This window comes from Natrinema sp. HArc-T2 (genome assembly GCF_041821085.1).
Classification (GTDB): Archaea; Halobacteriota; Halobacteria; order Halobacteriales; family Natrialbaceae; genus Natrinema.
Genome location: NZ_JBGUAZ010000004.1, coordinates 112715 through 167201, shown reverse-complemented (window position 1 = coordinate 167201; position 54487 = coordinate 112715). Strand labels below are relative to the sequence as shown.

Genomic DNA, 54487 nt, shown 5'->3' with positions numbered 1-54487 from the left:
GAGGGACGGACGCCCCGCGGACTCGTCGTGCTACCGAAGTAATCGGCTCGTCAATCGCTGAGACGGTCTGCTGTAAGTCATCTCCGTTGCAACTGCGACCGTTCTGCGGTTGCACCGGTAACTCGTTACAGCAGCCGTATGACACGTCCTGCCACCGCAGCAAGTCGCCGCGATCGCGATCTCAAAGAGCCGCTACGAGGGCGCTCTGACCGAGCGTGACGGTAAACCAGAGTACGAGTGCGATCACGGCGAGGACGAACAGGGCTGCGGTCTGTTTCACTGTCGACAGCTCCGACCACTGTTGTGCACCGAGTGCGTTCGTAAGCGGCGGTTCGAACGCCGCGCCGAGAAAGCCGATTCCCAAGCCAGTCGCCAGTGCGGAGAGCCGTGTCATCAATCCCAAGTTCGGTTGTCCGATCGCCGATCCGACGACGACGAGAACGATACCGAGTACGAGCCGTTGTGTGGCGGAAACGTCTGAGACATCCATATTGATAGCTGACACATATGGATTATAAAAATTATGTTTAGACGTAAAATCGAACGTAAGTGTCGGGAATCGTGTTTCAGATCCTGACCGATGGCTGGGGACGAGACGGTGGCTTTCGCTTCCGACTCGTTGGAATCCGAACGCGGGCTCGAGACGCCGGTGGGTGGTTCGAAATCCTTTTAGGCGCTACACGGGGATAGTAGAGTAACTGAGTGATATCATGGACGTCGACATCATCTCCGAAGAGGAGAACCCCATGTTGCATCGAACCGACGTGACCTTCGAACTGTCCCACGAGGACGCCACGCCCGAGCGGCTGCAGGTCCGAGACAGCCTCGCCGCGAAGCTGAACAAGGACGCCGACGAGGTCGTCATCCGCAAGCTCGACACCAAGTTCGGGATGCGCACGACCGTCGGCGAGGCGAAGGTCTACGACACCGCCGACTACGCCCGTGACGTCGAGCAAGACCACATGCTCGAGCGCAACAAGATCGGCGCCGAAGAAGACGCCGACGCTGAAGCGGAGGAGGCCTAAGATGGCGCACTACGATCTCTACAACGACGACGGCACCACCAGCGGCGAACTCTGCCCGCGCTGTGGCGACGTCTTCCTCGCCGACCACGGCGACCGCAAACACTGCGGGAAGTGCGGCTACACCGAGTGGGAATAACCCCGAACTGATGGCCGACGTGCCACGGACTGGACTGGCACGTCGACGCTGCTATTACCCGTTTTTCATCCGTGAGTAACTCCATCCGTATCCTCGGGATCGAAGGCACCGCCTGGGCCGCCAGCGCGGCACTGTTCGACGCCGAGGCCGACGAGGTCGTCATCGAAACCGACGCCTATCAGCCCGACAGCGGCGGCATTCACCCCCGCGAGGCGTCCGAACATATGCACGACGCCATCCCGGAGGTCGTCGAGCGGATCCTCGAGCACGCCCGCGAGACTCACGACGGCCCGGCATCGGAGCCGCCGGTCGACGTCGACGAGCGGAGCTCGTCGGGCCAACAGGCTGCGCCTGTTGACGCCGTCGCCTTCTCCCGTGGCCCCGGCCTCGGCCCCTGTCTGCGCGTCGTCGGCACCGCCGCCCGGACGCTGAGTCAAGCCCTCGAGGTGCCCCTGGTCGGCGTCAACCACATGGTCGCTCACCTCGAGATTGGCCGCCACACCTCGGGATTCGACTCGCCGGTCTGTCTCAACGCAAGCGGGGCGAACGCACACCTGTTGGCATACCGCAACGGTCGCTATCGCGTCCTCGGGGAGACGATGGACACCGGTGTCGGGAACTCGATCGACAAGTTCACCCGTCACGTCGGCTGGTCCCACCCCGGCGGGCCGAAGGTCGAAGAAGCGGCCAAAGACGGCGAGTACGTCGACCTCCCCTACGTCGTCAAGGGGATGGACTTTTCGTTTTCGGGGATCATGAGCGCTGCCAAGCAGCGATACGACGACGGCGTCCCGGTCGAGGACGTCTGTTACTCCTTACAGGAGAACATCTTCGGCATGCTGACCGAAGTCGCCGAACGTGCCCTGTCGCTGACCGGCAGCGACGAACTCGTCCTCGGTGGTGGCGTCGGGCGAAACGCCCGCCTGCGCGAGATGCTCGCCGAGATGTGTGCCCAGCGCGGAGCCGACTTCCACGCGCCCGAACCGCGATTCCTGGGTGACAACGCCGGGATGATCGCCGTGCTCGGGGCGAAAATGTACGCCGCGGGCGATACGCTGGCGCTCGAGGAGTCACGTGTCGACCCCAATTTCAGACCCGATCAGGTGCCGGTGACGTGGCGGACCAACGAACCCGAACTCGCAGTCGGTCGTGGTGACGGGACGGAAGGTGACCACCAGGTCCGCGGGGCCGAAGCACTGGTCGACATCGCGCCCGAGACCGGTCGCGTCACGAAGCGTCGTCGAGCCAAGACCTACCGCCACCCTGCCCTCGACGACCGGCTCCGCACGGAGCGAACGACCCTCGAGGCCCGCCTAACCAGCCTGGCTCGCCGCGAGGGCGTCCCGACGCCGGTGCTGTCGGACGTCGATCGGACCGAGGCGCGACTCGAACTCGAGTACGTCGGCGACCGCGACCTGCAGGCCGCGCTGTCGCCCGACCGGGTCCGCGATGTCGGTCGCCACCTCGCACGGCTCCACCGGGCGGGATTCGTCCACGGCGATCCGACGACGCGGAACGTCCGTGTCGACGGCGATCGAACCTACCTCATCGATTTCGGCCTCGGCTATCACACCGACCACGTCGAGGACTACGCGATGGATCTGCACGTCTTCGATCAGAGCCTCGTCGGCACCGCCGCCGACCCCGAGCCGCTCCGCGAGGCGGCCCGCGAGGGGTATCGCGAGGTCGGCGAGGAACGGGTGCTCGAGCGCCTCCACGATGTCGAGGGGCGTGGGCGGTATCAGTCGGACGCACAGTAGGGCGAGTTCGATCGGTCGCAGCCGCAGTTGGCGACTCGCAGCGCTCGTCGTAGCACACAATATCTTTATCGGGGGACGACGTATCACCGGCCATGGCAGACAAGCCGACTTCCGGTGAGATTCTTGGGATCCCGTATAACTTCGAACGACCGAGCATCGGCCGCATGCTTTCGGCGTACTGGCAGCCCGGCGAAGGCATGCTCGTCGAGAAACCTTTTGGCGTCGGCTACACGCTCAATCTCGCCAACTGGCGCTCGTGGCTCGTCGTCCTCGTCGCCGGCGGCCTCCTCTGGCAACAGGAGCAAGGCTCGAGCGACGACAGTGAGGACCGAGCGGACGAGCCCGTCGAAGTCATCGTCGACGAGACCGACGACTGAGCGCGGGACTGTTTTTTCTCGCGACCGCGTTTGCGACTCGCCACACAGCGGACCGTATGAGGAGCCGCCGCGCAACCGATGACGCTTTCCCGCCGACGCACCGTCGCTCGCATATGACCATTCAATTTGTCACCGGCAACGAGGGGAAAGTCCGCGAGGCACGCAAGTATCTCGAGGGACTCGAGCCCGTCGAACAGATCGAGTACGACTACACCGAGATCCAAAGCGACTCGCTCGCAGAGATCGCAGCCCACGGAGCCCGCGAGGCGTTCGAGGAGCTGGGACGCGACGAGCCGGTGCTGGTCGACGACGCCGGCCTGTTCGTCGACGCGCTGGGTGGCTTCCCGGGGCCGTACTCGGCGTATGTTGAGGACACCGTCGGCGTCGAGCGGCTGTGGCGGCTTGCGAAGACTGAGGACAACCGCCGTGCGAAGTTCCGGACCGTCCTCGCGTACGCGGACGACACCGGGACGGAGACGTTTTCGGGCTCGGTCGCCGGCACGCTCGTTGCTCCCCGCGGCGAGGGCGGGTTCGGCTACGATCCGATCTTCGAGTACAACGGACAGACGATGGCCGAGATGAGCACCGAGGAGAAGAACGCGATTTCCCACCGCGGGCGCGCGCTCGCGGCGTTTGCGGAGTGGTACGCCGACCGCGAGGCGTGAGCGATCCGCTTTCGTGGCCCTGAAACCTATAAGCGTCAGTCGGTGGTGGGACGAGACGCGCCGGCATGTACGATACGATTCTCGTTCCGACCGACGGCAGCGATGCGGCGAACCGGGCGACCGAACACGCAGTGAGTCTCGCTCGCACATTCGACGCTGACCTGTACGGCCTCTACGTTGTTGATACGCAGCGATACGGCAAGCGGACACTCGGAACCGAAGACGTCCTCGAGGAACTCGAGGAACGCGGCCATGAAGTTCTCGCGGAACTCGAAGAGCGGGCCGACGCAGACCAGGTGCAGGCCACGACCGAGGTCGTCGACGGTCGCCCGTCGTCGGAGATCATTGCGTACGCGGACGAGATCGATGCCGACCTGATCGTCCTCGGCAACCGCGGACTCGGTGGGATCGGGGGGATGATCGGGAGCAACGCCGAACGCGTCGTTCGGTACGGGGACCGCCCGGTCATTACGGCCTGACACTCAGGCGCGAAAATGTATCACGCGACGGCGTGTGAGCTATTTCTCCCGGTTTCGCGTGGACCGTACTGCGACGATGTACGATACGATCCTCGTTCCAACCGACGGCAGCGACCCGGCAAACCGCGCCGTCGAACACGCACTGGCGCTGGCCAAACAGTACGATTCGAACGTCGACGCCCTCTATTGCGTCGAGACCTACCGCTACGGCGAACCCGCACTCAGCAGCGCCGAAATCGTGCTCAACGATCTCGAGGACCGCGGCCAGGCACTGCTCGATGATCTCGCCGCTCGCGCCGACAACGACGGAATCGAGGCCTCGACGTGTCTCTGCCACGGTCGTCCCTGGGAGGAGATCCGCTCGCGGGCCGACGCCGTCGACGCGGACCTCATCGTGATCGGCTATCAGGGCCAGAGCCACGAGCGTGGCGGCAAGATCGGAAGCACCGCTGAACGCGTCGTCCGATCGGCAGACCGACCGGTGTTGACTGCCTGATGAGACTCGCATATTGCGCCAGGGTCTGTCCTGCCCCACTCGAGTCTCGAGCGATGTTACGCCGAGTCGGGGTAGAACTCCGGGTGTGGCTTGAGGCCCGCGAGTCGTGGCGGCGACGTCTGGCGGACGATGTGGACGTCGTAGGTGTCGTCTGCGGCGACGTGGACGCCGACGCTCGTCAGCGGCGTCACGACACGACCGACGTTGTCGCTGCCGAGGAAGACGACCGTCGGATCGAACTGCTGGGCCAACTGCTCGATCCGACCTGCCAGCCGTTGCTCGGGTGGGAACTCGCGGATCCGTTCGTACTCGAACGTGGCGTCAGGTGCGATCGATTCGACCTGCTCGCGAAGGGTCTCGATGACCGCGTCGACGTCGAACGCCTCGTCGGGACCGATCCAATCCTTCTCGCGTGCGTAGCCTTTCCGTTCCGGGACGACGCTGATGGCCGCGACCGGCTCCTCGAGGGCACGACCGTACTCGACGGCCCGTGCAAGCGCTGCTTCGGCCAGTTCTGACCCGTCGAACGGGACGACGAACGTCATACGGACAGCAATGGCGGGGACGATAGTAACGTTGTGGGCCTGTGACCACCTCTCGAGGGCAGCCGTTTCCGAGCATGGCCTGAGAACGGTCACCAGTACTATCAGTGTGCGAATCGTGGTTTTTGCCAGTTCATGCGATCGATACGGCGGCTCTTGCTCGCGCTCGGTGGCTTGCTCGCCGCGTGGATCGGGTGGGGTGTCTACGTCAGCCGAACGACCGAACGCGTCCCCGCGGAGGCGCTGGAGCGATTCGACGGCGTCGAAATTCGGCGGTATCCGCGGTCGGTGCTGGTCGAAACGACGGCGCCGAACAATCGAACGGCGTTCCGACGACTCTTTCGCTACATTTCGGGTGCGAACGCACGAGATGAAGACGTTGCGATGACCACGCCGGTGGCGACCCAGCGCGAGTCGATTTCGATGACCGCACCTGTCCGAACCGACGCCGACACCGGTGACGTGACGATGGCGTTCTACCTCCCTGCGACGTACACACCCGAGACTGCGCCGGTCCCGACCGATCCGACCGTTCGACTCGTGGTCGAACCCGAGCGCACGGTCGCTGTCCGGCGCTTCTCGTGGTATGCGACGACCGCCCGCGTCGACCGCCAGCGCGAGCGTCTGCTCGAGGCGCTTTCACGACGGGGAATCGAAACACGTGGCCAGCCAGTGGTGCTCCAGTACAACGATCCGTGGACGCCGCCGTTCATGCGGACCAACGAAGTCGAAGTCCGGATCGAGGAGTCCGGCGACTGGGCCCGATCTAACGGCGGACGCTGACCGGAGATCGCGTTCGGCTCAGCCGTCCGGCTCGTCTGCGCCGGTCGTCTCCGGTTCTGGCTGTGGCCCGCCACCGGTCTGGGCTTCCTCGGCCTCGCCCCAGCCGCCGGCGTCGACCACCTCGAACAGCTTGCCCCAGTTCTCGTCGTCCTGTGCTTCGGGGAGCTGATTCCGGAGTTGCTCGAAATCGGACGGCGCCACTTGTGTCTCGACGAGATCGATGATCACACGGGCATGGTAGGCCGCACTTGACGGATCGGTCTCCTCGATCTCGCTGACTCGCGAGACGAACTCGCTCCAGTCGAAGCGCTGGCCGTGATCGCTGACGGCACCGGTCAGGTACCAGCGGATCTCCATCGGGAGCGACCCCGCGAGATCCTCGGCTGCGCCGGCTGGGATCCGCTGACCCAGCGTCATGAGCGTCGCGCGAATCGCTCGCACGGTTTCGCCGGTGCCCGGTAGTTCGAGTCGGTGCTGGATCTGGCCGGTAAACTCGTCGAAGTTCATCCTCGTTCGCGTCAGACCACGATCACGGGCATAAACCCCCGTTCACACGCAGTGACCTGATTCTGCGAGTCGCTCGCGACGAAATCCCCGGTCTCTTTCGCCATCGCCTGAGTACGGTCTCCCACGATGGACAGTGAGTCGAAAGACGATGCCGATACGAACGACGCCGAGCACCGCGATATCGGACGCGGCCTGCTGGAAGCGGAGATGGGGCCGAGCTCGAGTCTGGCCCACCTCTACCGGGGTGAGATCCACCGGATGAAGTTCTGGCGCGAGCGACTCGATCAGACGACCTACTGGGCGATCGTCATCATGAGCGCCATCCTGACGTGGACGTTCTCGAGCCGGAACAACCCCCACTACGTCCTCCTGCTGGGGGTCGCGGCGCTGACCGCGTTCCTGATCATCGAGGCACGTCGCTTCCGCGGCTACGATATCTGGCGCGGGCGCGTCCGAACGCTCCAGAAGAACGTCTTCGCGTACGGCCTCGATCCCTCGGCGGGTCTCGAGGATCCGGAGTGGCGCGAGAAGTTGAGCCGGGACTACAGACAGCCGGTCATCAAGATTTCCCTCGAGGAAGCGATCGCTCACCGCTTGCGCCGGATCTATCTGGTGTTGTTCACGATCACGCTGAGCGCGTGGGTCGTCCGCATCGCGGCGTTTGATATGCGGCCGTGGCCCGAAAGCGCTGCAGTCGGCGACATTCCGGGGCTGGCGGTCACCGCGGCGGTTGCCGTGTTCTATCTGCTCGCGGTGTTCATTGGGCTGCGCAATCGGACGTGGCAAAGCGAGGACGAGCTCCGTACGGAGGCAGTCGGGCAGGACCGCTGAGTGATGTGGTCACTCATACGGTTTGCTGTACCGATTCACCGGTGCAACCGAAGGGCGGTCGCGGTTGCACCGGCACTGACTGACAGTCGTCCGTATGACTGCAGACTGACAGTATACTGAAGGAGCCGTCCGTCGAAGGACGAACCAGATGTACGACCGTATCCTGATCCCCATCGACGGCAGCGACGAGGCTACACGGGCCGCACGTCGCGGCCTCGATTTCGCACGACGGGTCGACGCAGCCGTCGAAGTCCTCCACGTCATCGATCGGCGCTCGAGCACTCGGACGACAGACGAGCAGGCAGCACTCTGGGAGCACGGCGAAGAAGTCGTCGCTGAAATCGAGTCCCTCGCCGCGGACCTCGAGTTCGATCGGCCCGTGACGACGACGGTGACCGACGGCACGCCCGCGGCACGGATCGCCAGACACGCGGCCGATTGTGATGCAGGACTGATCGTCATCGGGCGACAGGGGATCGCGGGACTGGGCAAACGGCTCCTCGGCGGTGTCACGGAAGGGGTCCTCCACCGGAGTGACGTGCCCGTCCTCGTCGTTCCGAAAGGCGACCAGCCGACCGGCGACTCGTTCGACTACGATCGACTGCTCGTCCCGACCGACGGAAGCGACAACGCCACCCGTGCTGGCCCCCACGCGAACGCCGTCGCGCGGCAGTACGGCTCGACCGTCCACGTCGTATCCGTCATCGACCTCCAGTCCGCCGGTGGAGCGTTCAGTGCGGGCGGCCTCGAGGAATCGTTCGTCGACCGCCTCGAGGACGAAGGCGAGGACATCGTCGCCGACCTCGCGACCGAGATCGACGCGGCGGGCAACATTGACGTCGAGACCGTCGTTACCAAGACGTCACTCGATGGCATCGCCGCCGAAATCAGCGAGTACATCGGAACCCACGACATCGATCTCGTCGTCATGGGATCGCACGGTCGGTCGAACCTCCGGCGGCAACTGCTCGGAAGCGTCTCCAGAACTGTGCTCCGGTCGGTCGACGTGCCGGTGCTGGTCGTGACGCGGTCCTGATGCGGTCTGCTGTCACGAGTGCCGGGGGAATGCGGCCCGCCCTGTGCTCCCGATCCCACTGGCACTGTGACGAACAGGTGTCCGTCTGAGCCACTTACGACTCGGCTGGCTTCTCGTCGCGAACGACCGTCACCGTCCCGGGTGCGCGCCGGACGACCCGTTCGGCGACGCTGCCGAGCAGGAACCGCGAGAGGCCACGCCGCCCGTGGCTCCCGAGGACAACCTGATCGATGTCGTGGTCCTCCGCATAGGAGACGATCGTATCGGAGACGATCCCGATCTCGGTCGCCGTCGTGATCTCGGTATCGTACTCGCTGGCGATCTCCTCGGCCTTCTCGAGGACCGCTTCGGACGCTTCCTTCGATCGTTCGAAGGCGTCGTCCGCATAGAAGACCCCGTCGACACCCGCGGAGCCGGCCCATTCGCGAGGATCGTTGACGTGAAGGACGCGAATCTCCGCGTCGTCGGCACTCGAGAGCGCGTGGCGTAATGCGGCGGTCGCCTGTGGCGATTCGTCGAACGCGACCAGTATAGTGGCTGTCATACGTTCGCTGTCGACCGCCAGCGGGAAATCGCTTGAGGATTCCGTCCCGTGGTGTGCGAAGGCCGCATGGCAACGCGCTCGGTGCTCTCGACCGCCACCAGCCACTCTCAATCGTCTTCGGCTGATGTGTCCGCCATTGCTGACTGCTCGGGGTCGACGTCGGTTCCCGTGCCGTCGACGGCCTGACTCGTACTGTCGACGCTGACACCCTCCCAGTCGTGATCCGTGTGATATCCCTCTCGTGCTTTCGCACTCGGGGCGACGCGGATGAACTCTGCCTTCTCGCGGGCCGCAGGGATCGTCGCCCCGCCACAGTAGGAGAGCCCCGACTGAATGCCCGCACGAAACTCCGTGACGACGTCCTCGAGTGTCCCCTTGTACGGCGTCAGCGCTTCGACGCCCTCGTCGGCGCGAACGTCGACGTCTTTGTCGTCGCGCTTTTCGGCGGCGATGGTTGTCGCCATCCCCCGCGAGCGCTTGTACCGCGTGCCGTCGACCTCGACGACCGTGCCGGGAGATTCCTCGGTGCCGGCGAGGAGACTGCCGACCATGACGGTGTCGGCTCCCGCCATCAGCGCCTTCACCGCGTCGCCGGAGGTCCGAATGCCGCCGTCGGCACAGATCGTCACGCCGAGGTCCTCGGCTGCGTCCGCACAGTCGTCGACGGCAGTCAGCTGTGGAACGCCCGCGCCGGCGACTTTCCGGGTGGTACAGTGCGAACCCGGCCCGATGCCGACTTTCACGCAGTCGGCTCCCGCCGCCGCGAGGTCTTCGACACCCGCGGGCGTTGCGACGTTGCCGGCGACGAGATCGGTTTCCGGAAACGCCGACCGGAGCCGTTCGACGGCCTCGAGCGCGCCCTCGAGGTGACCGTGAGCCACGTCGACGACGAGTGCGTCGACGCCGACCGCGACCAGCGCATCGGCTCGGGCGACGTAGTCCTCGTTGATCCCCACAGCAGCGGCGACGCGTTCGCCAGCGTCGACCACCTGCTCGACCTGACTTGCCTGTTCGTCCGGCGTGAGAAATCGGTGGAGCACGCCGAGCCCGCCGGCACGCGAGAGCGCGATCGCTAGCTCGGCTTCCGTGACGGTGTCCATCGCAGCAGCAATCAGCGGTGTCTCGAGTTCGATACCTGGCGTAAACCGTGCCGAGAGATCCACGTCGCGCCGACTCTCGACTGGCGAGCGCTTCGGGACGAGAAGTACGTCACCGTAACTCAACCCGGTGCGAAGATCGTTCATGACCCCCTCCCGCTTAGGGACCCCTCCGGATAAGGGTCTCGCCGGTTTCTCAGGGCATGGGACCGCCGCTTTCCGTCCAAAACTGCGACTACGCTCGCGGATCCCGATCGGGGCCCGGATACGCGCCGCCTTCGACGACGTCGTAGAGACTTTCGGGATCGAAGAGTTGTGCGAACGCGTCCGGCGGCCGGATGCTGACAGAGACACGGGGCTGGAGAGTGAGGCCGGCTTTCGCCGAGCGAAGCCGCTCGTCGTACGAGAGGAGATGCGCCGCGTTGCCCTGATAGGCCGACGCAAGCGCGGGGTGATCGCCTTCGGGCTGATCGACCGCAACGCGTTCGGCCTCGAGCCGTTCCCGGTGATCGGCTGCGAGGTCGGCGTCGGCCAGCCGCGTCACGAGCCGTTCGGTCTGCTCGAGAAGCGGCTCGCTCACGACCAACTCGACCCACGAATGGCGGCGAACGTGATCCAGCGCCTCGCGGGCGTCACCGCCGACGAGCAGATCCGCCGCGAGCACGTCGGCGTCCGCGACGACGCGGGCCGGGTTCGGCTGCTCAGGCATCCTCGTCCTCCCGCAGTGTCGCGAGTTCAGCTCGCACGGCCTCGAGGTCGCCGTCGTACTCCGCCCCGCAGTCGAACAACTCGGCCCAGCTCGATGACATCGGTGGCGATTGGAGCCGAAGGCTGAAAGCTCTCTGGCTTTGATTGCTACGACCGCCGCGAGAGTACCCAGAACGTGACGGTTCCGAGGGCAAACGCGACGCCGACGTTCATCAGCAGGCCGACGACGCCGACCGCCGCAACGAGCGTGAACGACCGGCGATCGGCCACGGGCTCGAAGGCTGCGCGCGCGAGCTCGAGGGCCACGACGACGAGCAACACGCCAAGGATCGCCATCGGGAACGCGGCGAGGACGGCCCCGGCGGCGACGAGCGCGAGCGCGAGATACCCGATCCCCAGCAGGACGTTCGCGCCGCCGGTTCGTGCGCCGAAGGCGTACTTGCCGGCGAGCCCGCCGCTGCCGTGACACATCGGGACACCACCGAACGGAACCGCCGCAAGGCAGGTGATGCCCATACTCGTCGAGAGCGTATCCGCCGAAATCTCCCGATCGTACAGATCGCCACAGAGCAGGGCCGTCGCGATCGCGGCGTTGCCGATCGTCATACCGAGTTGCGCGACGGTTCCTTCGAGTGCAGCTGCGCTGACCGACGGCGGCCCAGCGGGAAAGACGGCGAGCGTCGGCACTGTCGGCGTCGGAACGCCAGCCGTCACGACGGCGGCGATGCCGCCGAGTCCGAGCACGACCAGCACGCTTGCCTCTCGATAGCCGACAAGCGCCAGCAGGCCAACGACGGCAAGCCCGGCTGCCGCGACGGGCACGTTCGCGAGCGAGAGGTCGACGGCTGCCTCGAGCAAGAGCAGCGCTACGGCGAGTTGGACGCCACGGATGACGGGTTCACCGACGACCCGTTGGAGCCGGCCGACGAGCCCGAGTTGTCCCACCGTGAGCAAGACACCGCCGGCGAGCAATCCGGCGGCGGCGAGTTCGGCATAGGTTAGCGTGCCGACGATCGCCAGCCCGACCAGCGCCTTCATCGGCTCGACGGAAAGCGGCAGGCCGTAGTAGACACCCCAGACGATCTGGAACACGCCGAAGCCGATCAAAACGTGGGGAAGCGAGACGCTGGTCGTCGCTCCCAGTGCAACCAACAGCGGTAGGACCGTAACCGAATCCCCTAGCGCACCCGCCAGTTCACTCGTGGTGAACTCGAGATCGGTATCGAGCGGTGATCCGACGGAGTACGACATCTATCCCGTGATACTGTCGGAGCGGTCTTGACTCTTGGCAGTAACCATGATTTGTTTCACTCACCCGATTCGCGTCGCTGGATTCGGTTACCGGCGTGCGTACCAGCGAGGCCGCTTTCGGGACGAGCGGTATCGCTGCAGCGGGCGCTATCGGACGGGTCTAAAAACGGAAAGCACTCGAACTCGAGTCGCGATCGGTCCTTAGTCTTCGAGGACGATCTCGATCGAGACGTCGTTCGGCACCTGAATGCGCATGAGCTGGCGGAGTGCGCGTTCGTCGGCGTCCAGATCGATCAGGCGCTTGTGGACGCGCATCTCCCAGTGCTCCCACGTCGCAGTGCCTTCGCCGTCAGGCGACTTCCGGGTCGGCACCTCGAGCGTTTTCGTCGGCAGCGGGATGGGTCCGCTCAGGTTGACGCCGGTGTTGTTCGCGATCTCGCGGACGTCGTCACAGATGTCGTCTAGGTCGTCGGGACTCGTGCCCGCGAGTCGAACGCGTGCCTGCTGCATTTATTTCTCGTGGACGTCGAGGACCTTCCCGGCCGCGATGGTCTGGCCCATGTCTCGGATGGCGAAGCTCCCGAGCTCGGGGATCTCGCTGGACGGCTCGATGCTGAGGGGCTTCTGCGGTCGGATGGTGACCACAGCAGCGTCACCCGACTGGATGAAGTCGGGGTTCTCCTCGGCGACCTCGCCGCTCGAGGGGTCCATCTTCTTGTCGATGGACTCGATCGTACAGGCGACCTGTGCGGTGTGGGCGTGGAAGACCGGCGTGTAACCGGCGGTGATCACGCTTGGGTGCTGCATGACGACGACCTGTGCCTGGAACGTCTCGGCGACGCTTGGCGGCTCGTCTGCAGGACCACAGACGTCACCACGGCGGATGTCGTCCTTGCCGATGCCGCGGACGTTGAATCCGACGTTGTCACCGGGTTCGGCCTTGGGCACCTCTTCGTGGTGCATCTCGATCGTCTTCACTTCGCCGCCCACGTCAGAGGGCTGGAAGGAGACGTTGTCGCCGACGTTCATGACACCGGTCTCGATACGTCCGACTGGGACGGTACCGATACCGGAGATCGTGTAAACGTCCTGGATGGGGAGTCGGAGCGGCGCGTCCGTCGGTGGCTCCGGCTCCGGCAGGTCGTTGAGTGCCTCGAGGAGGATCTCGCCGTCGTACCAGTCGGTGTTCTCCGAGCGTTCGGCGATGTTGTCGCCCTCGAACGCCGAGATCGGGATGAACGAGGCGTCGTCGGTGTTGAACTGAACCTGCTTGAGGAGCTGCTCGACTTCCTCGACGACTTCGTTGTACGTCGACTCCTTGTAGTCGACGACGTCCATCTTGTTGATGCCGATGATGAGCTCGTCGATACCGAGGGTACGAGCCAGGAAGACGTGCTCCTGGGTCTGGGGCGCGACACCGTCGTCAGCGGCGACGACGAGGACGGCGTTGTCCGCCTGGGATGCGCCCGTGATCATGTTCTTCACGAAGTCGCGGTGGCCAGGACAGTCGACGATGGTGAAGTCGTAGGCGTCCGTCGAGAACTCCTGGTGGGCGATGTCGATGGTGACACCACGCTCTCGCTCCTCAGCGAGGTTGTCCATGACGTAGGCGAACTCGAAGCCACCCTTGCCTTTCTCTTCTGCTTCTTCGCGGTGCTGTTCGATGACGTGCTCTGGTACGCTCCCCGTCTCGTAGAGGAGTCGTCCCACGAGCGTACTCTTCCCGTGGTCAACGTGACCGATGATGGCCAGGTTCTGGTGTTGGTCGCTCATTGTTGTAGCTCACGCGCAGAGGCGCTTATATCGGTCTCTTTCGCTCGTTGCGGTTAAAACCATTTCGAAAGCGTATTCAGTCGATCCCGACGCTGTCTTGCGGTTTGGCTAGCATTCACACGCCACTGAACGTCCAGTGGCGACCGCCGTCGACGGGTTGCTGGCGGGCTCGAGGGCCTGGTTCCCGACTCGAGCGCCACACACGTCTCGGGCGCGGTCGGCGACAGGCAACAACCAGTAGTGAAGCGAGAGAGCCAACAGTAGAACGGGAACGTTGTGATCGCGTTACAGCGGTGGCAGTCGACCGACGTCGGAGAGCACCGCCGTCGCGGTTTCCGGGCCACCGGCGCCGCGACCGCTCGTGTGAAGCGAGCCGGCGTGTCGGGTCTCGATCTGAACGATGTTGCGCGTCCCGGTTACTGCGAGTGCGCTGTTTTCGGGAACGAGCCGCGGCCCCACGCGGACACCGTCGCGGGTCGCCTCGCCGATGAGCCGGATCGTGCGACCGTCTTCGGCGGCGAGATCGAGCGCGCTGCCCGAGATCGACTGGATGCCGTCGACCGTCGCGTCCTCGAGTGAGAAGCCACCGTCGGAGAGGACGTTCGCGAGGATGACGAACTTCAGCGCGGCGTCGGTGCCGTCGACGTCGAAGGTGGGGTCGGCCTCGGCAACGCCCAGGTCTTGGGCTTCGGCGAGGACGTGCTCGTAGTCGAGTCCCTCGGCGGCCATCCGCGTGAGAATGAAGTTCGCAGTGCCGTTCAAGACGCCACGGACCGCGGTGACTGCTTCCGGCGTACTGTCTTCGATCGTCGAGAGGATCGGAATCGCGCCGCCGACGGTCGCCTCGAAGCGGATCGAGCCCGCGCTCTCGTCCTCGAGTGCGCGCAGCTCCTCGTAGCGTTCGGCGACCGGGCCCTTGTTCGCGAGGACGGCGTGGCGGTCAGCCTCGAGCGCGCGCTTGACGTGGGAAAAGCCGGGTTCGGCGTCGCCGAGCGTCGTCGGGGTCGCCTCGACCAGCACGTCGTAGTCCGTCTCGAAGACGTCTTCCGGGGCAGCGGAACCGACAGCCTCGCCGCCGACCTTGCGCTCGAGGGCGTCCTCGACGGCGATGCCGTCCGTCTCGACCGCGGCGCTGCTGGAGTCGGCGAGAGCGACGACGTCGTGGCCGTACTCGCCGGCGAGGTCGGCGACCGAGCGACCGACGTCACCGGCACCGAGAATTGCGAGTTTCATGCGGCCTCACCTCCGAGCAGTGGTTCGACGACGGTCAGCTCTTTGTCCGTCCCGATCGAGCGGATAGCCGCGAGTGCCTCCGCGGAGCGACCGGAGTTGATTGCGAGTCGCGCGCGAGCGCTCGCGACACCGTCAGTACCCTCGGGCGACGTCACCGAGAGATCCTGAACGATGGCGTCGGCCTCGTCTTCGATCCGCGAGAGGGTATTCGAGAGATCGGTCTCGATCAGGTGGCCGATCAGAACGACGCTGATCTCATCGCCGTAGTGTTCTTCGCCGGCCTGGATGACGTTGACGCCGGCGTCGCGCAACGCATCGACGATACTGTCGAACCGGTCTGGGGGACACTCCATGTCGACCTCAACGGGGATGTGCCCGCGAGGCGTGATGTTGCCACGTTCGTGGTGGATGCTCAGCAGATTGCCGCCGTTGTCGGCGATCGGTGCGAGCGCGCGGAGCAACTCGCCGGGTTCGTCGACGAGCTCGAGCCGAACAGTGTAGGCGCGGACGCCACCGTCGGTCTCGGCGTCGGGATCGTCCTCGTCGTCGGACTCGGGTACGTTACCCATCGTCGTCACCTCCTGCCTGCGGACGGTTACTCATCATGGTGTACGAGTCCGTAACGGGCGCATAAAAGGATATAGGACTTCCCAACGCTCACTGCCTGTCAACGAGGGACATGGGATCTGCCGCGCTCAGTCTGCGGCGTGGACCGATTCGGCAGGCTCGTCCTCGCGAATGCTCTGGATACTCGCCCAGATGACTGCGCCGCTGACTAGCAGGGCCGAGCCAAAGATGAGCACCTGACTCAACTGGTTGAAGATCTCCATACCGTAGGCGTTCCCGAGGTTTCGGCTGGCCACTGCGGCCGATCCCGCCAGCAACATCGCGGCGAAGTACTCGGTGATGTCGTCTTCGTTGACGAGCGCCGTCGCGCCGGCACCGATTCGAGCGCCCATCGCACTCCCCGCGAGCAGGGGCAGGACGATCGTCAGGTCGAGCGCACCGGACTGAGCGTAGGTGAACGCGCCGAACGCGCCCGAGGCCGTGATCTGGAACACGTCAGTCCCGACCGCGACCGCGGCGGGCACGCCCAGACCGTACATCATCGCGGGCATCAGCAGGAAGCCGCCACCGACGCCGAGGAAGCCCGAGAGGATGCCGATGGCAAACGCCATCGCGAGCGTCACCCACAGCGACACTTTGGTTCCGCCTTTGATCGAGACCATCGGCGGAATCTCGATCGACTGGAACTTCTCGGCAAGCGCGGACCCGTCGTCGTCCGAACTCTCCGTGCGGGCGTCTCGCAACATGAGCAGCCCGACGATCGCCAGCAATCCGATATACGAAATACTCACCACGAGGTCGGCGAAGCCGAGTGCTTTCAGGTAGTAGACGACCCCCTTCCCGACTTCGATGCCGGCGGTCATCCCCACGATGAACATCAGGCCGAGCTTGTAGTCTACCTGTCCGTGGTCGCGGTGGCGAAGCGCCGCGATCACCGAAGTCCCGAAGACGAACGCGAGGCCGCTCCCGACCGCAGTCGTCGAGTCGTACCCCATCACCAGTAGCGCGGGCGTGACGAGGAACGACCCGCCCATCCCGAAGAACCCGAACAGGGTCCCGATGAGCAGGCCGAAACTGACGAACAAGCCGAGTTGCCCCGCCGCGATCCCGAATAGTTCCATCGCCATGATTAGCTCCCTCCGAGGGCGCTTTTGAGCGGCTCACTCAATGCCGTCGTGAGCGCACCATACACGACGTACAGCACCATCGCTTCGACGAGGACGGCACCGACGCCCGTAATGGCCTGGCCGGTCGCGCCAAGCGACTCGAGCCCGATCATTGTTCGATCACGCTGCTATTGCATGCCCGTGTCGGTTGCATCGATAGCGACGCCTCAACTCGTCCTTGTTTAATAGCCTTGTGGAGGCCGCGCAAGATAGAATACGCATATGTTCACTATCATGTTGCGTAGGATAGCCATAACTTATCGAAGCTGAGGCTCGCGATCTGGCCGGTTATTTTTGCCGCTATCTGTGACAGAATCTGATCGCGCGCAGCCCGTAAACGTCCACGAATACAGCCACACACCGCGGACACTCTCATTGCACGGTCATACGGACTATAGACAGTTGTTACCGGCACACTCGAGCACGGCCATCGGCTGTGCTATCGCCCCAACTAAACCGGGTGACACACCGATCGAACAGTCAACGGTGCTCGCTTCTGTCGTCGTCCGAACTGCGCTTCCATCGTGCGATCGGGTGTGCAGTGACAGCAGCCGGTCTCACGAGCGTCGGACAGGTCGGCGCTTTGCGGATCGTTCGTTTTTTTTTTCGAGCGGGTAGCGACCGCTCGAGATTACCGATCGAAGGCGTCGAAAAGAGCAGTTATAGATGGTCTTTGCCCGGGTTCGACGAGCCCCAGTCGCCGCGACCACCCTCTGTCCGGTCGATTCCCATGATCGACTCGGGCTGGTCGGGGCCGCCGAGACTGTCGCGGGCGTCTGGGACGCGAACCGTTATCTCGTCGATCTCGGGCCAGGTGAGCAGTTCGGCTTCGATATTGCCTGTCGTCACGTTGCTGACCGAACAGCCCTTGCAGCCACCACCAAGCTCGATGATGACTTCGCCGGTCTCGGGATCGGCTGCGCGTACCGCGCTGGTGCCGCCGTGCATCTGAATGATCGGCATCTCGCGTGTCAACCAGTTCTCGACACGCTCTCGCAGCGACGGCTCGGCCTCGGAGTCACTCATAGGTCTGCCTACGTGCTCGAACGGGGAATAAGTTCGGTCACGCTGCCGAAATCAGTCGAATTAATCCTGAACGTTTCCGCGGCGTCGGCGCAGCCACTCGAGTGCGACGCCGCCACTGACGAGGCCCGCGACGCCAGTAAAGCCCGGGCTTGAATCGCTGCCAGCGTCAGGTTCGGTCCCGCTCGTTTCGTTCGGGTCGTCCTCCCCGAGCCACTCGGCAGGTGGTTGCAGCGACGGCGGGTCGGTCTGCTCACCAGCCTCAGCCGGGAACGTGTAGAGTGCGCCCTCGAGCGACGTGTTGGGGATCGCTTCGGTGCTCGAGGCGATGAACGCCTCGCCGGGACCGACCACGCGTGCGGTCCAGAACCCCGTCTCTGCCGGATCGCGCCACCAGGCGAGCCGTTCGGGATCGGTGGGGTCGGACACGTCGTGAATCTGGACGCCGGCCCGGTACCACGCCGAGTAGAGCCGGTCGTCACGCAGTTCGAAGTTGTGTGCGGTCGTCCAGGTCCCGCCACGATACGATTCGTCGACCGTCCGCGGGGCGTCGATCGATCCTCGGTGGACTGGATCCGTCAGATCGCGTACGTCGTAGAGGTCGATCCCGCCCGGATGGTCGGGTGCGGCCCCGCCGGTCGCCCACGCTTCCCGTCCGACCGCCAGCAGGTCGCCGCTGTCGTCGACCGCCGCGTAGTGATCGTTGCCGGGCAGCCCGTAGACGCCGTCCCGGAAGTCGTCGAGTTCGCGTTGGGCCTCGAGCGTGGTGTCCGCGATGTGGCTGACGACCGAGAGATCAGCTGGCTCGCTGATATCGAGAACGTAGGTTCCGGCGTTCCAGCACGGGAGGTAGGCCGTCCCGTCTTGCACGAAAACGTCGTGGAGATAGCGCCCGAGCCAGTGGACGTCGCGCCAGCCGGGCTCGTGGTCCAGCAGCGACCAGTCCCCGATCTGCGTGATCTCATCGCCACCGATGTCGACGATCACGAGCCGGTTGTCCTGTTGTGTGTTCTCGACGAGAAAGAGCCGGTCTCCCTCGAGGTAGCAGTTGTGGATATGGTATCCCGTTTCGTAGGCACCGGTCGGGACAGGCCGTTCGGGATCGCTCACGTCGTAGCGTCGGACGCCCAGGTAGAGGTCGCTCGAGCGGGCGGTTTCGGCGGGGCCGGCGACGATCAGTCGGTCGCCGTCGACGGTCAGATCGAGGATCTGCGTCAGCGACGCGCCGTCGATCGCGATGTCGCGTTCCTCGGCGAGAATCGTCGGGTCGGCGGGATCGCTCACGTCGACGACCGCGAATCCGGTGGTCGCGGCGACGTACGCGATCTCCTCGTCGCCGACGACAGCTTCGGCAGCGCCGGTGATGGGAACCTGCCCGAGCGGTTCGTAGGAGTTCCCCTGCTGGGGGCCTGCGGCAGTCGATCGGGATGTCACGGCCATCGATGGCAGAGATAAGCCGAGCCCGGCGACACCGCCCTTCGTGAGGAACACTCTCCGCTTCATAATTGGACCAGCGGATACAGATACATAGAAGATGGTGTACCCGGTGGCGTACCTCGTGACCGAGACGTATGGCTCAGTTGCGGAGCCGACGCCGATCCCCGGTCCCTTCGGTCAGCGCGCTGGCGAGTGCCCCCTCGACGACGACGTCGTCGCCGAGGTCAGTGACGTGAATCTCCGGCACGTTCGTCATTACCATCTCCGAGACGCGCTCGCGGATCGGGTCGACGACCAAGTCCTCGTTGTGCAACGCGACCGCGCCGCCGAAGGAGACGACGATCGGCGCGAACGCGTGGATCACGTTCGTGACCCCGATCGCGTTCCAGTGGGCGAGCTGTTCGATGACGTAGTCGGCGAGGTCGTCCTCGCCGGCGAGATCGAAGACGTCCTTCGCCGTGAACTCCGGGCCCTCGAGCGGGAGGGCGGTCGAAATCGTCGGGTCGTCGTCGGCGAGTAGCCGGGCGAAGTCGGGGATGGCGTTGCCCGAACAGTAAGCTTCCCAGTGGCCGTCGTGGCCGCAGCCACAGGTCAGCCGACCGTGGGGGTCGACGACGTAGTGGCCGACCTCGCCGGCGTTGCCGTCCCAGCCGCTGACGATGCGACCGTCCGAGCAGACGCCGGCACCGATCCCCGAGGAGATGGTGATGTAGACCATATCGTCGGGGTTACTGGCGGCGTGGAACCGTTCGCCGATGACACCCGCGGTCGTGTCGTTGTGGAGGTAGACGTCGTCACTGTCGATCAGCTTCGAGATCGGCCCGGTCAGCGGGATGCGGTCGATCGAGTCAGGGAGGTTCGCCGGATCGATCACTGCCCCCTCGGCGAGATCGAACGGCCCGATCGAGCCGATCCCAGCGGCGGTGATCCGGGTGGGTTCGATCCCGGCATCGCCACAGGCACCGCGAAGCGTTCGCAAGACTCCCTCGGTCACGTCGATACCCGTCGGCCCGCGCGGCGTCGATCGGCGATCCACACCGATCGTCGTCCCGTCCGGCTCGGCGACGACGGCCCGGACGTTGGTCGCGCCGAGATCGACGCCCGCATAGTAGACCATGCTACCCTAGAAACGACCGCGACCGTACTTAACTACCCATATTGTACTCGGCGACGAGTATCGATTTCGATACGTTTAGAGCCGACGACACACGACGGATCCGGCGCCGTCGGCGGCGATATATATATATATGTCATACCATGCCAAACCTAATCGTATGGCCACCGACGACTCACGCGCCGATACGGACGTCGGGTCAGACCCGGCACCCGCGCTCTCCGAGACGGAACTCGAGGCCCTCCACGAGGTCGAGCTGGGCCTCGAGTGGGCACAGCGCGCCCAGGGCTGTCTGCTCGAGTTCCACCACGCGACGGGGCATGGCATGGACCACCTCTGTCGGGCCGAAGAACAGTTCAGAGAAGCGGGTCACGACGAGCTCGCCGACACGATTCGGGACGATCTCCTCCCCCACGGCGTCGTCGACGAGGACCGCTGGTCCTACGACGTCCTCGAGAACTTTCAGGAGAGCCTGCTGGCCGAAACACGGGCGCTCGAGCGACGGGTTCGGCGGGAGCTGGCCGATGGGAAGCGACACGTCCGCGAGCGAAGACAGGAACGGGAGTGGAAACGGCAGGCGGACAGTGATCGCTGATACGGTTTGCTGTAACTGTTTACCGGAGGGACCGCAGGACGGCTCGCGGTCCCTCCGGAAATGACTTACAGCAGACCGTATGAGTCAATCGTCAGCGCGCGTTGTCGCCGGCACCGTCGCCGAACGGAGCCAGGATCGGCGTCTGCTGGTGTACTGAGAGAGGGCAAAAAGCGGGATCGATCCGTCCGGCAGCGTCAGGTTCGTCTCCTCACTCCATGACGTCGAGGTCGCGGAAGTAGGTAACCGGACAGGGGGCCGAGAGGATGATTTCCTGGGAGACGGAGCCGAGAACGGCTTTTTCAGCCGGGGAGCGGCGTCGGCCACCGACGACCATGCGGTCGGCGTCGACGTCGAGTGCCATGTCGACGACTTTCGAACTGACTTCGCCGAGTGCGCCTTTGATCTCGTAGTCGACGCCGGCCTCCTCGAAGCGCTCGGCGAGTTCCGGCACCGGCGCGCGCTCGGCGGCGACCTCGTCGGGGTCGACGTCGTCGGCGCGGGCATCGAAGCCGATGTCCTCGTGGATGTCTTCGTACTCGTCTTCGGTGAAGGCGTGTCCGATCACGACTTTCGCGCCGAGTGGCTCGGCGATCTCGAGGACAGTCTCGGCGAGTTCCGGCGCGCGTACTGTGTCCATCGGTCCCACTGCAAGGAGTACCGTATCGATTGCCATGTCTCCACAGTGGTTGGGCCACCTGCATAAGTATTCTCGTCTCTGTAGGTTTCCAGCACCGACCGCGTCCGTTTTAGTGGCGTCGGTGCTGGGTGTCCCGTCGCTATCCCATCACTAGTCTGGTAGCTATTGCCTGGGGGAGGTGTCGTCACTGCGGACGAAGGTGACGGGACAGGGTGCCGACAGGAGCACCTCCTGTGCCGTCGAGCCGAAAACGGCTTTCCCGGTCGGTGATCGACGCCGCCCGCCGACGACGACCCGGTCAGCATTGGTACTCGCCGCGAGGTCGACGATCGACTGGCCGTGATCCCCGACAGCCCCACGGATCTCGTAGTCGACGCCGTGGTCGTCGAAGATGGCCTGCAATTCGTGGATCGTCGAGTGTCGGGCCGCGACCGTCTCGGGGTCGATCTCGTCGAGGCTGCGATCGAACTCGAGACGCTCGAGGACCTCGTCGTACTCGGTACTGGTAAAGACGTGTGCGAGGACGACGGTGGCGTCGGCAGGTTTCGCGACCTCGAGGACCGTCTCGGCCAGTTGCCCGCTGCGGTCTTCGTCACCGGGACCGACTGCGAGTAACACCGTATCTAGCATGGGTAGTGAATCGAACCACAGCACCGTAAAGCCGCGGCAGGGTGGCGACGGGGATCGATGCCGACTGAACTCCGGACAGCCGGCACTCCCACGCCGTCACCGTTTTCCACGCCGTCGTCGAGTATCGACGCATGGACGGACCCGATCTCGACGGGCAGACGGTACTCGTGACGGGCAGTGCAAGAGGCGTCGGTCGCGAACTGCTGTTGGCGACAGCCGACTGCGGCGCGACGACGGCGGTCCACTATCACACCAGCGCCGACGCGGCCCGCGAGGTGGCCGCCCAAGCTCGCGAGCGCGGTGCACCTGCAGCGATGACGGTGCAGGGCGATGTCACCGATCCCGACAGCGTCGACGACCTCTTCGGGGCCATCGAGGCCGACCTCGGCGACGTCGACGTACTGGTAAACAACGTCGGCGACTTCGCGCCCGCGCGCTGGGACGACCTCGCGTTCGAGGACTGGACCCGCGTCCTCGAGACGAACCTCACCGGCACCTATCTCTGCTCGAAGCGAGCCCTGCCTAGAATGCGCGAGAACGGGGCCGGCAGGATCGTGAACATCGGCTACGCCTCGAGCGAGCAAGGACTCGTCAGCCCGAAGAACTTCCCCTACTTCGTCGCGAAGAAGGGCGTGTTGATGTTTACGCGCATGCTCGCGGCGGACACACAGGACGACGGGATCACGGTCAACGCCATCTCGCCGTACGTCGTCGAGAACTCCGACGAGTTCCCCGACGAGTTGCCACGCGACCGGCCCGCGAGTTTCGACGATCTGATCGCGCCGCTGTATTTTTTCCTCGATCCGGACAGTGAGTACGTCAGCGGGGAAAATATAGAGGTCGACGGCGGTTGGTTGCCCGAAGACGTGTGACTTACAGTCGAGCGAGTGCCGGTACGCACCGACGTTTGGCTGCAGCGTTTTGACCCGTCCGTCCCTAGTGCTGTTATGACGATTCCGATCGCGATGGGCTGGCGACACCTGCTCTTTGCCAACTGGCCGGTCGATCCCGCCGTCGTCGCGGCCCAGCTTCCGGACGAACTCACCGTCGAGACGTACGACGGTCGGGCGTGGCTGTCGGTCGTGCCGTATCTGAACGTCGACGTTCGCCCACGCGGGCTTCCCGCGGCGATGGGCGTCGATCTTCCCGAACTCAACCTCCGGACGTACGTCAGCCGGGACGGCGAGCCCGGCGTCTACTTCTTCAGTCTCGACGCAGAGGGTATCCTCGGCGTCGTCGGGGCACGTCTCTTTCACCGGCTGCCGTACTACTACGCCGATATCGAGATCGCCGGGACTGATCAGGGCATCGCGTTTACGAGCGAGCGACGCCATCCGGGTGCCTCGCCGGCGGCGTTTACGGGGACCTACGAGCCGGTCGGCGACCCGTTCGTCCCCGAACCCGGCTCGCTGGCGGCCTTCCTGACTGAACACTATCGCTACTACACGACGGCTCGGGACGGCACCCTTCGCTACGCCGACATCGACCACGAGCCGTGGACGCTGCGATCGGCGACGATCACCGTCGAGGCGAACACGCTGTTCGAGGCCAACGGGTTCGAACAGCCGACAGGGACGCCGATTTGTTACTACAGCCGCGGCGTCGACATCACGTCGTCGCGAAACCGCCGCTGGGAATGAGCGGGCGACAGGAGAGCGATCGATATTCCTCGCTCGCGACCCACAACTGACCCATGACAGCGACGGGAACGGTCCGAGCGATCCACATCGCGCTGGAACAGGGCGCCCCAATGGAACGCGTCGAACAGGTCACTGCAGTCGCCCGGCGAGGGCTCGAGGGTGATCGCTACTACGCCACCGAGGGGACGTTCGCCGACCGCGAGGGGAGCGACCTCACGCTCATCGAAACCGAAGCGCTCGCGGCGGTCGAACGCGACTACGGCATCTCGCTTGCGCCCGGCCTCCACCGCCGCAACCTCACGACTGCAGGGATCGCGCTCAATCATCTGGTCGGGGAGCGGTTTCGGGTTGGCGAGGTCGTCTGCGAAGGGATCGAACTCTGCGAGCCGTGTTCGTACCTCGAGCGCCACCTCGCAAAAGAGGGCACTCGCGAGGCGCTGGTTCATCGGGGTGGGCTTCGAGCGCGGATCCTCGACGATGGAATTGTGACAGCTGGTGACAGTATCGAACGTATCGATCAGCATACAGCTACCCACGACTGATACCAGTGCTCGAATCGGCGACGGCTTTCAGTGAGGCTGTTGCAGTTCGGTTACGGTTCTCGTATCACCACAGTAGCACGTAAGAACCTCAACAGGCACCAGCTGTCACTACTCCCATAGGACAGTCGGGGAAAACACTTCGTGTTCCGAGCGGCAGGAAACATGAACCTGCAGTATTCGTCGCCATTCGGACCATCGGAAGCAGAAACTACATTTTCGTGAGGCCGAAGGAAGACACACGATGAACGAACCGGGCATCCAGTCGCTAATGGACCAGGAAACGCTCGATCAGCGCGTTCGTGACGGGGAGACACCGGAGTGGGTCGCTGATCACTGGCACTCGTTTCGCGACGGACTGCTCGGCGAGCGAAACGAGACGCCGTTCCCCTGCTTTTTCGGCGCCGAATCCGTCCAGAACGGCGAGCCGATCTACACTGCGGTCCCCTCGATGAGCGACGCCGACGCACTCCTTGGACTGCGCGATCGGATCCTCGAGTACCTCGAGATCTATCAGGACCACTCGGAGCGCGCCTCGCTGGTCACCTTCTTCAAGCCGCCCACAGAACAGCTCTCGGAGGCGGAGTATCACGAGACTCTGTGGCATATCCTGCAGACGCTGCACCTCCACGATCCCGAGCCATGGCCCGAGGACATCCCCACTGATCCCGACGATTCCTACTGGGAGTTCTGTCTCGGCGGCGAGCCTATGTTCCCGACCTGCCGGGCCCCGTTCTACGAAAAGCGCAAGAGCCGGTACTGTCCGATCGGCCTCGAGATCACGTTCCAGCCCCGTTCCCTGTTCGAGAATCTGGACGTGACGGCAGACACCGAGGCCGGCCAGCACGCTCGCGACGTGATTCAGGATCGACTCGAGGGCTACGACGGGGTCTGTCCACACGCCGACCTCGGCGATTGGGGCGTCGAGGGCGACCGCGAGTGGCCCCAGTACATGCTCTCCGAAGACGACGAGCAAGCGCCATCGACGTGCCCGATCACGGTCACGCGCACGCATCCGAAACCCGGCGCGAAGTTGCCATGAACGACGGCGACGACGGGGCCGACAGACTGGCTCGAGCCGACGAGCGACTCGCGAACGCCGCCCTCGTCCTGATCGATTTCCAGCAGGGGTTCGACGACCCCGTGTGGGGCGAGCGCAACAACCCCGCAGCCGAAGCGAACGCGACGCGCGTCCTCGAGCGCTGGCGCGAGACCGGTCGACCGGTCGTCCACGTCCGCCACGACTCGACCGAGCCCGACTCGCCGCTCCGGAGCGATCAGCCCGGCTTCGCCTTTAAATCCGAGACGGAACCCATCGAGGACGAGCCGACGATGGAAAAATCGGTCAACAGCGCGTTCATCGGAACCGACCTCGAGGACTGGCTCCGCGAGCGGGGTCTCGAGACGGTCGTGATCGCCGGCCTCACGACGGATCACTGCGTCTCGACGAGCACCCGGATGGCCGAGAACCTCGGTTTCGACCCGATCGTTGTCCGCGACGCGACTGCAACGTTCGAGCGCTCGCTCGACGGTGAGACCTTCGACGCGGAGACGGTCCACTGCACCGCACTGGCGCAGCTCGCGGGCGAGTTCGCAGAGATCGCGACGACCGCCCAACTCCTCGCAGTCTGACCGATCGATCGCGGTCCGTCACTGCCATCGATTCGCGGGTCGCAGTGTTATAGGCCTGCTCGTGGCATGACGTCGTATGCGAGTCGTCGTCGCTGGCACGTTCGGGCCGCTCCATGACGGCCACCGGTCCCTGTTCGAACACGCACTCCGATTCGGCACGGACGGTGTCGTCGTCGCGCTGACGAGCGATGCGCTCGCGACCGAGACACGCCACGAGCCGCGACCGATTCCACCGTTCGACGAGCGAGCGAGTGCCGTGATGGACGCGGTCGCCGATATCGACGAGTGGAATCGTGACGTCGAAATTAGGAAACTCGAGACCGAAGCCGGGATCGCGGCCACTGATCCCGCGCTCGACGCGCTGGTGGTCTCCCCCGAGACGGCTCCCGAACTCGAGAACATCAACGACCGGCGGCGCGACCGGGACCTCGAGCCGCTGTCGGGGATCGTCGCGCCCTACGTCTATGCCGACGACGGCGAGCGGATCTCCTCGACACGGATCGTCACAGGAGCGATCGACGAACACGGTCGACTGCTCAAGTAACGGGCCGCCGATCCAGCCGTGACACAATAGTAATGGATGGGGAGACAGTCAGCTTAGATAATGAATAGCGACCGCCGACTGCCGTTGTTCGGTTTGTTAGGCAGTGCGCTGCTCGTGACGCTCGTCCTCCACCTGCTGTTCGTGCCGCGATATCTTCCCGGCGACGTGCTGTTGACCGTGCTGACACTCGGCGCTGGGTGGGTAACGTACACGCTCGTCTTCTATGCACTCGGGCGGGTTGGGGCTGCGCCCCAGCGTCAGGAATTTCCCAACATGCGGTTCGCCGATATCGGGATCGCGGTCCTGCTCGTCTCGTTGCTGGTCTTGCTGGCGTTCGACGCGGTCGGGGTTCCGCTCGAGGGACTCGTCGGGATCTACGCCCTGCCTGCGTTCGGTATCTATGTCGGTCTTGCACTGATCGGCTGGTCGATCGGTCGCCGAACCGAAGCGATCAACCAGATCGCCCAGTAGGGCCGGTCGGATACCGGCGCGGCTTACGACGCGTCCTCGTCAGGGTGAGCCCCCGAGTTTGCAACCAGCACCGGAATTTCGCCGAACCGGACGACGTGATCGGTGACGCTGCCCATCGCCAACCGGTGGACGCCGCCACGACCGCGCGTGCCCATGACGATTACGTCGGCGGCGATCTCCCGGGCGTACTCGAGCAGTTCGCTCTCGGGTGGCCCCTCCAAGACCGTGCCGGTGACCTCGAGACCCGCCGCCTCGGCGCGGTCGACGATCGCGTCGACGTGGTCCTGAGCCCGCCCGCGCATCGCGTCTTCGGCGCTTGTCGCGTCGCCGGGCAGTCGAAGGTCGCCAAGCGGTCCGGTATCGGCGACACAGGCGACGTGGACCGTTGCGTCGTGGACGGTCGCGAGCTCGATGCCGGTCTCGGCGGCGGTCTCGGCGTGGTCGCTGCCGTCCGTCGGTAGGAGAATCGTGTCGAACACTGCCTGACCCTACGGCAAGACGCGTAAAATTCCTGCCGGAACGGGAGACTGTCAGACGGCTCGATTCGTTCGAGCGCGTGTAGACGCTCAAATGAACGCGAGCGGTACCATGACGAGGATTCCGGCGACGATGCCGCCGGCGAGTTCCGGCTTGCCGCCGCTGGGGAGTCGCTCGCCGATATCGAGGGCTTCTGGGATGAACTCCGTGAGGACGAGATAGATCATCGCACCGGCGGCGAACCCGAAGCCGTAGGGGAGGAACACTCGCGCGTAGCTGACGAACCCGAACGCGATAACAGCCCCGAGCGGCTGGGGAAGACTCGAGAAGACGGCCCACCAGACCATCTTCCACTCGGAGACGTTCATCGACCGTAGCGGGATCGAGATCGCCGTTCCTTCTGGAATGTTGTGGATCGAGATCGCGATCGTCATGAACACCGCCAGAAGCGGCACAGTGAACCCGAGGAGCTCGGCCCCGCCCTCAAGTCCGAGGTCGGCAAAGGAGACGCCGACGGCGATGCCTTCGGGGAAGCTATGGACGGTCAACACCCCGAGGATGAGCACGAGTTTCTTGAAGTCGGCTTCCTCGTACTGTCGCGGGTCGATCTCGGCGTCCATCAGAACGTCGTGGGCGATGACGACCAGTGCGACGCCGGCGATCATGCCAATTCCGATCTCGAGGGGCGTCCCTTCGGCCAGTCCCTCGTCGATGAGTCCGAACGTCGACGCCGAGAGCATGATGCCCGAGGACAGCCCCCAGAGGATCACATTGTACCGGTCGCTGATGTCGTCGAAGAAGAAAAACGGGATCGCGCCGAGACCGGTCGCTAACGCCGTGATAAAGCCGGCGACGAAGACAAAGACGAGGTTCTCCAGCAACACCATCTATCGACGTATTCGCTCCCATGTATAAATCGGCGACGATGGCGACGGTAATTTTGCGGCGTTCCCTGGGTCTGGACCGCTGGCGTCGCGTCTCATCCGATCGGACCCCGTCAGCAGCCCGTGAACGGCCCCTCTTCGCCCGTGTCGTCCGACAGTATCAACAGTCAGCCGCCGAATAGGGCGTGTATGTCACTGTGGCGCTCGCGTCGAACCGGCTACTACATCCTGCTGGTAGCCGTGACCACCGTCATCGCCACGCTGCTCTATAACTACGGGATGGCGACGCTCGAGAACCGTCCACAACCGCTCTACCGGTCGCTCGAGGTCGTCTTCCAGACGTACACGACGACCGGCTATGGGGAAGACGCTGGGTGGGACACGCTCCAGATGAATCTGCTGGTGATCGTCCTCCAGCTCACCGGAATCGGGCTGATCCTCACCGGGGTCGATATCTTTGCCGTCCCCTGGCTGCGACGGACGCTCGAGACGACGGCGCCGACGACTGCGCCCGACGTCGAAAACCACGTCATTATCTGTGAGTACACGCCACGCGGCGAGGCGTTTATCGAGGAACTCGAGTCCCGCGGCGAGGCGTACGTCGTCGTCGAACCCGACGAGGAGGCGGCGACGGCGCTCCACGAGGCCGATCATCGGGTCGTCCACGGCGATCCGGAGTCAACGGCGGTGCTCGAGAACGCGGGGATCGAGCGGGCGACGGCGGTCGTAGCCGATTCGGCCGACGATACGAACGCGAGTATCGTCCTCTCGGCGCGCGAGGCCAATCCCGACGTGCGGATCGTGACGCTAGTCGAAGAACAGCGTCTCGGCGAGTACCATCGGATCGCTGGCGCGGACGAGGTACTCTCGCCCCGTCAGATGCTCGGCGAGAGTCTCGCCCATCGGGTGCCGACGGCCGTAACGACTGCGGTTGATGAGGGAATCGAAATCGGGAACGATCTGGAACTGGTCGAACTCTCGATCGCCGAGGGGAGCGATCTCTACGGTCGGACCGCGGAGGAGGTCCAGCTTCGAGCGCAGTTCGGCGTAGACGGCATCGGTGCGTGGTTCGGCGGCACGTTCGAGAGCCCGATCCCGAACGATCGGGTCCTCGACACCGAGACGCGGCTGCTCGTCGCGGGGGAACCCGACCGGGTCGACAAGCTCCGGGCGGAAGCGACATCGACGGTCCTCCCGTTCGCGGCCCAGCACGCCATCATCGTCGGCTACGGCGAGTCCGGTGCATCGGCAGGTGATGCACTCGCCAAGACGAACACGCGTGTGACTGTTCTCGATATCGTCGAGAAGGAGGGAGTCGACATCGTCGGCGATGTTCGTGACCCGACGACGGTTCGTGAGACGGGAATCGAGGATGCGTCTACGGTGATCATCACCCTTGACGACGATACGATCGCCATCTTCGCGACGCTCGTCGCGCGGGAGCTCAATCCGACGATCGATATCGTCGTTCGGGCCAACGACGCGGAGAACGTCCAGAAACTGTATCGCGCCGGTGCCGACTACGTCCAGTCGCTGGCGACGGTCAGCGGGCGGATGCTCGCCTCGACCGTTTTCGAGGACGAGGAGGTACTGGCCGTCGACAGGCAGATCGGCGTCGTCAAACTGCCCGTTGGTCGGCTCGCGGGTCGGACGGTCGTCGACGCTGATATCCGCTCGAGAACGGGCTGTACCGTCCTTGCTGTACGCAGAGACGGCGAGACGATCACGGCGTTTGATCCGGCGTCGTTCGTCTTCGACGCCGACGACGAGGTCGTTCTCGCGGGGACGGACGACAGTATCAGAGCGTTCGAAACCGACTTCCTCGCCTGATACCGGCGGGCAGCCGACGATGGGCTACAGGACGGAGTCGAGATCGAAGTTCAGTTGTTGTTTTGCGAACCGAGCGAGCAACGGCACGTCGTCCGTGTCGAACAAGCGCGCGATGGAGCGGATGTCGCCCTTGTTCGCCTTGGCCAGCGTGTCGTTGTCGAGTCGCTTGAGATCGCGCATGAACTTGTCGTAGCGCTCGTTGGAGGCGAGATAGAGCAGTTGGGTCATCAGCAGCCGCTTGTTCGCGTTGGGCGCGACATCGCGATGCCAGAGCGTTTCGTACACGGCGAGGTTCTCGGCGCTCGGCTCGACGTCGTTGTGCTTGAGACAGCTGTCGGCGGTGGCGGCAGCCGCACGACCCGATTGCATCCCCGTGTGGATGCCTTCGCCCCACAGCGGATCGATCGACGGGACGGTGTCGCCGATCGCCATGAACCGATCGGTGTGGAACTTGTCTGGCGTCTGAATGTGTGCCGAGCCACGGTGCTGTTTGCCTTCGATCCGCTCGGCGTTCCGGAACCGCGGATCGGTCTCGAGCCAGTGGTTCAGGTAATCGTCGATGCTGAAGTCGTCACGGGCGTACTGCTGGTGGCTCTCGTTTTGAATGTAACAGAGGCCGACCTTGGCGGTGTCCTCACCGGTGTGGAAGATCCAGGAGTAGCCGCCGGGAGCGATATTGTGGTCGAGCCGGAGCATCATCGCGTCGTGGAGGTCGGCAAAGCCGGGGCGATCGATGTCGATCCCTTCGAACTCGTACTCGATACCGATGGCGTGGTTTTCGCGTTTGAGATCGACGACACCGAGTTGTTTCGCGAGGGGTGCGGCGGGTCCCGTCGCGTCGATAACGATGTCGCCGTAGACCTCCTCATCGCCGTTGTAGGTGACGCCGACGATCTCGCCCTGTTCCATGATCGGGGCAGTGACGCGGGCGTCAAACCGGTACTCGGCACCGTCTTCGTGGCTATCTTTGACGAGGAAGCGTTTGAACTCCGCAAAGTCAAGCACTGCGCCGGTCTGCTCGCGGACGTAGTGTTCCCGCGGGGACTCGAGGACGACGCTGTCGGTGTACTGCATCACCACGTCGTCGGGAATCCCGAACGAGGCCATCATGGAGTGGAAGGTTCCCGCAGTAGACTTGTTGCTCTGGCGGGGGAACTCCGATTCAGATTCGGTCTCGAGGACGACGACGTCGTACCCTCGGGCGGCGAGATCACGGGCACACTGCGCACCGGCGGGACCGGCACCGGCGATGACTACGTCGTAGCGGTCGTTCATGTAATCGGGACTGTAGTGGTCCCTAATGAGTTTGTCCTGTTGCAGTCGACCGTGTGATGGCTACCGCACGATCGTCACCGGCGCGGGTGCCTGTCGCGCGATTCGTTCCGCGACGCTGCCGAGTAACACCCGCGAAAAGCCCGACCGACCGTGGCTGCCCACGACGATCAGGTCGATCTCGTTGTCAGCCGCATAGTCGACGATGGCGTCCGCCGGCTGGCCGACGGCTACTGCCGTCTCGATCGAACAGTCCTCGTCCGCTGCCCGGGTTTCGGCATCAGCGAGCAGTTCTTCTGCGTCTTCGCGCCTGTGCTCGAGCAGTTCCGTCGGGCCGAGGTGTGCGACTTCGCCGTAGCTACTGTTTGTCGGGTCGATGGCGTGGAGGACCGTGATATCGTCGTCGGCATGTTCCGCACACGCAAACTCGAGTGCCGCCCAGCCCGGCTCCGAGTCCTCGAGGGCGACCAGTAAGTGCATACTGATACGTATGAGGACCAGTTACTTGAGTGTCAGCCATTCACAGCCGATCTGTCGCGACTGCTAGCCCGCGTGGTGGCAGACGGAAGCGGTCAGCGACGGTCGTCGTCCGTCGGGACGGCGGTCGCGATCGACCGCAGCCACGCCTCGCGGTCGTCGGCCTCGACGGCTGCGGAGGCGGCTCCCGTCGCGTCGACGCCGCAGTCGAACGCGCGGGAGACATCTTCGGCGGTCCGGACGCCGCCACCGACGAACGTCCGCGCCCCGGGAGCCTCGTCGGCGACTGCCTCGACGAAGGCCTCGATGCGCTCGGGGTGCGTTCGGACCATCCCCTCCTCGGTGGCAATATCGGCTGACCGCTCGAACAGCAGCCAGTCAGGATCGGCGGAAAGCGCCATCCGGGCCGTCGGCAGGCTCTCGACGGCGACGATCGACTCGAGCCCCAACTCGGCACAGCGGTCGACCGCGCGGGCGACAGCTGTGAAGGCGGCTTCGTTCTCCGGATGGGAGACGAACACCGCGTCGGCCCCGGCGTCGGCGACCGCCTCGAGAGTGATGTCGCCCATCCCGCTCTCGGCTCGTGGGGCGCCTGCCTGTGCGACGATCGGCAGGGCCGTCCGCTCGGCGACGAGTCGGAGGTCGGGCAACTGAGGGGCGACGGCGAAGCGACTGCCGGTTTCGTCGCGGACCCGCTCGATCGTCTCTGCGAACGCGAGCGCGTCGTCGCCAGTCGTCCCGGCGTAGGTCTTGTAGTTGACGAGGAAGGAAAGAGCGGGAAGTCCCATCCGCCTACTCGGAGTAGCCTTCTTGCAGGAACGCGCCTTCGGTCTCGTAGACCGAGACCAGTTCCTCGATGAGTTCTTCGGGTGACTCTCCCTCCTCACAGTGGCTTTCGAGGCGATCCATCAGGTCGTCGCTGATCTCGAGTGTTCGTGTCATCGGTCGGTGTGATGCGGTGTACCCGCGTCGATCGAACTATCCGCATCCGTCGTCAAATAGACCGGGGCCCGTACAGCTGCCCCAGACTATCACGTGTCCGCGGACGACTACTCGAGCGAGCCGTCCTCGAACGACTGTTCGCGCCAGGTCGTCCAGTCGTAGAGGCGCTCGAGTTCGCCGCCCTGCTGGCGGATCGCCACGGCGGTAGTAAAGAGGAACGCGGCGACGAGCGTCGTTCCGACGAGCCAGACGGCGTCGGCGAGTGCACCGTAGCCGGACAGGTAGCTCGTCAGTAGATCGACGAACACGACGGCGGTGACACAGACGATCGCCGGCAGCAGGTGCCGCGTCAGTGCCGCGAAGGTCGTCCCCTCGTGGACGCGGACGGCCCGGACGCCGTAGAGCACTGCCCACGCAGAGGTGACGACCCAGCCGACCGCGACGACCAGTCGCGTCGCGGAGGTCTCGACGAAGAACGCACCCCACCAGGCGGCGACGAAGCTTCCGATGACGACGTAGTCGGCCCACGCGGGCAGTAGCGGTGAGCGATCGCCCGCAGTCGGCTGATTGTAGTACATCGCGCGGATCGACAGCGCGACAAAGAGGATGAAAAAGAGGATCGCGCCGTCGACGAACCGCCCGATCCAGACTGGCTCGAGCAGTATCGAGGCGACGCCGGCGACGGCGTAGACGATCGCCGCGCCGATCGCGACCAGCAGGTACCACTGCTCGGTGGTGGCCTCGACCGCGAGGACATCGCGGATGTAGATGATCGCATAGTAGAGCAAGACGACTGCTGCGACGCCCATCGCGAGGTACGCGAACAGCCGCCCGATCGCGACCGTCGTGGCCGGATCACTGGCATCGAACGTGATCGACGAACTCGGAGCGAACACCATAGGTGGAGCGTGGCTGCCGAGTTGGTATAAGTATACGTCCCTGTTGCAGTCGGTCGGGAAGTCCGCTCATACGGACTCCTGTCAGGCAGTGCCGGTGCAACCGCAGGGCGGTCGCGGTTGCACCGGTACATCGTTACAGCAAACCGTCTCACTCGTCGTCCGTCGATGCAACTGCCGTCTCGAGCATCGTCTGGCGCTCGTCGAAGTAGACCGGCGCGTCGGCGTCGGCCTCGAACTCGATGACTCGCGTCAGCGCGTCCTGGCCGTCCGCTGCCTCCGTCGCGAGTTCCGCTGCGAGATCCGTGTAATCAGCCGCGAGTTCCTGAAAGGCCTGCATTCGGGCTTGTTTCGCCTCGACGAGGAGTTGCTTTTCCTCGAGTTCTTCCTGTAGCTCCTCGATCGCCGCGACATCGACCTCACTCGTGTCCGGAATATCCGCGGTCGACGGCGTTTCGGTTCCTGGGACTTCGTCGGGCAGTGCCTCGAGGCGCGATCGGATTTCGGCCATCTCCCGGTCGATCTCGTCGAGTAGCGCATCGGCTTCGTCTCCCATCGTCTCGACGCGGCCCGAAAGCAAGCCGGCCTGCGTCCGGCAATACTCGACGAACTCGTCGACCTCGAGTGCGTCCACGGCGTCGTCGCTCATAGGCATCCCTTGGAACTGCCAGGCGAAGTCACTTTGGTCCGACCGCGAGCGCAGAACACACCGTTTAGGGGCGGGCACATACGAGCTATCGCTATGATCCGTCGGTCCGTTCTTGCAACAGCGGTCGCACTGCTGGCGTTCGCCCCCACGCCGGCTGCCGCACAGCGCGGTCTCAGAGACACCCTCGCGAACCCCACGACTCCCGAGGAGCTAGCGCTCGCGTTCGGCAGCTACATCGCCGTCACGCTCGTCGTCGGCGCGGTCGTCCTGACCATCGACCGCTCGTACGTGCGGTCGATCGAGATGCGACTCGTCGACGACCCCGTGAGCGCGGGCGTGATCGGGATCGGCGTGCTCGTTGGCGGGTTCGTCGTGTTCGCCGCCATGGGAGCCGTCGTGGCGCTGCTTGTCGACGCCGGCGCGCCCGCCGCGCTCGAGTCTGTCCCGACGCTCGTGGGGATCGGCGTCTCGATCGGCCTAACGGTCGTCAACACGATCGGGATGATCGTGGCCGGCCTGGTCGTGCTCCGGCGACTCCGTGACGAGCCGGAGCCGAATCCGTGGTTGGCGCTGATCGTTGGGGCACTCGTCGTGCAGGTCCTGTATCTGGTGCCGCTGCTCAACCTCGTCGTCGCCATCTTCGTCGTCGCTCTCGCGACCGGTACGATCGTCGGCCAGTGGTGGCAGGGTCGAACCGGCGAGCCGTCCGAGTCGGAGTCGCATGAACAGCTGATCGATCCCTGATGGCTGTGTGATTGCTGCCAACACTGGCCACGCTATTTGCCTTTCAGACTCGTTAAGTCCGTCCGGCCACTGATACGGATACAATGAATCTGGAACCGCGTCGACACAAGAGACAGTCCACAACCGTGCACGAACGATGAGCAAGGACACCATCGACGTCCGCGGGGCAGAGGAACACAACCTCAAGGACATCGACGTCACGATCCCTCGCGAGGCGTTTACCGTCGTCACCGGCCTCTCGGGGTCGGGCAAGTCCTCGCTGGCGTTCGAGACGGTCTATGCCGAAGGCCAGCGGCGATACATCGAGAGCCTCTCGGCGTACGCGCGGAACTTCCTCGGCCAGATGGACAAACCGCAGGTCGAGACCGTCGAGGGCCTCTCGCCGGCGATCTCGATCGACCAGAAGAACGCCGCGAACAACCCCCGCTCGACCGTTGGGACGGTCACCGAACTGCACGACTACCTGCGCTTGCTCTACGCCCGCGTCGGCACGCCCCACTGTCCAGAGTGTGGCCGCGAGGTCGGCGAGCAGTCGGCCCAGAACATGGTCGAGCGCATTCTCGAGCTCCCCGAGGGAACCAAGGCCAAACTCGCGGCACCCGTGGTCCGCGACCAGAAGGGAGCGTTCGAGGATCTCTTTGCAGAGCTCGTCTCGGAGGGGTATGCCCGCGTCGAGATCGACGGTGAGGAACACGATCTGACGCTCGAGGATCCCGATCTGGACGAGAACTTCGATCACACGGTCGACGTAATCGTCGACCGCATCAAGGTCAGCGTCGAGGACCGACCGCGGATCGTCGACAGCGTCGAGACGGCGCTCGACGAGGCCGAGGGCGTCCTGAAGGTCATCCTTCCCGATGCCTCCGAAGAAGTCGCCGCGGATCTCGGCGAGGAGGCTCGCCGAACCGGTGCACTCGGCGACGAGACCGAGGAGGACGACCGCTTCGTCGTCGAGTTCTCGAAAGATCTGGCCTGTACCCACTGCGGGATCGACGTGCCCGAAATCGAGACCCGCTCGTTCTCGTTCAACTCGCCCCACGGTGCCTGTCCCGAGTGTGAGGGCCTGGGCGAGACCAAGGAAGTCGACGAGGACCTCGTCGTCCAAGACGAGTCCAAACCGCTGAAACACGTCTTCGAACCCTGGAGTTACAACCGCTCGTACTACCGGACTCGACTCGACGCCGTCGCCGCGCACTTCGACGTCTCGCTCGAGACGCCCTTTGCGGAACTCGACGACGAGATTCAGCAGGCGTTCCTCTACGGCACCGACGAGCAGGTGCTGTTCAAGCGACAGACGAAAAACGGCACTCGCCGGAAGAAAAAGCGCTTCGAGGGCGTTATTCCGAACCTCGACCGTCGCTACCTCGAGACCGACTCGGACTCGACGCGTGAACACATCGAGGACTACATGTCGGTCACGGAGTGTCCAGCCTGCGACGGCACGCGCCTGAAGCCCGCGAGTCGGGCAGTGCTGGTCGACGAGACGTCGATCACCGAGATCAATTCGATGAGTATCGGCGACGCCTTGGCGCACTTCGAGTCGATGGAAGCGGACCTCACCGAGCGCGAGAAGGTGATCGCCGAGGAGATTCTCAAAGAAATCCGCGCGCGACTCGGTTTCATGACCGAGGTCGGGCTGGAGTACCTCACGCTCGATCGCGAGGCCTCCACACTGTCTGGCGGCGAGAGCCAGCGTATTCGGCTCGCGACCCAGATCGGCTCCGGGCTCGTTGGGGTGCTGTACGTGCTCGACGAGCCCTCGATCGGGCTCCACCAGCGGGACAACGACCGCCTGCTCGATACGCTCGAGGAACTGCGCGACCTCGGAAACACCCTGCTGGTCGTCGAACACGACGAGGAGACGATGCGCCGCGCGGACAACGTCATCGACATGGGGCCCGGCCCCGGCAAGCGCGGCGGCGAGGTCGTCGCCAACGGCCCCGTCGAGGAGGTCAAGGCGACCAAGGCGTCGATCACCGGTGACTACCTCTCCGGACGCAAGCAGATCCCCGTTCCCGACGAACGGCGCGATCCGGAGGATGCGCTGACGATCCGTGGTGCACGCCAGCACAACCTGGACGATCTTGACGTCGACATCCCGCTTGGCTGCTTTACCGCGATCACCGGGGTGTCGGGTTCGGGCAAGTCCACGCTGATGCACGAGGTGCTCTACAAGGGACTCGCCCGCGAGATGAACGACAACACGAGCGTGATCCCGGGCGACCACGACGCGCTCGAGGGCCTCGAAGCGATCGAAACCGTCCGCCTGATCGACCAGTCGCCGATCGGTCGCACGCCGCGGTCGAACCCCGCGACCTACACCAACGTCTTCGACTACGTCCGCGAGCTGTTCGCCCAGACCAAACTCTCGAAACAGCGCGGCTACGAGAAGGGGCGCTTCTCGTTCAACGTCAAGGGCGGTCGCTGTGAGGAGTGTGGCGGCCAGGGGACCGTCAAGATCGATATGAACTTCCTGTCGGACGTGTACGTCCCCTGTGAGGAGTGTGACGGCGCGCGCTACAACGACGCCACGCTCGACGTCACCTACAAGGGCAAGACCATCGCCGACGTCCTCGAGATGTCGGTCGAAGAGGCCTACGACTTCTTCGAGTCCTCGAGCCAGATCCGCCGCCGGCTCCAGTTACTCAAGGACGTCGGCCTCGATTACATGAAACTCGGCCAGCCTTCGACGACGCTCTCGGGTGGCGAGGCCCAGCGGATCAAACTCGCCGAGGAACTGGGGAAGAAGGATTCGGGCGAGACGCTCTACCTGCTCGACGAACCGACGACCGGCCTCCACAGCGCCGATGAGCGCAAACTCATCGACGTGCTCCACCGGCTGACCGACAACGGCAACACCATCGTCGTCATCGAACACGAACTCGATCTCGTCAAGAACGCCGACCACATCATCGATCTCGGCCCCGAAGGCGGCGAGCACGGCGGCGAGGTCGTCGCCACCGGGACGCCGGAGGACGTCGCCCGCCTCGAGGACTCCCACACCGGTCGCTACCTGCGCGATCTCCTGCCAAAGATCGATCTCGAGGGGCCACGCGGCGAGCGCGTCGACCCCGTGACGGCACCGATGGACGACGATTGATGGCCTGTCGTAAGGATCGAGCGTATCAGAACGGCTAACTGCGAACCCGACCAACCCGCTGGCAGATGACTGGACTGAAGGCCGTCGTTCGCCGCGGGTTCGCCGGCGGTGGCGGTGCAGCGCTGCTGCTGGCCGCTCTCTTTGCCATCGGTGGTGGAACGGAGTCGACGACGCTGCTACTGGCTGGCTGGCTCGCCGTCGTCGGACTGTCGTTGCTGCTGGCCGGCCGCCGGGAGCGACTCACCGTCGGCGGTCGAACCCTTGGTTGGCCCCGCGTTGCCGCGATCGGTATCGGTGTTCTCGCGGTCGGCTCGGGGGCGTTCGGGCTCTCGAGACTGCGCCAGTTCGCGGTCGGGAGTACGACGTGGTTGCTCACCGGCCTGCTGACGATTTTCGTGCTTGGCTATCTCGCCTGGTTCGCCCTCGAGTGCTGGCGCGGTGGCTGGCACCTCGACGATGCGATGTTCGCCGTCGAGTGACCGCTCGAGGCCATGTGCCCGCCGCTCGAGTCGCCCGGGGACACGCGATCGGCAGTACAGCCAAGGCTGTTGCCGATCAATCATTGCCTATGGCAGATGATGACACCCGTGACGAAGAGCCGACGACGATCGAGGAAAAACGGACGGACTCGTTCGACCTCGAGTTGTCCGAACGCGTCGAAATCGGCGTGACACGCGGTGAGACAGACCTCGAGATCGGCCCGCCGCGTGACTATCCAGACCGGGCCGACGTCTCGGTCCGCCCGGAGTCGGAGACGGACCATCGCGTGATTGTGAGCATCGACGCGATGGTCGGCGACCACGGGACGGGTCACGCTGACATCGCGTTGACGCCTGCGGAGGCCCGGACGTTCCGGGAGTACCTCGACGAAACGGTGCGCTGGATGACCGAAGATGACGACGCCGACGGCTGACTGGCGTCGCGCTCAGGACAGGTGAGTTGTCGACCAAAACGGGTGGCGATCCGATCGCCCGTGCTTATTCGGCGGGGCTGGGCGACTGCACGCGCGAGATGTAGCCAGCCAGATCCGACGTCGTGATCATCCCGATCACGCCCTCGTCCTCGTCGACGACGGGGGTGTGGTGGAAGCCGTGTTCGATCATGACGTCCGCCACGTCGCGGATACTCTCCTGGGCCGTCGTCGTGACGACGTCGGTCGTCATGTACTTCGAGACCGGCGTCTGGTCTTTCGGCTTCTGTTCGGCGACGATTTCGACGAAGTCCGTCGTCGTCAGGATCCCCTCGAGGCGGTTCTCATCGTCGACGACCATGACTGACCCGATTCCGTTCTCGAGCATTTCTTGGGCGGCGTCTTCGACGAGCGTGTCCGGCGTGACCGTGTGTATCGACGAGGACATCACCCGGGCGACGAAAATGTCTTCCATACTGATCAGTACTTGCTCCCCCATTATAATGATTGTTGGTGTGGGTCTCTCCCGAGGACGGACATGGGAATCTCTGATTGCTGTGGCACCGCTCGAGACGGACAAACAGCGTCGAGTCGGGTGGGTTGACTGTTCAGGATCTCCCTTGACGGCGGAGAGATAAGTATCCGGTCGACGAGATGATCGTATGGACGTCAGCCGAGGAGTCATCGAGCGGCTGGTCGAAAACGGGATTGACACCGTCTTCGGCGTGCCCGGAACGCAGACGCTGCCGCTGAACGAGGCCATCGAGACACGGGACGACGTTCGGTTCGTCATGGCCCGCCACGAGACTGCCGTTTCCCATCAGGCGTGGGGCTACGCGGAAACCAGCGGGCGGCCCGCGGCGACGGTCGTCGTGCCCGGACCAGGCGATATGAACGCCATGAACGGGCTGAAGAACGCATACAACGACTGTACCCCGCTGGTCCACCTCGCGGTCGAAACCGAGCCCGAGATCCGCGGCGGCGACGGCATCCACGAAACGCCACCCGAGACCTACGACACCGTCGTCAAGGACAACGTCCTCGTCGAGCGCCCCGAGAGCACGACCGTCGTCCTCGAGGAAGCCATCGCGATCGCCGAGACGCCACCCAAGGGGCCAGTCAGAGTCGGGATTCCGAAGAGTGTCTTGACGATGGACGTTCCACTCGCGACACCGGGAACGTACAGCCGCGAGTCCATCACAAGCGTCGCCGACCGCGATATCACGACCGCCGCCGACGTGCTTGCTGCCGCCGAAGAGCCGGTTATCGTCGCCGGCGGGGGCGTCCGCGCCGCCGGGGCGAGCGACGAACTTCGCCGCGTCGCCGATCGGCTCGGCGCACCCGTCGTCACCACCTACAAGGGCAAAGGGGTGCTTCCGGACGGCCCCGATGGATACGTCGCCGGGACACTCTCGAGCAGTGCTGCTCCCGAGTTGCTCGAGTTGCTCGCGGACGCCGACGCAGCGCTGGCCGTCGGCACCGACTTCGACGCGGTCGCTACCCGGGCCTGGTCGATCGACCTTCCGGATACGCTGGTCCACGTCACACTCGAGTCCGACGACCTCGGGACGGGTTACGAGCCGACCGTCGGCATCATCGCCGACGCTGCCGTGGCGCTGTCGGCACTGAAGTCAGCCCTCGACGACCGCACGGTCGCGACCGGTGACGGCGATGCCGTCGAGCGTGCGAGCGCGGTTCGGCAGGCAACTAGCGATCGGCTCGCGGACCTTCGAACGGAATCGTCACCGATTACGTCTGTCAGTGCGCTCGAGGCCGTCCGCGAGGCGATTCCGAGGGAGGCGATCGTCACGGTCGACGCCGGCGGCTTTCGCGTCTGGGGGTTGAACGCCTTCGAGGCGGCGGGCCCGCGCTCGTACGTCAACCCGGGCTCGTGGGCCACGATGGGAACCGGCCTGCCGTCGGGCATCGGCGCACAGTTCGCTAACCCTGCCGACGACGTGGTCGTCCTCACCGGCGACGGCGGACTCCTGATGTGTGTCCACGAACTGCACACAGCTGTCGCCGAGGAACTACCGCTGACGGTCGTCGTCTTCGTCAACGAGGACTACGCGATCATCAGCGACGACGCCGACCGAAACTACGACCTCGAAGCAGGCACGTACGGCTGGGCGGACGCACCGATCGACTTCGTGGGCCTCGCCGAAAGCCTCGGATTGCGCGCCGAGCGCGCGGCGACGCCAGCCGAGATCCAGTCGCGTCTCGCAGCCGCGATCGACGCCGACGAACCGGTGGTGCTCGCAGTTCCGACGGACCCCCGCGAGCCACAAGCAAGCGACTGGATGCGCGAGTAGTACCGGTACGCGAGTGTGCCTACATTTAAATAGGAAATCGAGCATACTCGCTGACGTACGATCGATGGCTCCATCGCCGCCCACCCTCGAGGGGACCTGCAAGCTCCTCCCCGCGCCTGCACCCGGGAGCGACGTCTTCGCGACTGTTGCCGCGGAGTACGCCGCGCTCGCCGACGAGTACGGCCCCCGGAACGTGCTGGTCCTGAAACGACACCCAGCGGGTCTCGACTCGCTGACCGAGGCACTGGCCGACGCTGACCGCGAGCGGGCCGACAGCGGTCCCCGCTCGCCCCGTATCGAGTCGCTTCCCGAACACGCCTCGAAGACCATCGAGGAGCACGATCCGACACTGGACCGCCTCGAGTACGAGGAACGGATCGAACTCATCTCGCTGGTGATCGACGGGGCCAGCCGCGACGTTCCGGACTACCTCGAGCGGGCGGCGGCTCACGAGAGTTTCACACGCGACGTGGGGCAACTGCTGCTCGCGGCGACTCGCCAGCGGATTCGGCTCGACGACCTCGAGGACCCCCACGACTGTCTGGCCTTTCTGTACGCGATGAACGACCGGTTCCACGCAGAACTCGACGAGCGGGGCTACGTCGAGCGGGCCGACGTGGTCCCGCGGGCGGTCGACTTGCTCGAGGCCGACGCCGACGGCCTTCGGACGCGCGTTACTGCCTCGTTCGACGCCGTCCTCGCCGTCGAGTTCGAGGAGTACCGCCGACTTGACCGCCGGTATCTCGCCGCGCTCACGCGCGACGCCGAGTTGGTCTGTCTCGGCGAGCGCCACGCCAGCGTCGAACGGACGCGCGTCGAATCCGGCTCCGTCGACGAGATCGCAGCCGACGCAGGGCTCGCGGTCGAACCGCTCGAGCCCGAGACAGTGCGTGCAACGGACGCCACATCGCCACATCAGCCGATCGCGCGGTTTCTGGCGACCGGCGAGTCCCCGGAAAAGCCCGCAGACGCCGATTCGATGGGACGCGCACGACGCATCCGAACCGGAACCGCCCGCGAGCAAGCCCGGGCGGTCGCCACCGAGATCCAGTCGCTGCGCGACCGCCACGGCTGGTCCTACGACGAGTTTGCCGTTGCCGTCCCGCGGATCGAACGAGTCCCCGAGACCAGACGGCGGCTCCGCGACGCAGGCGTCCCGACCGCCACGATCGGGACCCCGTCGCTGGCCGAGGACCCGGCGGTGAATGAACTCTACGCCGTCGTCACGTGCCAGTGCGAACGGGAACGCGACGGCGACGCCCTCGAGCGACGCGAGGACGCGGCGACGCAGGGTGCGGGCGATTCGAGAGCCGTCTCACTCGACCGCCTTCGGGCTCGCGTCCCCGATTTCTCGCCCGAACTACTCGCTGACACCGCCGGCTCGAGCGTTCGGCACTCGCTCGAGCGATGGATTCGCCGGACCGACCTGAAAGGCCGGATCGCCCGCGAGGAGGAATGGGTCGACGCCCGGGAGCAGTACGAGGGCATCCGTCGGGTCTTAGAGATCGCCGACTTCGTCGAGGAGACCGACCTCGTCGGGCCGGACTGGCAGGGACTGCGCCGGATGCTCCGGCGGACGATCCGATACGACGCACCCTACGTCCACGCGGTCGAGACGCGACCGCCCACCGGCGGCGTCACCGTCTGTGCTATCGACGACCTGAAATACGACTCGCGAACGGCAGTCTTCCTGCTCGATCTGATCGACGAAACGTATCCCGGTGAGCAGTTTCTCACCCAGTTGTTCCCGCAGGCGTGGCTCCGGCAGATGGCTGCCTATCCGGCTGTCACCGATCCGTCTCTCGAGGCGATCACCGACACCTTCGTGACAGCCGATGCCGCCGACGTGGGCGACCCCTTCGAAACCTATCACGCCCACCGTTCCCGGCGGCGGTTCGCACTCGGTGCCCGCGCCGCCGATCGTCTCCTCTACTGTTGTTCCTACGAACGCGGTGCCGGTGGCTTGCGCCGGAGCTACGACGAGTCGCGCTATCTGCAACTGATCGATGCGACACCAGGACTCACACTCGAAGATGTCGATACCCACGCCGACGCGACGATCCACGGCGAGACGAACGCCATCGAGGCGCTACTCGCCCAGCCCCGGGGCGAACTCGAGCGGGTACTCCGTGAGGCCAGTACCGGCGGCGAGGCCGACCTCGGTGAGACAGAAGCCTTGTTCGAGGAGATCGCGGTCGTCCTCGAGGAGGGCGATGTCGACGCCGACCTCGCTGATGCGGTCCGGTCGCAGTTCGAGTTCGCCGCGGGTGAGGTGGTCCGTGATGACTGATGCGACGCGAGGCGATTCGCTCACTGTCGACGGCCTCCGAACGTATCTCCACTGTCCCCGTCGGTACGAACTCGCCCACGTCCACGGGCTCGAGGGAAGCGACGACGACACCGTCGACGACCGGATCGCCCTCCTTCGGGCCGCGATCTGTGATGGGCTCCGAAGCGGTGAGACCAACCGAGACCCACTCGAGGAAGCCGCCCGTGATCGGCTTGGAACGCGCTGGTCCGACTACGACGAGCGCTTTCACTCCCACGCTCAGCGTCGCCACGAACGGCAGGCCCTCGAGGCGACGCTCGCTGCCTACGTCACACAGGTTGGAACGGACCACGCCGCGGGGATCGAACGGCTGGACGCCGGCGCAGCCCGCGGCGAACTGATCGGACCGGGACTGGCGCTTTCGAGTACGGTTTCGCTCCCGGAACCGAACGCCGCAGGCGACGCGGACGTGGTGACGATCGATGCGACGGTCGACTACGTCTACGGCGACGGCTCGTCACTCGTCGGCGTCCGGTTCGTTCCGACGCTCGCACCACTTGGTCCCCTGCGCTACCGGTCGGACTGGGAGGGCGACGTCGCGACTCTCTTTACCGACCACTTCGACGACGAGTCGGACGTGTTCGAGCCCGATCCCGTCAGCGCGCTGCTCGAGACTGCCGTCGTCCTCGACGGACTCCGAACGCTCCGCGATCGGCTCCAACTCGGGGACCAGACCTGTCGCTACCTCCAAATTCCGCTTGCCGACCGGTCGGGGCTGACGGTCAACTGGGTCCGGGATGCGGTCGAGACGAGCCTCGAGGTCGCTGATCTGACCGACGTTTACGTCGACCACCATACGTTCGGCATGACTCACGAGCACCGAAACGAGACAGTCGATAGTCGGCTGGCGGCGGTCGTTGCGGACCTGCGTTCGGGAGCGTTTGACCCCGCCGACCGCTGGAACCGGATCACGACAAACGCCTGTCCAGACTGCGACTACACCGTCTGCTGTCAGGAGTACATCTCAGAAGAGGTGCGGTTCGATGGCTGATGAGTCCCGCCGACCCGACCACGATACACCCACATCGGTCGACGAGATCGAGCCGAAAGGCAACCAGACGGCGGTCATCGAGAGCCGCACGGCCTGTACTTCCGTCGACGCCGGTGCCGGCACCGGGAAGACGACGACGATGCTCGTTCGACTCGAGCGCGCCATCGAGCGAGGGGACGTCGAGCCCGACGACGTGCTCGTGTTGACCTTCGCGAACGAAGCCGCTGCGAGCATCCGCGCGGCAGTCGCCGAACGGCTCGATCCCGATGCCACGGCGGCGATCGACGTCTACACCTACCACTCCTTTTGTTACCGGCTCGTTCGCGAGTACGCCTACTATCTCGGCTACTCGCCCGAGTTCGAGGTCGTCACCGAGCGCAAACGCCAACGGCTCGTCGGTCGCCTGCTCGCCGATACCGACTACGGCTTCGCAGCCGCATCGAAACACGACGGCTCGCCAGCCGACCTCACAGCTGCGGTCGACCAGTTTATCGGTGCGATGAGCCAAGAGAACGTCACGCCCGACGAGCTGCAGGCGGGGCTGCCGTCGGTGCGGACCCTCGAGCTCTGTCACGAGTTCGTCCTCTGGCTCGAGCAACGAGCCGACGACACGCTGTCGTTCGACAACGAAGCCTTGCGCTATTTCAACCGGGAGGAACACCTCGAGCAGGCCCGCGAGTCGCTGATCGACTACGGAAAACTCGTCTCGTACTGCCGAGAGCAGATCGCCGAAGCGCCGGCGGCCTTCCGCGAGGACGAGCTGGTTCGTGACATCGATCAGTACCTCCGGGTGCTCCAGCGCTCCGTGACGAACACGATCGAGACGCTCTCGTTAGACGATCCAACCACGAAACACCTGCCGCGGGCGCTGTTCGGCAACCAAATCTGGGGAACGGCGACGAGCCGGATCGAACAGACCCCGTTCGGTCGCCTGAAACACTACGTCGAGTTCCTTCGGCTGGCGCGTCACTACGCCGATGTCTATGCGGACTACCACGACGCTCTCGACACAGAGGGAGCGCTCGACTTCGACGAACTCGTTCGGACGGCAACCTGCCTGCTCGATGATGATGCGATCACAGACGAAATCACGAGCCAATGGACGCAGGTCTACTGCGACGAGTTTCAGGACACCGACGAAACGCAGTTCTCGCTGCTCACTGCACTCACGGACGGTCCCGACCGGCCGGACCTGCTCGCAATCGGCGACAAAGACCAGGCGATCTACGGCTGGCGTGGCACCGACCGCGAGGGGCTCGACCGGCTGGCCGACGCTTACGACGACCACGAAGCGATCGAACTCGAGCGTAACTTTCGCTCGCGACAGGAGATACTCGATCTGACGAACGCCTGTGACTACGGGCCGCAGTCCTCGAAGACGCTGCGCGAGGATGGCCGGACGCGAGGCACCTACGACGAAGCCGACCCGCCGGACCGCGTCGTCAAAGTCGAAAGCGACGCGATCCCAGGATCGACGGCTGAGGGGGTCGCAACGACGGTTTCGCGGCTGTTAAACGGCGCAGCAGCGAACGTCCCCCAGCGCTCGCTGGGCGATCTCGCGATTATCGTCCGGACGAATCGCCACGCACAGGCGATCGCGGACGCCCTCCGGGACCAACAGATCCCCTACGAAATCTCCGGCTCGCCCCGTGGCGAGGTTTCGCCCGGACTGCAAACGGTGCTGTCGTATCTCCGGGTCCTCGTCGAACCGGATGCCGATGCCCATCTCCGGCGCGTGTTGCTCGCCCGCTACCGGCTGACGGAAAGCGACCTCGCAACGCTGCACAGACAGGCGGGAACGTTGCGTGATGCCGTCCTGACGATCGATCGTGACCGGCTCACACAGCCTGACCGGCTCGAGCGGGCTCGCGACCACCTCGAGCGACTCGAGCGATTCCGTGACGTCTACCCGCTGTCTGGCTTTCTGCGCCGGTTCCGCGAGCTGACACGGATCGAGTGGTTCTGTACGAGCGAGGAGCGAGCCGAGTTCGATCGCATCGAGCGGTTCGTCGAGGCCTACGACACTGACGGGGTCGTCCAGTCGCTGTCGACCGAGTTCGTCGACGCGCTTGCTGAGACGCTTCGGGGCGGCGGCAGCGATCGAACCCGTGGAACGCGATCCGCCGACAGCGTCGACGTGATGACGGTCCATCAGGCCAAGGGGCTCGAGTTCGATACGGTCTTGGTTCCGTACCTCTCGGACGAGGAGTGGTGTGTCGACGGCGACTATGTCGAGCGAGCCCGCCACCGGCTGCTGGCCGCCGCGCTCGATGACGACGTGGACTCTCCGCTCTGTACGGATCTGGCCGCCGAGACGGTCGGCGAGGAGTGGCGGGTGCTTCACGTCGCGCTCACGCGCGCCGAGAACCACTTGTTCCTGTTCGGCTCGGCGTACGCCTACGACGGCGACGAGACCGAACTCGCGGTGTCGACTGCCGACGCCTGTCTGGCCGATGACATCGAGTGGTCGGTCGCTGGCCGGCGGATGGATCTGTGGGCGTCACTGACCGCAAGCTTCGAGCGCGTGCGGGAAATCTACCCCGAGACAGTCGTCGATCGAACCGACGAAATCGCCGCCTCGACCGACGAGAGTCCGGGGACGATCACCTACTACGCCGACTACGGTGATCGACACGTCGAACCGCTTGAGACGCGCGAGGCGATCGAGACGGTCCACCGGCTGGGACGATTGCTCCGAGATGGCAGGCTGTTGCCGGCAGCTGACGCGGCAAGCCACGGTTGGAACGGGGCCGGGAGCGACGACGAGGGCGGTTCGGGATCGGCCATACGGATCCCCGGTAGCCGCCAGCTCTCTGCGTTGACGACCGAGACCGTCCGGTTCCCGATCGAGACGCTCGCGTCCACGACGGAGCTCCCGGTCGCGATGCGTCACAGCTACTCCGCGATGGACACTCACGAGACCTGTCCGCGGAAACACTACCTGGATCACGTCGTTCGGGCGATCGACGATCCACATCCCGCATCGGCCGGCGGCGGCGAAGCGACCGAGACGAACGGCGGGACAGTCGTCGCGAGCGACGATCTGGCGTCACGAATCGTCGGCACCGTCTTCCACGACGTCGCCGAAGAGGCCTTCCATCGCGAGTATCACACCCGCGAGGCGTGGCGCGAGGCTGCGGTTCGACAGCTCACCGCGCGCGATTTGCTCACCCACCGCGAGGCCGTGCTCGACTGTATCGACCGCTACTTCGAGGCGAGCGCATCCGCCATCGACCAGCCGGTCGCCGAGTGGGAGCCAGTGGCTGCAGAGTTGCCCTTCGCGCTCGAGGATGTCGCCGGCGTCACCGGAGACGTGGTCGGCTATGTCGACTCGATTCGGCGGTTGCCCGATGGCGGGCTAGCGGTCCTCGACTACAAGGCCACCACAGAACGAATCGTGCCCGACGATGCCGTCCAGCTCGCACTCTACGTGCGTGCCTGTGCAGACCGGTTCGACGCCCCGATCTCGGCTGCCGGCTACGTCTACGTCGGTGACGTCGACGGCCCTCGTGTCGACCTGTTCGAACGCGACGCGCTCCCGTCGTGGGACGCGGTCCGCGAGACGCTCGCGGCAGTCGACGAGCCGTCGTTTCACGAGACGACACCGGGCGAGCACTGCTGGCACTGTCCACACCGGTCGCTTGGCTGCGGGCCGGACGAGTAGCCGCCTGCAGACGAGCGCTTGGATGAGCGTCACTGTCGCGATACAGTACGGACAGAACGCTATTCGGTGTCGGACTCGTCAGGAAGATCATCGACACCACACGCCTGGATCACCTGCCGAATGTGGAAATCCTTCTCGCTGGGATCGTCGTGTTGTAACGCTTGCTCGAGATGTTCCCTGCAGTTGTCAGTCAGTTCTGACATTCTTGTGCAGTGATAGACTGGAAAGGCACTAAATACATACGATAACCAACACGTATGCGCCGCGGGCATTACTGATAGAAATGATCGGGTCACCCGTCCGAGAGGCGGCTGATTCGGACAGCTTCCGGGCCGATATGCAAGCCAGTTGCGAGCGGGTTATGACTCCCACTCGAAACGCGCCGGATCGCGCGCTGCAAGCGCCGTCCGAACCGCGGCGACGTTCTCCGCGACGTCGTGGATACGCACGATGTCGGCCCCGCGGTCGGCAGCGAGGGCCGTCGCGGCGACGGTCGCCTCGAGCCGGTCGCCGGGCTCGCGACCGATGTGTTCGAACATCGTCTTGTGGGAGTGGCCGAACAGGATGGGGCAGCCGAGTGCGTGGAACTCGTCGATTCGATCGAGGAGTTCGAAGTTCTCCGCTGTGGACTTACCGAAGCCGATCCCGGGGTCGACGATGATCTGCTCGCGGTCGAGGCCCGCTTTCTCGGCCAGTAACACGCGTTCGGAGAGGTGATCGAGGACGTCCGCAACCACGTCGTCGTACTCGACGTCGCGGTCGGGGACGACCGGCGCGTCGATGCTGTGCATCACGACCAGCCTCGCGTCGTGGTCGGCGGCGACAAAGCGCATCTCTGGGTCCTCGAGCCCCGAGACGTCGTTGATGATGTCCGCGCCAGCTTCGAGAGTCGCGTCGGCGACGGCGGCCCGGCGGGTATCGACCGAGAGCATGGCGTCGAGATCGGCGATTTCCTCGATCACTGGGAGGACCCGATCCAGTTCTTCGTCGACCGAGACGGGATCGGAGCCCGGTCGGGTGGACTCGCCACCGATATCGATCACGTCGACGCCGGCGTCGACCATCGCCTCGGCGCGGGCCACGGCGTCCTCGAGTGCGTCGTACTGGCCGCCGTCGTGGAAGCTATCGGGCGTGACGTTCAGGATGCCCATGACGGCTGTCCGATCATCCCAGGGGGTGTCTGATTCGATCGCCTCGCCCCCAGAGCGGGACGCCGACCGGGACCGTCCCGCGGTGTGGCCAACCGCCGGCGTCGGTCGACCCTCGGCGTCGGCTCCGGCCTCGAGTGCGAGGGTATCCCGCAGTTCCCGTGCGACATCGGCTACTCCGTGGGGGCGCGATCGGCTCTCGAGGGCCTCGACGAGCGCCTCGAACTGAGTGAGCGTGCCCATCAACACGGCGTCGACGGCCTCGTCGTCGCGGTCGATATTCGATAAGGCACACTCGCCGCCCACTCGGAGCAACTCTTCTTTCAGGACGGTCGCCTGTCGGTCCCGCAGTGTCGTCCTGACGACCCGGTGGACGGCGTCGCCGTCCAGCCGCTCGATGTCGTCCGTGGCGACGTTTGCTCCCTCGAGTGCGTCGCGGGCATCGGCGAGGTCGCGGACGCGCTTTGGAACGTCAGTTCGGGTCCAGCGCGAACGCGCCTCGGCGACGACGAACAGCGAGCCGGTGACGAGCACGCAGTCGTCGCCGTCGGCTGCCTCGAGCGCGCGTGCAAGCGCATCGTGAACGGCGGGTTCGGAACGGACCGTGTCGACACCAGCGTCGGCGAACGCCTCGGCGAGGACGGCAGGATCCTCGGCGCGGTCGAGCGTCGGCTCGGTCGTCACGACGCTCTCGGGCGTCGGCAACGCGGCGGCCATCGCACGGTGTTCTTTCTCGTGCATCGCGCCGAAGACGACGTGGAGGTCGTCGTAGTCGTAGGTCGCGAGCGTCTCGCCGAGGCGCTCGCAGGCACCGGGGTTGTGTGCGCCATCGAGGACGGTCAGCGGCTCGGTGTCGATCACTTCGAACCGGCCCGGCCAGTGAGCGCTTCGCAGCCCGCGGGCGAGGGCTGACGCTGAGACGTCGGCAAACTGCCGAGCGAGAACTGTGGCGATTCCGGCGTTGACCGCCTGATGTTCGCCCAGCAGCGGGATCCGTGTCTCGAGGTCCCAGTCGTCGCCGTCGATCGAGACGGTCGCTTCGATATGGTTTGCCCGCCCTTCGTAGGTGACGCAGATGTCGGGCTGTGTGTCGGCTTCCGTGTCCGTCCCGACGGTCACCACGTCGCCGGCAACGTCACGAACCGTCTCGAGTGGCTCGCCGGTTACGCCCGTGACCAGCGGTGCATCATCGGGCGCGACGTGGGCCTTGTCGTGAGCGATCTCCGCTTCGGTGTCGCCGAGGATGCCCGTGTGCTCTCGGGTGACGCTCGTGACCGCACTGGCGACGGGGTCAACGACGCTCGTCGCGTCGTACTTACCGCCGATACCGACCTCGAGGACGGCAATATCGACGTCCTCGCGACCGAACTGCCACAGCGCCATCGCAGTCATCGCCTCGAAGAAGGTCGGGGACTCGCCGTCGGCGGCCTGCTCAGTGACGTACTCGCGGATCGCGCCAACGTACTCGCAGACGGCCGAGCGAGGGATCTTTCGACCGTCGACGCGGACCCGCTCGCGGAGATCCTCGAGATGTGGCGAGGTGTAGAGCCCGACGGAGTAGCCGGCCTCCCGCAGGGTTCGCTCGAGCATGCGGGCCGTGCTCCCTTTCCCGTTGGAGCCGGCGATCTGTACGAAATCGACGTCGGCATGGGGGTGCTCGAGGTGAGACAGCAACCGGGCCGTCGACTCGGTTCCCGGCTTCGGGCGGAACCGCCGGAGATCGAATAAGAAATCCGCCGCCTCGTAATACTCCATACAGTGACGAGTGCCCGGTCGTTTTTGAGTATTCTGTTCGGAGACCGTCGTCGCAGCGCTCGGCCACGTGAGACCGGGACTCGGCCTGCAATTACAGGTCGTCACGACAGAACGGTCTCGTACACCGATTTCACAGCCGTCGTACGAGCGAGCGGACGGGACCAGTTAGCGGCGACTAGCGGTGCCCTGCCGGCCCCATCGGTGGCCGGACGAACAGGCCATCGAGCAGCGCGAGCGCTGCAATCACGCTGCCACCGAGAGCGGTCGCTTCGGGTGGCAGCGCAAGGAGTCGGCTGGCGAGAAACACGACGAGAAACGCCGCCGGGATCAGCCCCAGCAAGAGATCGTATCGGTCGATCGTTGGACCTCGATCGGCGATTCGAACGTCAGCAACGAGAGTAGCGATGTCTCTGTTCACCATCGATTTTCACCTCCACCTGAGTGTACAACAGCGTGCTACTAAAAGCTGCTGGGGAAACGCCCATAGAACTCTCTTTAGAACAGCTACAGCTATCTCTCGCCGTTATCGGCCTCGCTCATTCCGCGGATCGGTGCGCTGGAACGCCGTCGTCGGTCGGCTCGCGGGTAATCTCGAGGAAGGCGTCCTCGAGACTGCGAGCATCGCCGGTTTCGGCGCGCGTCTTGAGCCGTTCGGGATCGTCTTCGGCGACGAGTGTCCCGTTGTGGAGGACGCCGATCTCGTCGGCCAGTTCGTCGACGACCGAGAGGATGTGCGTCGAGAGGAAGATCGTCATCTCGTGGTCGGCGAGGTCGGCGATCGTCTCACGCATCGTCCGGGCCGCGCGGGGGTCGAGCCCGCTGGTCGGTTCGTCGAGAAAGGCCACGTCCGGTTCGTGCAACACTGCCTGGATGACGCCGACCTTCTGGCGCATCCCTTTCGAGTAGTCCTCGATGCGCTTGTGGGCATCCGCGCGCAGGTCGAAGCGCTCGAGCAACGCGTCGATGCGCTCGCTTGCCTCGGTCTCGGGGATGTCACGGAGACCGGCAGCGTACTCGAGTTGTTCGCGACCGGTGAGTTCGTCGTAGACCGGCGGCTCCTCGGGCAGGTAGCCGATATGTGGCGTGACGGACTCGCGGTCGGTGATCGAGTGGCCGGCGACGCGGGCCGTCCCCGCGGTCGGTCTCGTCAGCGTCGTCAGTATCCGCATCGTGGTCGTCTTCCCCGCGCCGTTGGGGCCGAGAAACCCGTACACAGTGCCGCGGTCGACGGTCATCGTCAGCTCCGAGACGGCGGTCGTCTCGCCGTAGCGCTTCGTCAGTCCGTCAGTTTCGATGGCGGGGCCGTCGGCAGGGCGCATACGCGTTCGTTTGTCGGTATCTCATTAAAAGTGTGTCATATTTGGGCGGTCGCCACGACTGAATGACAGATATCCAAAGGGTTTACTGCCAGCGCACCCCGACCACGACTATGAGCCCGGAATTGTTCCCCTCCTCTCGATCGACTCGAGGTGGTCCGTGATGGCACGCGCTGCCATGAGTGTCGCGGATCTCGAGCTCCGACGGACTGTTCGCGCGGTCGTTGGAAACCGGACGAAACTCCTCTTGACGATCGCGATTGCGGTGTTCGCACTCGGCCCGATCACGGCCCTCGGAGTGAGCATTTTACCGAGACTTGGTGATCAGGCCGTTACCGCCCCGATTTCGGCAGAGACCGCCACGACGGTAACCGAGTACGTGACCGGCGGTATCGCAGTCCTCTGGGTGTTTCTGGTCGTGATATCGGTCATGCGAACCGTCACGGCAGTCGCAGCTATCGACGAGCCAGCGTTCCTTCTGTTGTCGACGGCAGTTCGAAACACTGTCGTCGGTATCGTCACTGCCGAAGTCACACTCTATGCAAGCGTCCTCCTGCCGCTGACGGCGCTCTTTGCCGGTGCGTTCGCGTTCGGCGCGGGAACGCCTCTTCCAATCGTCAGCGCAACGCTGGCAGTCGCCATCGTCATGGGCTCTGCCGTTCCCGTCGGGTTCGTCGTCGGGGTCTGGGTCCGGCACCTGATCACCGTCTACGAACCGATCGCCCGCTATCGAACGCTGTTGTTCGCTGCCTTCTGGCTCGCCTACTTCGGGGCGATCGCGACTGGTGGGCTGAACGACGTCATGGGAACGTTGTTCACGGCGTTGCAGGCGAGCCCACTGGGATGGCCCGGTCACGTGCTACTGATCGGGATCCCCGGATTCAACCCGTCGACGCGGGCAATCGCCGGCGCTGTCGTCGGCGCCGTCTTCCTCGTGGGCGTCGCGCTGGCCGCCGCCGTTCCCTCCGCACAGCGCCACTGGGTCGCGGATCCGGCCCGTACCGACGACGAGACAGTCGACGAGGAACCGGCGTCCGATCGACTCGAGGGGCTCCTCTCGGGGACCGTCTCGCGACCGGTTCGAACCGTCGCGATAACGGCGATCCGTCGCACGAAACGCGCACCGATCCGGCTGGCGTACGCCGGCTATCCACTGCTCGGCGCGCTCGGCTTCTTCCAGCAAATCATCGAACTCGGCACGGTCCCGTCGTTTTTGACTGTCCTCTTCTGTCTGTACGCTATCTGGGCAGCCGGCGTCCTCTTTACGCTCAACCCGCTGGGTGACCTCGGACCAGCCCTGCCCGCCGTCATCACGTCGACGCTCACTGGCTGGCAGGCGATTCGCGGTCGCATGCTTGCCGGCGCACTCGTCGGTGTTCCGCTCGCGTTCGTCGTCTCGCTTGCGTTCGGCGTCGCAAGCCCCCTCGGACTCGAGCGGACCGCCGCCCTGACTATCGCGACGGTCGCCGGCGCGATCGCGACGCCGGCGCTTGCAGCCGGGATCGGCTCGGCGTTTCCCCGCTTTGGCAGCGTCAACGTGACTAACAACCGCG

60 protein-coding genes (2 of these 60 cut by a window edge) are annotated in these 54487 nt (G+C 64.9%); 29 read left to right on the top strand and 31 right to left on the bottom strand.

Going from position 1 to position 54487, the window contains the following annotated elements; translation table 11 throughout:
* A protein-coding gene (locus tag ACERI1_RS11595) for a WD40/YVTN/BNR-like repeat-containing protein (RefSeq protein ID WP_373618322.1) crosses the window boundary here: on the top strand, window positions 1-42 show its 3' end. 1035 nt of this gene lie to the left of the window's left edge; 42 of the gene's 1077 nt are visible here — the last part of the coding sequence; its start codon lies beyond the left edge, outside the window; the stop codon is at window positions 40-42.
* A gap of 139 nt (window positions 43-181) precedes the next feature.
* Here ACERI1_RS11595 and ACERI1_RS11590 read toward each other — a convergent pair whose 3' ends face one another.
* The gene (locus ACERI1_RS11590; protein ID WP_373618321.1) at window positions 182-490 is read right to left on the bottom strand and encodes a hypothetical protein; all 309 of its coding nucleotides are present in this window, start codon (window positions 488-490) and stop codon (window positions 182-184) included.
* A 220-nt stretch (window positions 491-710) separates the two neighbouring features.
* On the opposite strand from ACERI1_RS11590, the gene ACERI1_RS11585 reads away from it, so the two are divergent.
* The 7 genes from ACERI1_RS11585 to ACERI1_RS11555 all read left to right on the top strand — a co-directional run bounded on the left by ACERI1_RS11585 (window position 711) and on the right by ACERI1_RS11555 (window position 4938).
* Window positions 711-1025 carry a 30S ribosomal protein S24e gene (locus ACERI1_RS11585; RefSeq protein ID WP_373618320.1) on the top strand — a complete coding sequence of 105 codons (315 nt, stop codon included), beginning with the start codon at window positions 711-713 and terminating at the stop codon, window positions 1023-1025.
* A gap of 1 nt (window position 1026) precedes the next feature.
* Window positions 1027-1161 carry a 30S ribosomal protein S27ae gene (locus ACERI1_RS11580; RefSeq protein WP_373618319.1) on the top strand — a complete coding sequence of 45 codons (135 nt, stop codon included), beginning with the start codon at window positions 1027-1029 and terminating at the stop codon, window positions 1159-1161.
* 71 nt (window positions 1162-1232) lie between these two features.
* Window positions 1233-2921, top strand: a complete 1689-nt coding sequence (locus ACERI1_RS11575; RefSeq protein WP_373618318.1) for a bifunctional N(6)-L-threonylcarbamoyladenine synthase/serine/threonine protein kinase — start codon at window positions 1233-1235, stop codon at window positions 2919-2921.
* A 92-nt stretch (window positions 2922-3013) separates the two neighbouring features.
* Window positions 3014-3298: a DUF5808 domain-containing protein gene (locus tag ACERI1_RS11570; protein ID WP_373618317.1), complete on the top strand. Its 285-nt coding sequence runs from the start codon at window positions 3014-3016 to the stop codon at window positions 3296-3298.
* Window positions 3299-3411: 113 nt separating this feature from the next.
* The gene (locus ACERI1_RS11565) at window positions 3412-3963 is read left to right on the top strand and encodes an XTP/dITP diphosphatase (RefSeq protein ID WP_373618316.1); all 552 of its coding nucleotides are present in this window, start codon (window positions 3412-3414) and stop codon (window positions 3961-3963) included.
* Window positions 3964-4028: 65 nt separating this feature from the next.
* On the top strand, window positions 4029-4442 hold the full coding sequence (locus ACERI1_RS11560; protein WP_373618315.1) for a universal stress protein: 414 nt from the start codon (window positions 4029-4031) through the stop codon (window positions 4440-4442).
* A gap of 76 nt (window positions 4443-4518) precedes the next feature.
* Complete coding sequence (locus tag ACERI1_RS11555) at window positions 4519-4938, top strand: universal stress protein (protein WP_373618314.1); 420 nt, start codon at window positions 4519-4521, stop codon at window positions 4936-4938.
* Window positions 4939-4994: 56 nt separating this feature from the next.
* On the opposite strand, the gene ACERI1_RS11550 is transcribed toward ACERI1_RS11555, so the two are convergent.
* Window positions 4995-5483: a universal stress protein gene (locus ACERI1_RS11550; protein ID WP_373618313.1), complete on the bottom strand. Its 489-nt coding sequence runs from the start codon at window positions 5481-5483 to the stop codon at window positions 4995-4997.
* Window positions 5484-5615: 132 nt separating this feature from the next.
* Between ACERI1_RS11550 and ACERI1_RS11545 the strand changes: the two genes are divergently transcribed.
* Entirely contained in the window at window positions 5616-6263 is a 648-nt protein-coding gene (locus ACERI1_RS11545; protein ID WP_373618312.1) for a heme-binding protein, read from the top strand.
* 18 nt (window positions 6264-6281) lie between these two features.
* On the opposite strand, the gene ACERI1_RS11540 is transcribed toward ACERI1_RS11545, so the two are convergent.
* Window positions 6282-6770 (bottom strand): DUF2267 domain-containing protein, encoded by a 489-nt coding sequence (locus ACERI1_RS11540; protein WP_373618311.1) that lies wholly within the window; start codon window positions 6768-6770, stop codon window positions 6282-6284.
* Between the two features lie 126 nt (window positions 6771-6896).
* On the opposite strand from ACERI1_RS11540, the gene ACERI1_RS11535 reads away from it, so the two are divergent.
* Window positions 6897-7601 carry a DUF2270 domain-containing protein gene (locus ACERI1_RS11535; protein WP_373618310.1) on the top strand — a complete coding sequence of 235 codons (705 nt, stop codon included), beginning with the start codon at window positions 6897-6899 and terminating at the stop codon, window positions 7599-7601.
* A 148-nt stretch (window positions 7602-7749) separates the two neighbouring features.
* Window positions 7750-8637 carry a universal stress protein gene (locus ACERI1_RS11530; protein ID WP_373618309.1) on the top strand — a complete coding sequence of 296 codons (888 nt, stop codon included), beginning with the start codon at window positions 7750-7752 and terminating at the stop codon, window positions 8635-8637.
* Between the two features lie 94 nt (window positions 8638-8731).
* Here the strand turns inward: ACERI1_RS11530 and ACERI1_RS11525 are convergent, their stop codons facing one another.
* The 13 genes from ACERI1_RS11525 to ACERI1_RS11465 all read right to left on the bottom strand — a co-directional run bounded on the left by ACERI1_RS11525 (window position 8732) and on the right by ACERI1_RS11465 (window position 20553).
* Window positions 8732-9181: a universal stress protein gene (locus tag ACERI1_RS11525; protein ID WP_373618308.1), complete on the bottom strand. Its 450-nt coding sequence runs from the start codon at window positions 9179-9181 to the stop codon at window positions 8732-8734.
* 107 nt (window positions 9182-9288) lie between these two features.
* Complete coding sequence (locus ACERI1_RS11520; RefSeq protein WP_373618307.1) at window positions 9289-10425, bottom strand: guanosine monophosphate reductase; 1137 nt, start codon at window positions 10423-10425, stop codon at window positions 9289-9291.
* An 88-nt stretch (window positions 10426-10513) separates the two neighbouring features.
* Entirely contained in the window at window positions 10514-10987 is a 474-nt protein-coding gene (locus ACERI1_RS11515) for a hypothetical protein (RefSeq protein WP_373618306.1), read from the bottom strand.
* A 146-nt stretch (window positions 10988-11133) separates the two neighbouring features.
* Window positions 11134-12237, bottom strand: coding sequence for a putative sulfate/molybdate transporter (locus ACERI1_RS11510; protein WP_373618305.1), 1104 nt, complete (start codon window positions 12235-12237; stop codon window positions 11134-11136).
* 201 nt (window positions 12238-12438) lie between these two features.
* Complete coding sequence (gene rpsJ / locus ACERI1_RS11505; RefSeq protein WP_004215311.1) at window positions 12439-12747, bottom strand: 30S ribosomal protein S10; 309 nt, start codon at window positions 12745-12747, stop codon at window positions 12439-12441.
* Complete coding sequence (tuf, locus tag ACERI1_RS11500) at window positions 12748-14010, bottom strand: translation elongation factor EF-1 subunit alpha (protein WP_373618304.1); 1263 nt, start codon at window positions 14008-14010, stop codon at window positions 12748-12750.
* Window positions 14011-14295: 285 nt separating this feature from the next.
* A complete protein-coding gene (locus ACERI1_RS11495) occupies window positions 14296-15243 on the bottom strand; it encodes a homoserine dehydrogenase (RefSeq protein WP_373618303.1) in 948 nt (315 codons plus the stop codon).
* Window positions 15240-15812 carry an amino acid-binding protein gene (locus ACERI1_RS11490; RefSeq protein ID WP_373618302.1) on the bottom strand — a complete coding sequence of 191 codons (573 nt, stop codon included), beginning with the start codon at window positions 15810-15812 and terminating at the stop codon, window positions 15240-15242. The genes ACERI1_RS11495 and ACERI1_RS11490 overlap by 4 nt, the downstream gene beginning before the upstream one ends.
* A gap of 126 nt (window positions 15813-15938) precedes the next feature.
* Window positions 15939-16931 (bottom strand): sulfite exporter TauE/SafE family protein, encoded by a 993-nt coding sequence (locus ACERI1_RS11485; RefSeq protein WP_373618551.1) that lies wholly within the window; start codon window positions 16929-16931, stop codon window positions 15939-15941.
* An 8-nt stretch (window positions 16932-16939) separates the two neighbouring features.
* Window positions 16940-17089: a hypothetical protein gene (locus ACERI1_RS11480; RefSeq protein WP_373618301.1), complete on the bottom strand. Its 150-nt coding sequence runs from the start codon at window positions 17087-17089 to the stop codon at window positions 16940-16942.
* A gap of 547 nt (window positions 17090-17636) precedes the next feature.
* On the bottom strand, window positions 17637-18002 hold the full coding sequence (locus tag ACERI1_RS11475; protein ID WP_373618300.1) for a NifU family protein: 366 nt from the start codon (window positions 18000-18002) through the stop codon (window positions 17637-17639).
* Between the two features lie 60 nt (window positions 18003-18062).
* A complete protein-coding gene (locus tag ACERI1_RS11470; RefSeq protein ID WP_373618299.1) occupies window positions 18063-19502 on the bottom strand; it encodes an LVIVD repeat-containing protein in 1440 nt (479 codons plus the stop codon).
* A gap of 73 nt (window positions 19503-19575) precedes the next feature.
* Window positions 19576-20553: an ROK family protein gene (locus tag ACERI1_RS11465; RefSeq protein ID WP_373618298.1), complete on the bottom strand. Its 978-nt coding sequence runs from the start codon at window positions 20551-20553 to the stop codon at window positions 19576-19578.
* A gap of 157 nt (window positions 20554-20710) precedes the next feature.
* On the opposite strand from ACERI1_RS11465, the gene ACERI1_RS11460 reads away from it, so the two are divergent.
* Window positions 20711-21145 (top strand): hypothetical protein, encoded by a 435-nt coding sequence (locus tag ACERI1_RS11460; protein ID WP_373618297.1) that lies wholly within the window; start codon window positions 20711-20713, stop codon window positions 21143-21145.
* Window positions 21146-21353: 208 nt separating this feature from the next.
* Here ACERI1_RS11460 and ACERI1_RS11455 read toward each other — a convergent pair whose 3' ends face one another.
* The gene (locus tag ACERI1_RS11455; RefSeq protein ID WP_373618296.1) at window positions 21354-21818 is read right to left on the bottom strand and encodes a universal stress protein; all 465 of its coding nucleotides are present in this window, start codon (window positions 21816-21818) and stop codon (window positions 21354-21356) included.
* Between the two features lie 126 nt (window positions 21819-21944).
* On the bottom strand, window positions 21945-22412 hold the full coding sequence (locus ACERI1_RS11450) for a universal stress protein (RefSeq protein WP_373618295.1): 468 nt from the start codon (window positions 22410-22412) through the stop codon (window positions 21945-21947).
* A 131-nt stretch (window positions 22413-22543) separates the two neighbouring features.
* Between ACERI1_RS11450 and ACERI1_RS11445 the strand changes: the two genes are divergently transcribed.
* From ACERI1_RS11445 to ACERI1_RS11415, 7 genes are all read left to right on the top strand, one after another.
* Window positions 22544-23284: an SDR family NAD(P)-dependent oxidoreductase gene (locus ACERI1_RS11445; protein WP_373618294.1), complete on the top strand. Its 741-nt coding sequence runs from the start codon at window positions 22544-22546 to the stop codon at window positions 23282-23284.
* Window positions 23285-23359: 75 nt separating this feature from the next.
* On the top strand, window positions 23360-24052 hold the full coding sequence (locus tag ACERI1_RS11440; protein ID WP_373618293.1) for a YqjF family protein: 693 nt from the start codon (window positions 23360-23362) through the stop codon (window positions 24050-24052).
* Between the two features lie 53 nt (window positions 24053-24105).
* The gene (locus tag ACERI1_RS11435; protein ID WP_373618292.1) at window positions 24106-24594 is read left to right on the top strand and encodes an MOSC domain-containing protein; all 489 of its coding nucleotides are present in this window, start codon (window positions 24106-24108) and stop codon (window positions 24592-24594) included.
* A gap of 241 nt (window positions 24595-24835) precedes the next feature.
* Complete coding sequence (locus tag ACERI1_RS11430) at window positions 24836-25633, top strand: YqcI/YcgG family protein (protein WP_373618291.1); 798 nt, start codon at window positions 24836-24838, stop codon at window positions 25631-25633.
* Window positions 25630-26223: a cysteine hydrolase family protein gene (locus tag ACERI1_RS11425; protein ID WP_373618290.1), complete on the top strand. Its 594-nt coding sequence runs from the start codon at window positions 25630-25632 to the stop codon at window positions 26221-26223. Before ACERI1_RS11430 ends, ACERI1_RS11425 begins: the two co-directional genes overlap by 4 nt.
* Before the next feature lie 76 nt (window positions 26224-26299).
* A complete protein-coding gene (locus ACERI1_RS11420) occupies window positions 26300-26767 on the top strand; it encodes a phosphopantetheine adenylyltransferase (RefSeq protein WP_373618289.1) in 468 nt (155 codons plus the stop codon).
* A gap of 60 nt (window positions 26768-26827) precedes the next feature.
* On the top strand, window positions 26828-27238 hold the full coding sequence (locus tag ACERI1_RS11415; protein WP_373618288.1) for a hypothetical protein: 411 nt from the start codon (window positions 26828-26830) through the stop codon (window positions 27236-27238).
* Between the two features lie 23 nt (window positions 27239-27261).
* Here ACERI1_RS11415 and ACERI1_RS11410 read toward each other — a convergent pair whose 3' ends face one another.
* Together ACERI1_RS11410 and ACERI1_RS11405 are read right to left on the bottom strand one after the other, a co-directional pair.
* On the bottom strand, window positions 27262-27717 hold the full coding sequence (locus ACERI1_RS11410; RefSeq protein WP_373618287.1) for a universal stress protein: 456 nt from the start codon (window positions 27715-27717) through the stop codon (window positions 27262-27264).
* An 87-nt stretch (window positions 27718-27804) separates the two neighbouring features.
* Window positions 27805-28602: a ZIP family metal transporter gene (locus ACERI1_RS11405; RefSeq protein WP_373618286.1), complete on the bottom strand. Its 798-nt coding sequence runs from the start codon at window positions 28600-28602 to the stop codon at window positions 27805-27807.
* A gap of 186 nt (window positions 28603-28788) precedes the next feature.
* Between ACERI1_RS11405 and ACERI1_RS11400 the strand changes: the two genes are divergently transcribed.
* Complete coding sequence (locus tag ACERI1_RS11400) at window positions 28789-30429, top strand: TrkA family potassium uptake protein (protein WP_373618285.1); 1641 nt, start codon at window positions 28789-28791, stop codon at window positions 30427-30429.
* A 24-nt stretch (window positions 30430-30453) separates the two neighbouring features.
* Here the strand turns inward: ACERI1_RS11400 and ACERI1_RS11395 are convergent, their stop codons facing one another.
* From ACERI1_RS11395 to ACERI1_RS11370, 6 genes are all read right to left on the bottom strand, one after another.
* Window positions 30454-31704: a digeranylgeranylglycerophospholipid reductase gene (locus tag ACERI1_RS11395; RefSeq protein ID WP_373618284.1), complete on the bottom strand. Its 1251-nt coding sequence runs from the start codon at window positions 31702-31704 to the stop codon at window positions 30454-30456.
* Between the two features lie 60 nt (window positions 31705-31764).
* Window positions 31765-32181 (bottom strand): universal stress protein, encoded by a 417-nt coding sequence (locus ACERI1_RS11390; RefSeq protein ID WP_373618283.1) that lies wholly within the window; start codon window positions 32179-32181, stop codon window positions 31765-31767.
* A gap of 92 nt (window positions 32182-32273) precedes the next feature.
* On the bottom strand, window positions 32274-32966 hold the full coding sequence (locus tag ACERI1_RS11385) for a triose-phosphate isomerase (RefSeq protein WP_373618282.1): 693 nt from the start codon (window positions 32964-32966) through the stop codon (window positions 32274-32276).
* A 4-nt stretch (window positions 32967-32970) separates the two neighbouring features.
* The gene (locus ACERI1_RS11380) at window positions 32971-33120 is read right to left on the bottom strand and encodes a hypothetical protein (RefSeq protein WP_373618281.1); all 150 of its coding nucleotides are present in this window, start codon (window positions 33118-33120) and stop codon (window positions 32971-32973) included.
* 107 nt (window positions 33121-33227) lie between these two features.
* On the bottom strand, window positions 33228-34019 hold the full coding sequence (locus tag ACERI1_RS11375; protein WP_373618280.1) for a hypothetical protein: 792 nt from the start codon (window positions 34017-34019) through the stop codon (window positions 33228-33230).
* Between the two features lie 148 nt (window positions 34020-34167).
* A complete protein-coding gene (locus ACERI1_RS11370; protein WP_373618279.1) occupies window positions 34168-34665 on the bottom strand; it encodes a hypothetical protein in 498 nt (165 codons plus the stop codon).
* A 93-nt stretch (window positions 34666-34758) separates the two neighbouring features.
* On the opposite strand from ACERI1_RS11370, the gene ACERI1_RS11365 reads away from it, so the two are divergent.
* The 4 genes from ACERI1_RS11365 (at window position 34759) to ACERI1_RS11350 (ending at window position 39422) form a co-directional block, all read left to right on the top strand.
* A complete protein-coding gene (locus ACERI1_RS11365; protein ID WP_373618278.1) occupies window positions 34759-35409 on the top strand; it encodes a hypothetical protein in 651 nt (216 codons plus the stop codon).
* A 136-nt stretch (window positions 35410-35545) separates the two neighbouring features.
* Complete coding sequence (gene uvrA, locus ACERI1_RS11360; protein WP_373618277.1) at window positions 35546-38509, top strand: excinuclease ABC subunit UvrA; 2964 nt, start codon at window positions 35546-35548, stop codon at window positions 38507-38509.
* Window positions 38510-38574: 65 nt separating this feature from the next.
* Window positions 38575-38988 (top strand): hypothetical protein, encoded by a 414-nt coding sequence (locus tag ACERI1_RS11355; RefSeq protein ID WP_373618276.1) that lies wholly within the window; start codon window positions 38575-38577, stop codon window positions 38986-38988.
* 89 nt (window positions 38989-39077) lie between these two features.
* A complete protein-coding gene (locus ACERI1_RS11350) occupies window positions 39078-39422 on the top strand; it encodes a hypothetical protein (protein ID WP_373618275.1) in 345 nt (114 codons plus the stop codon).
* Window positions 39423-39486: 64 nt separating this feature from the next.
* Here the strand turns inward: ACERI1_RS11350 and ACERI1_RS11345 are convergent, their stop codons facing one another.
* Complete coding sequence (locus tag ACERI1_RS11345; protein ID WP_373618274.1) at window positions 39487-39894, bottom strand: CBS domain-containing protein; 408 nt, start codon at window positions 39892-39894, stop codon at window positions 39487-39489.
* Window positions 39895-40081: 187 nt separating this feature from the next.
* Between ACERI1_RS11345 and ACERI1_RS11340 the strand changes: the two genes are divergently transcribed.
* The 4 genes from ACERI1_RS11340 to ACERI1_RS11325 all read left to right on the top strand — a co-directional run bounded on the left by ACERI1_RS11340 (window position 40082) and on the right by ACERI1_RS11325 (window position 48715).
* The gene (locus tag ACERI1_RS11340) at window positions 40082-41731 is read left to right on the top strand and encodes a thiamine pyrophosphate-binding protein (protein ID WP_373618273.1); all 1650 of its coding nucleotides are present in this window, start codon (window positions 40082-40084) and stop codon (window positions 41729-41731) included.
* Window positions 41732-41795: 64 nt separating this feature from the next.
* Complete coding sequence (locus ACERI1_RS11335) at window positions 41796-44021, top strand: hypothetical protein (RefSeq protein ID WP_373618272.1); 2226 nt, start codon at window positions 41796-41798, stop codon at window positions 44019-44021.
* Window positions 44014-45051: a hypothetical protein gene (locus ACERI1_RS11330; protein WP_373618271.1), complete on the top strand. Its 1038-nt coding sequence runs from the start codon at window positions 44014-44016 to the stop codon at window positions 45049-45051. Before ACERI1_RS11335 ends, ACERI1_RS11330 begins: the two co-directional genes overlap by 8 nt.
* Complete coding sequence (locus ACERI1_RS11325; RefSeq protein WP_373618270.1) at window positions 45044-48715, top strand: UvrD-helicase domain-containing protein; 3672 nt, start codon at window positions 45044-45046, stop codon at window positions 48713-48715. The genes ACERI1_RS11330 and ACERI1_RS11325 overlap by 8 nt, the downstream gene beginning before the upstream one ends.
* A 59-nt stretch (window positions 48716-48774) precedes the next feature.
* On the opposite strand, the gene ACERI1_RS11320 is transcribed toward ACERI1_RS11325, so the two are convergent.
* The 4 genes from ACERI1_RS11320 to ACERI1_RS11305 form a co-directional block, all read right to left on the bottom strand.
* Window positions 48775-48918, bottom strand: coding sequence for a hypothetical protein (locus ACERI1_RS11320; RefSeq protein ID WP_373618269.1), 144 nt, complete (start codon window positions 48916-48918; stop codon window positions 48775-48777).
* 156 nt (window positions 48919-49074) lie between these two features.
* Entirely contained in the window at window positions 49075-51618 is a 2544-nt protein-coding gene (gene folP / locus ACERI1_RS11315; RefSeq protein ID WP_373618268.1) for a dihydropteroate synthase, read from the bottom strand.
* 175 nt (window positions 51619-51793) lie between these two features.
* Window positions 51794-52039: a hypothetical protein gene (locus tag ACERI1_RS11310; protein WP_373618267.1), complete on the bottom strand. Its 246-nt coding sequence runs from the start codon at window positions 52037-52039 to the stop codon at window positions 51794-51796.
* A 115-nt stretch (window positions 52040-52154) separates the two neighbouring features.
* Window positions 52155-52937, bottom strand: coding sequence for an ABC transporter ATP-binding protein (locus tag ACERI1_RS11305; protein ID WP_373618266.1), 783 nt, complete (start codon window positions 52935-52937; stop codon window positions 52155-52157).
* A gap of 160 nt (window positions 52938-53097) precedes the next feature.
* Here ACERI1_RS11305 and ACERI1_RS11300 point away from each other — a divergent pair, with 160 nt between their 5' ends.
* Window positions 53098-54487, top strand: the 5' portion of a protein-coding gene (locus tag ACERI1_RS11300) for a hypothetical protein (RefSeq protein ID WP_373618265.1). It continues 272 nt past the right edge of the window; the window shows 1390 of its 1662 coding nt (coding positions 1-1390); it begins with the start codon at window positions 53098-53100; the stop codon falls past the right edge of the window.

What these genes read in the sequence shown, in the direction of transcription:
- ACERI1_RS11355 (WP_373618276.1), top strand. Translation starts at nt 38,575, where the DNA reads ATGACTGGACTGAAGGCCGTCGTTCGCCGCGGGTTCGCCGGCGGTGGC.
- ACERI1_RS11465 (WP_373618298.1), bottom strand. Translation starts at nt 20,553, where the DNA reads ATGGTCTACTATGCGGGCGTCGATCTCGGCGCGACCAACGTCCGGGCC.
- ACERI1_RS11525 (WP_373618308.1), bottom strand. Translation starts at nt 9,181, where the DNA reads ATGACAGCCACTATACTGGTCGCGTTCGACGAATCGCCACAGGCGACC.
- ACERI1_RS11365 (WP_373618278.1), top strand. Translation starts at nt 34,759, where the DNA reads ATGATCCGTCGGTCCGTTCTTGCAACAGCGGTCGCACTGCTGGCGTTC.
- ACERI1_RS11420 (WP_373618289.1), top strand. Translation starts at nt 26,300, where the DNA reads ATGCGAGTCGTCGTCGCTGGCACGTTCGGGCCGCTCCATGACGGCCAC.
- ACERI1_RS11370 (WP_373618279.1), bottom strand. Translation starts at nt 34,665, where the DNA reads ATGAGCGACGACGCCGTGGACGCACTCGAGGTCGACGAGTTCGTCGAG.
- tuf (WP_373618304.1), bottom strand. Translation starts at nt 14,010, where the DNA reads ATGAGCGACCAACACCAGAACCTGGCCATCATCGGTCACGTTGACCAC.
- ACERI1_RS11580 (WP_373618319.1), top strand. Translation starts at nt 1,027, where the DNA reads ATGGCGCACTACGATCTCTACAACGACGACGGCACCACCAGCGGCGAA.
- ACERI1_RS11325 (WP_373618270.1), top strand. Translation starts at nt 45,044, where the DNA reads ATGGCTGATGAGTCCCGCCGACCCGACCACGATACACCCACATCGGTC.
- ACERI1_RS11340 (WP_373618273.1), top strand. Translation starts at nt 40,082, where the DNA reads ATGGACGTCAGCCGAGGAGTCATCGAGCGGCTGGTCGAAAACGGGATT.
- ACERI1_RS11450 (WP_373618295.1), bottom strand. Translation starts at nt 22,412, where the DNA reads ATGCTAGATACGGTGTTACTCGCAGTCGGTCCCGGTGACGAAGACCGC.
- uvrA (WP_373618277.1), top strand. Translation starts at nt 35,546, where the DNA reads ATGAGCAAGGACACCATCGACGTCCGCGGGGCAGAGGAACACAACCTC.
- ACERI1_RS11345 (WP_373618274.1), bottom strand. Translation starts at nt 39,894, where the DNA reads ATGGAAGACATTTTCGTCGCCCGGGTGATGTCCTCGTCGATACACACG.
- ACERI1_RS11320 (WP_373618269.1), bottom strand. Translation starts at nt 48,918, where the DNA reads ATGTCAGAACTGACTGACAACTGCAGGGAACATCTCGAGCAAGCGTTA.
- ACERI1_RS11330 (WP_373618271.1), top strand. Translation starts at nt 44,014, where the DNA reads ATGACTGATGCGACGCGAGGCGATTCGCTCACTGTCGACGGCCTCCGA.
- ACERI1_RS11460 (WP_373618297.1), top strand. Translation starts at nt 20,711, where the DNA reads ATGGCCACCGACGACTCACGCGCCGATACGGACGTCGGGTCAGACCCG.
- ACERI1_RS11540 (WP_373618311.1), bottom strand. Translation starts at nt 6,770, where the DNA reads ATGAACTTCGACGAGTTTACCGGCCAGATCCAGCACCGACTCGAACTA.
- ACERI1_RS11515 (WP_373618306.1), bottom strand. Translation starts at nt 10,987, where the DNA reads ATGCCTGAGCAGCCGAACCCGGCCCGCGTCGTCGCGGACGCCGACGTG.
- ACERI1_RS11400 (WP_373618285.1), top strand. Translation starts at nt 28,789, where the DNA reads ATGTCACTGTGGCGCTCGCGTCGAACCGGCTACTACATCCTGCTGGTA.
- ACERI1_RS11475 (WP_373618300.1), bottom strand. Translation starts at nt 18,002, where the DNA reads ATGAGTGACTCCGAGGCCGAGCCGTCGCTGCGAGAGCGTGTCGAGAAC.
- ACERI1_RS11510 (WP_373618305.1), bottom strand. Translation starts at nt 12,237, where the DNA reads ATGTCGTACTCCGTCGGATCACCGCTCGATACCGATCTCGAGTTCACC.
- ACERI1_RS11570 (WP_373618317.1), top strand. Translation starts at nt 3,014, where the DNA reads ATGGCAGACAAGCCGACTTCCGGTGAGATTCTTGGGATCCCGTATAAC.
- ACERI1_RS11550 (WP_373618313.1), bottom strand. Translation starts at nt 5,483, where the DNA reads ATGACGTTCGTCGTCCCGTTCGACGGGTCAGAACTGGCCGAAGCAGCG.
- ACERI1_RS11555 (WP_373618314.1), top strand. Translation starts at nt 4,519, where the DNA reads ATGTACGATACGATCCTCGTTCCAACCGACGGCAGCGACCCGGCAAAC.
- ACERI1_RS11380 (WP_373618281.1), bottom strand. Translation starts at nt 33,120, where the DNA reads ATGACACGAACACTCGAGATCAGCGACGACCTGATGGATCGCCTCGAA.
- ACERI1_RS11490 (WP_373618302.1), bottom strand. Translation starts at nt 15,812, where the DNA reads ATGGGTAACGTACCCGAGTCCGACGACGAGGACGATCCCGACGCCGAG.
- ACERI1_RS11530 (WP_373618309.1), top strand. Translation starts at nt 7,750, where the DNA reads ATGTACGACCGTATCCTGATCCCCATCGACGGCAGCGACGAGGCTACA.
- ACERI1_RS11545 (WP_373618312.1), top strand. Translation starts at nt 5,616, where the DNA reads ATGCGATCGATACGGCGGCTCTTGCTCGCGCTCGGTGGCTTGCTCGCC.
- ACERI1_RS11375 (WP_373618280.1), bottom strand. Translation starts at nt 34,019, where the DNA reads ATGGTGTTCGCTCCGAGTTCGTCGATCACGTTCGATGCCAGTGATCCG.
- ACERI1_RS11560 (WP_373618315.1), top strand. Translation starts at nt 4,029, where the DNA reads ATGTACGATACGATTCTCGTTCCGACCGACGGCAGCGATGCGGCGAAC.
- ACERI1_RS11310 (WP_373618267.1), bottom strand. Translation starts at nt 52,039, where the DNA reads ATGGTGAACAGAGACATCGCTACTCTCGTTGCTGACGTTCGAATCGCC.
- ACERI1_RS11390 (WP_373618283.1), bottom strand. Translation starts at nt 32,181, where the DNA reads ATGCACTTACTGGTCGCCCTCGAGGACTCGGAGCCGGGCTGGGCGGCA.
- ACERI1_RS11350 (WP_373618275.1), top strand. Translation starts at nt 39,078, where the DNA reads ATGGCAGATGATGACACCCGTGACGAAGAGCCGACGACGATCGAGGAA.
- ACERI1_RS11585 (WP_373618320.1), top strand. Translation starts at nt 711, where the DNA reads ATGGACGTCGACATCATCTCCGAAGAGGAGAACCCCATGTTGCATCGA.
- ACERI1_RS11415 (WP_373618288.1), top strand. Translation starts at nt 26,828, where the DNA reads ATGAATAGCGACCGCCGACTGCCGTTGTTCGGTTTGTTAGGCAGTGCG.
- ACERI1_RS11445 (WP_373618294.1), top strand. Translation starts at nt 22,544, where the DNA reads ATGGACGGACCCGATCTCGACGGGCAGACGGTACTCGTGACGGGCAGT.
- folP (WP_373618268.1), bottom strand. Translation starts at nt 51,618, where the DNA reads ATGGAGTATTACGAGGCGGCGGATTTCTTATTCGATCTCCGGCGGTTC.
- ACERI1_RS11565 (WP_373618316.1), top strand. Translation starts at nt 3,412, where the DNA reads ATGACCATTCAATTTGTCACCGGCAACGAGGGGAAAGTCCGCGAGGCA.
- ACERI1_RS11440 (WP_373618293.1), top strand. Translation starts at nt 23,360, where the DNA reads ATGACGATTCCGATCGCGATGGGCTGGCGACACCTGCTCTTTGCCAAC.
- ACERI1_RS11425 (WP_373618290.1), top strand. Translation starts at nt 25,630, where the DNA reads ATGAACGACGGCGACGACGGGGCCGACAGACTGGCTCGAGCCGACGAG.
- ACERI1_RS11430 (WP_373618291.1), top strand. Translation starts at nt 24,836, where the DNA reads ATGAACGAACCGGGCATCCAGTCGCTAATGGACCAGGAAACGCTCGAT.
- ACERI1_RS11455 (WP_373618296.1), bottom strand. Translation starts at nt 21,818, where the DNA reads ATGGCAATCGATACGGTACTCCTTGCAGTGGGACCGATGGACACAGTA.
- ACERI1_RS11335 (WP_373618272.1), top strand. Translation starts at nt 41,796, where the DNA reads ATGGCTCCATCGCCGCCCACCCTCGAGGGGACCTGCAAGCTCCTCCCC.
- ACERI1_RS11590 (WP_373618321.1), bottom strand. Translation starts at nt 490, where the DNA reads ATGGATGTCTCAGACGTTTCCGCCACACAACGGCTCGTACTCGGTATC.
- ACERI1_RS11520 (WP_373618307.1), bottom strand. Translation starts at nt 10,425, where the DNA reads ATGAACGATCTTCGCACCGGGTTGAGTTACGGTGACGTACTTCTCGTC.
- ACERI1_RS11485 (WP_373618551.1), bottom strand. Translation starts at nt 16,931, where the DNA reads ATGGAACTATTCGGGATCGCGGCGGGGCAACTCGGCTTGTTCGTCAGT.
- ACERI1_RS11435 (WP_373618292.1), top strand. Translation starts at nt 24,106, where the DNA reads ATGACAGCGACGGGAACGGTCCGAGCGATCCACATCGCGCTGGAACAG.
- ACERI1_RS11305 (WP_373618266.1), bottom strand. Translation starts at nt 52,937, where the DNA reads ATGCGCCCTGCCGACGGCCCCGCCATCGAAACTGACGGACTGACGAAG.
- ACERI1_RS11495 (WP_373618303.1), bottom strand. Translation starts at nt 15,243, where the DNA reads ATGAAACTCGCAATTCTCGGTGCCGGTGACGTCGGTCGCTCGGTCGCC.
- rpsJ (WP_004215311.1), bottom strand. Translation starts at nt 12,747, where the DNA reads ATGCAGCAGGCACGCGTTCGACTCGCGGGCACGAGTCCCGACGACCTA.
- ACERI1_RS11535 (WP_373618310.1), top strand. Translation starts at nt 6,897, where the DNA reads ATGGACAGTGAGTCGAAAGACGATGCCGATACGAACGACGCCGAGCAC.
- ACERI1_RS11405 (WP_373618286.1), bottom strand. Translation starts at nt 28,602, where the DNA reads ATGGTGTTGCTGGAGAACCTCGTCTTTGTCTTCGTCGCCGGCTTTATC.
- ACERI1_RS11480 (WP_373618301.1), bottom strand. Translation starts at nt 17,089, where the DNA reads ATGATCGGGCTCGAGTCGCTTGGCGCGACCGGCCAGGCCATTACGGGC.
- ACERI1_RS11385 (WP_373618282.1), bottom strand. Translation starts at nt 32,966, where the DNA reads ATGGGACTTCCCGCTCTTTCCTTCCTCGTCAACTACAAGACCTACGCC.
- ACERI1_RS11395 (WP_373618284.1), bottom strand. Translation starts at nt 31,704, where the DNA reads ATGAACGACCGCTACGACGTAGTCATCGCCGGTGCCGGTCCCGCCGGT.
- ACERI1_RS11470 (WP_373618299.1), bottom strand. Translation starts at nt 19,502, where the DNA reads ATGAAGCGGAGAGTGTTCCTCACGAAGGGCGGTGTCGCCGGGCTCGGC.